General features: G+C 40.3%; 46 protein-coding genes (1 of these 46 only partly in view). 30 read left to right on the forward strand and 16 right to left on the reverse strand.

Translation table 11 applies throughout. From position 1 onward, the window contains the following. Positions 1 to 25 precede the first annotated feature (25 nt). Complete coding sequence (locus VB733_RS07175; protein WP_323339395.1) at positions 26 to 784, reverse strand: circadian clock KaiB family protein; 759 nt, start codon at positions 782 to 784, stop codon at positions 26 to 28. Positions 785 to 1,009: 225 nt separating this feature from the next. Beyond that, positions 1,010 to 2,308 (reverse strand): type IV pilus twitching motility protein PilT, encoded by a 1,299-nt coding sequence (locus VB733_RS07180; RefSeq protein WP_323339396.1) that lies wholly within the window; start codon positions 2,306 to 2,308, stop codon positions 1,010 to 1,012. An 890-nt stretch (positions 2,309 to 3,198) separates the two neighbouring features. Between VB733_RS07180 and VB733_RS07185 the strand changes: the two genes are divergently transcribed. Then, a complete protein-coding gene (locus VB733_RS07185) occupies positions 3,199 to 3,573 on the forward strand; it encodes a hypothetical protein (protein ID WP_323339397.1) in 375 nt (124 codons plus the stop codon). Positions 3,574 to 3,737: 164 nt separating this feature from the next. Here the strand turns inward: VB733_RS07185 and VB733_RS07190 are convergent, their stop codons facing one another. Next, positions 3,738 to 4,301, reverse strand: coding sequence for a response regulator (locus tag VB733_RS07190; protein WP_323339398.1), 564 nt, complete (start codon positions 4,299 to 4,301; stop codon positions 3,738 to 3,740). A 353-nt stretch (positions 4,302 to 4,654) separates the two neighbouring features. Here VB733_RS07190 and lipA point away from each other — a divergent pair, with 353 nt between their 5' ends. The 3 genes from lipA to hrmK all read left to right on the forward strand — a co-directional run bounded on the left by lipA (position 4,655) and on the right by hrmK (position 8,597). Beyond that, on the forward strand, positions 4,655 to 5,551 hold the full coding sequence (lipA, locus tag VB733_RS07195) for a lipoyl synthase (RefSeq protein WP_323339399.1): 897 nt from the start codon (positions 4,655 to 4,657) through the stop codon (positions 5,549 to 5,551). A gap of 415 nt (positions 5,552 to 5,966) precedes the next feature. After that, entirely contained in the window at positions 5,967 to 6,101 is a 135-nt protein-coding gene (locus tag VB733_RS07200; RefSeq protein WP_096615466.1) for a photosystem I protein PsaX, read from the forward strand. Between the two features lie 570 nt (positions 6,102 to 6,671). Further along, complete coding sequence (gene hrmK / locus VB733_RS07205) at positions 6,672 to 8,597, forward strand: hybrid histidine kinase/response regulator HrmK (protein ID WP_323339400.1); 1,926 nt, start codon at positions 6,672 to 6,674, stop codon at positions 8,595 to 8,597. A 28-nt stretch (positions 8,598 to 8,625) separates the two neighbouring features. On the opposite strand, the gene VB733_RS07210 is transcribed toward hrmK, so the two are convergent. Next, positions 8,626 to 9,999: a 1-acyl-sn-glycerol-3-phosphate acyltransferase gene (locus VB733_RS07210; protein WP_323339401.1), complete on the reverse strand. Its 1,374-nt coding sequence runs from the start codon at positions 9,997 to 9,999 to the stop codon at positions 8,626 to 8,628. 172 nt (positions 10,000 to 10,171) lie between these two features. Here VB733_RS07210 and proS point away from each other — a divergent pair, with 172 nt between their 5' ends. After that, a complete protein-coding gene (gene proS, locus VB733_RS07215) occupies positions 10,172 to 11,992 on the forward strand; it encodes a proline--tRNA ligase (protein ID WP_323339402.1) in 1,821 nt (606 codons plus the stop codon). A 377-nt stretch (positions 11,993 to 12,369) separates the two neighbouring features. Here proS and VB733_RS07220 read toward each other — a convergent pair whose 3' ends face one another. Continuing rightward, complete coding sequence (locus VB733_RS07220) at positions 12,370 to 13,812, reverse strand: FAD-binding domain-containing protein (protein ID WP_323339403.1); 1,443 nt, start codon at positions 13,810 to 13,812, stop codon at positions 12,370 to 12,372. A 214-nt stretch (positions 13,813 to 14,026) separates the two neighbouring features. Beyond that, positions 14,027 to 14,464 carry an NUDIX hydrolase gene (locus VB733_RS07225; RefSeq protein WP_323339404.1) on the reverse strand — a complete coding sequence of 146 codons (438 nt, stop codon included), beginning with the start codon at positions 14,462 to 14,464 and terminating at the stop codon, positions 14,027 to 14,029. Positions 14,465 to 14,680: 216 nt separating this feature from the next. Between VB733_RS07225 and VB733_RS07230 the strand changes: the two genes are divergently transcribed. Further along, on the forward strand, positions 14,681 to 15,457 hold the full coding sequence (locus VB733_RS07230) for a class II glutamine amidotransferase (RefSeq protein ID WP_323339405.1): 777 nt from the start codon (positions 14,681 to 14,683) through the stop codon (positions 15,455 to 15,457). Positions 15,458 to 15,536: 79 nt separating this feature from the next. Further along, positions 15,537 to 16,718 (forward strand): M20 family metallopeptidase, encoded by a 1,182-nt coding sequence (locus tag VB733_RS07235; protein ID WP_323339406.1) that lies wholly within the window; start codon positions 15,537 to 15,539, stop codon positions 16,716 to 16,718. Positions 16,719 to 16,788: 70 nt separating this feature from the next. On the opposite strand, the gene VB733_RS07240 is transcribed toward VB733_RS07235, so the two are convergent. From VB733_RS07240 to glpX, 5 genes are all read right to left on the reverse strand, one after another. Then, the gene (locus VB733_RS07240) at positions 16,789 to 17,295 is read right to left on the reverse strand and encodes a hypothetical protein (RefSeq protein WP_323339407.1); all 507 of its coding nucleotides are present in this window, start codon (positions 17,293 to 17,295) and stop codon (positions 16,789 to 16,791) included. Between the two features lie 482 nt (positions 17,296 to 17,777). Continuing rightward, the gene (locus tag VB733_RS07245; protein ID WP_323339408.1) at positions 17,778 to 18,368 is read right to left on the reverse strand and encodes a metalloregulator ArsR/SmtB family transcription factor; all 591 of its coding nucleotides are present in this window, start codon (positions 18,366 to 18,368) and stop codon (positions 17,778 to 17,780) included. 418 nt (positions 18,369 to 18,786) lie between these two features. After that, complete coding sequence (locus tag VB733_RS07250) at positions 18,787 to 21,756, reverse strand: UPF0182 family protein (protein ID WP_323339441.1); 2,970 nt, start codon at positions 21,754 to 21,756, stop codon at positions 18,787 to 18,789. A 92-nt stretch (positions 21,757 to 21,848) separates the two neighbouring features. After that, on the reverse strand, positions 21,849 to 23,135 hold the full coding sequence (locus tag VB733_RS07255) for a glutamyl-tRNA reductase (RefSeq protein ID WP_323339409.1): 1,287 nt from the start codon (positions 23,133 to 23,135) through the stop codon (positions 21,849 to 21,851). A 208-nt stretch (positions 23,136 to 23,343) separates the two neighbouring features. Beyond that, positions 23,344 to 24,381 carry a class II fructose-bisphosphatase gene (gene glpX / locus VB733_RS07260; RefSeq protein WP_323339410.1) on the reverse strand — a complete coding sequence of 346 codons (1,038 nt, stop codon included), beginning with the start codon at positions 24,379 to 24,381 and terminating at the stop codon, positions 23,344 to 23,346. Positions 24,382 to 25,120: 739 nt separating this feature from the next. On the opposite strand from glpX, the gene grxC reads away from it, so the two are divergent. From grxC to grxD, 6 genes are all read left to right on the forward strand, one after another. Beyond that, positions 25,121 to 25,423, forward strand: coding sequence for a glutaredoxin 3 (gene grxC / locus VB733_RS07265; protein WP_323339411.1), 303 nt, complete (start codon positions 25,121 to 25,123; stop codon positions 25,421 to 25,423). Between the two features lie 140 nt (positions 25,424 to 25,563). Continuing rightward, complete coding sequence (tadA, locus tag VB733_RS07270; protein WP_323339412.1) at positions 25,564 to 26,049, forward strand: tRNA adenosine(34) deaminase TadA; 486 nt, start codon at positions 25,564 to 25,566, stop codon at positions 26,047 to 26,049. A 113-nt stretch (positions 26,050 to 26,162) separates the two neighbouring features. Then, positions 26,163 to 26,948: a 1-acyl-sn-glycerol-3-phosphate acyltransferase gene (locus VB733_RS07275; RefSeq protein WP_323339413.1), complete on the forward strand. Its 786-nt coding sequence runs from the start codon at positions 26,163 to 26,165 to the stop codon at positions 26,946 to 26,948. Positions 26,949 to 27,439: 491 nt separating this feature from the next. Further along, on the forward strand, positions 27,440 to 28,033 hold the full coding sequence (locus tag VB733_RS07280; RefSeq protein WP_323339414.1) for a hypothetical protein: 594 nt from the start codon (positions 27,440 to 27,442) through the stop codon (positions 28,031 to 28,033). Between the two features lie 234 nt (positions 28,034 to 28,267). Beyond that, complete coding sequence (locus VB733_RS07285; protein ID WP_323339415.1) at positions 28,268 to 28,513, forward strand: BolA family protein; 246 nt, start codon at positions 28,268 to 28,270, stop codon at positions 28,511 to 28,513. 114 nt (positions 28,514 to 28,627) lie between these two features. Continuing rightward, complete coding sequence (gene grxD, locus VB733_RS07290; protein ID WP_096616201.1) at positions 28,628 to 28,951, forward strand: Grx4 family monothiol glutaredoxin; 324 nt, start codon at positions 28,628 to 28,630, stop codon at positions 28,949 to 28,951. A gap of 169 nt (positions 28,952 to 29,120) precedes the next feature. Here grxD and VB733_RS07295 read toward each other — a convergent pair whose 3' ends face one another. Then, positions 29,121 to 29,375 (reverse strand): DUF6761 family protein, encoded by a 255-nt coding sequence (locus VB733_RS07295; protein WP_096618483.1) that lies wholly within the window; start codon positions 29,373 to 29,375, stop codon positions 29,121 to 29,123. A gap of 622 nt (positions 29,376 to 29,997) precedes the next feature. On the opposite strand from VB733_RS07295, the gene VB733_RS07300 reads away from it, so the two are divergent. The 6 genes from VB733_RS07300 (at position 29,998) to VB733_RS07325 (ending at position 37,758) form a co-directional block, all read left to right on the forward strand. Then, positions 29,998 to 30,765, forward strand: a complete 768-nt coding sequence (locus tag VB733_RS07300) for a response regulator transcription factor (protein WP_323339442.1) — start codon at positions 29,998 to 30,000, stop codon at positions 30,763 to 30,765. Between the two features lie 213 nt (positions 30,766 to 30,978). Further along, on the forward strand, positions 30,979 to 33,396 hold the full coding sequence (locus VB733_RS07305; RefSeq protein WP_323339416.1) for a phosphoketolase family protein: 2,418 nt from the start codon (positions 30,979 to 30,981) through the stop codon (positions 33,394 to 33,396). 570 nt (positions 33,397 to 33,966) lie between these two features. After that, a complete protein-coding gene (locus VB733_RS07310; RefSeq protein ID WP_323339417.1) occupies positions 33,967 to 34,728 on the forward strand; it encodes a Uma2 family endonuclease in 762 nt (253 codons plus the stop codon). An 8-nt stretch (positions 34,729 to 34,736) separates the two neighbouring features. Further along, complete coding sequence (locus VB733_RS07315) at positions 34,737 to 35,525, forward strand: dienelactone hydrolase family protein (RefSeq protein WP_323339418.1); 789 nt, start codon at positions 34,737 to 34,739, stop codon at positions 35,523 to 35,525. A gap of 94 nt (positions 35,526 to 35,619) precedes the next feature. Next, the gene (xth, locus tag VB733_RS07320) at positions 35,620 to 36,405 is read left to right on the forward strand and encodes an exodeoxyribonuclease III (RefSeq protein WP_323339419.1); all 786 of its coding nucleotides are present in this window, start codon (positions 35,620 to 35,622) and stop codon (positions 36,403 to 36,405) included. A gap of 30 nt (positions 36,406 to 36,435) precedes the next feature. Next, positions 36,436 to 37,758: a glutamate-5-semialdehyde dehydrogenase gene (locus VB733_RS07325; protein ID WP_323339420.1), complete on the forward strand. Its 1,323-nt coding sequence runs from the start codon at positions 36,436 to 36,438 to the stop codon at positions 37,756 to 37,758. A gap of 23 nt (positions 37,759 to 37,781) precedes the next feature. Here the strand turns inward: VB733_RS07325 and VB733_RS07330 are convergent, their stop codons facing one another. Next, positions 37,782 to 39,209, reverse strand: coding sequence for an isochorismate synthase (locus VB733_RS07330; protein ID WP_323339421.1), 1,428 nt, complete (start codon positions 39,207 to 39,209; stop codon positions 37,782 to 37,784). Positions 39,210 to 39,662: 453 nt separating this feature from the next. On the opposite strand from VB733_RS07330, the gene menA reads away from it, so the two are divergent. The 3 genes from menA (at position 39,663) to VB733_RS07345 (ending at position 43,124) form a co-directional block, all read left to right on the forward strand. After that, the gene (gene menA, locus VB733_RS07335; protein ID WP_323339422.1) at positions 39,663 to 40,559 is read left to right on the forward strand and encodes a 2-carboxy-1,4-naphthoquinone phytyltransferase; all 897 of its coding nucleotides are present in this window, start codon (positions 39,663 to 39,665) and stop codon (positions 40,557 to 40,559) included. Positions 40,560 to 40,581: 22 nt separating this feature from the next. Further along, positions 40,582 to 41,535 carry an o-succinylbenzoate synthase gene (locus VB733_RS07340; protein ID WP_323339424.1) on the forward strand — a complete coding sequence of 318 codons (954 nt, stop codon included), beginning with the start codon at positions 40,582 to 40,584 and terminating at the stop codon, positions 41,533 to 41,535. Positions 41,536 to 41,609: 74 nt separating this feature from the next. Continuing rightward, positions 41,610 to 43,124: a 2-succinylbenzoate--CoA ligase gene (locus VB733_RS07345; protein WP_323339443.1), complete on the forward strand. Its 1,515-nt coding sequence runs from the start codon at positions 41,610 to 41,612 to the stop codon at positions 43,122 to 43,124. Positions 43,125 to 43,312: 188 nt separating this feature from the next. Here VB733_RS07345 and VB733_RS07350 read toward each other — a convergent pair whose 3' ends face one another. Further along, positions 43,313 to 44,674: a sensor histidine kinase gene (locus tag VB733_RS07350; protein WP_416336299.1), complete on the reverse strand. Its 1,362-nt coding sequence runs from the start codon at positions 44,672 to 44,674 to the stop codon at positions 43,313 to 43,315. A 674-nt stretch (positions 44,675 to 45,348) separates the two neighbouring features. Here VB733_RS07350 and VB733_RS07355 point away from each other — a divergent pair. The 8 genes from VB733_RS07355 to VB733_RS07390 all read left to right on the forward strand — a co-directional run bounded on the left by VB733_RS07355 (position 45,349) and on the right by VB733_RS07390 (position 56,588). Further along, complete coding sequence (locus tag VB733_RS07355; RefSeq protein ID WP_323339445.1) at positions 45,349 to 46,404, forward strand: permease; 1,056 nt, start codon at positions 45,349 to 45,351, stop codon at positions 46,402 to 46,404. A 29-nt stretch (positions 46,405 to 46,433) separates the two neighbouring features. Further along, positions 46,434 to 47,210 carry a TIGR03943 family putative permease subunit gene (locus VB733_RS07360; protein WP_323339425.1) on the forward strand — a complete coding sequence of 259 codons (777 nt, stop codon included), beginning with the start codon at positions 46,434 to 46,436 and terminating at the stop codon, positions 47,208 to 47,210. A gap of 65 nt (positions 47,211 to 47,275) precedes the next feature. Then, positions 47,276 to 48,802 carry an Ig-like domain-containing protein gene (locus tag VB733_RS07365; RefSeq protein WP_323339426.1) on the forward strand — a complete coding sequence of 509 codons (1,527 nt, stop codon included), beginning with the start codon at positions 47,276 to 47,278 and terminating at the stop codon, positions 48,800 to 48,802. A 462-nt stretch (positions 48,803 to 49,264) separates the two neighbouring features. Next, entirely contained in the window at positions 49,265 to 51,052 is a 1,788-nt protein-coding gene (locus tag VB733_RS07370) for a hypothetical protein (protein WP_323339427.1), read from the forward strand. Positions 51,053 to 51,395: 343 nt separating this feature from the next. Continuing rightward, complete coding sequence (locus tag VB733_RS07375) at positions 51,396 to 52,271, forward strand: prenyltransferase/squalene oxidase repeat-containing protein (protein ID WP_323339428.1); 876 nt, start codon at positions 51,396 to 51,398, stop codon at positions 52,269 to 52,271. A 75-nt stretch (positions 52,272 to 52,346) separates the two neighbouring features. Further along, the gene (locus VB733_RS07380; protein WP_323339429.1) at positions 52,347 to 53,159 is read left to right on the forward strand and encodes a PD-(D/E)XK nuclease family protein; all 813 of its coding nucleotides are present in this window, start codon (positions 52,347 to 52,349) and stop codon (positions 53,157 to 53,159) included. A 233-nt stretch (positions 53,160 to 53,392) separates the two neighbouring features. Next, positions 53,393 to 54,052, forward strand: coding sequence for a GNAT family N-acetyltransferase (locus VB733_RS07385; protein ID WP_323339430.1), 660 nt, complete (start codon positions 53,393 to 53,395; stop codon positions 54,050 to 54,052). A gap of 94 nt (positions 54,053 to 54,146) precedes the next feature. Then, a complete protein-coding gene (locus VB733_RS07390; protein ID WP_323339431.1) occupies positions 54,147 to 56,588 on the forward strand; it encodes a single-stranded-DNA-specific exonuclease RecJ in 2,442 nt (813 codons plus the stop codon). A 154-nt stretch (positions 56,589 to 56,742) separates the two neighbouring features. On the opposite strand, the gene VB733_RS07395 is transcribed toward VB733_RS07390, so the two are convergent. Continuing rightward, positions 56,743 to 57,132 (reverse strand): GFA family protein, encoded by a 390-nt coding sequence (locus tag VB733_RS07395; RefSeq protein ID WP_323339432.1) that lies wholly within the window; start codon positions 57,130 to 57,132, stop codon positions 56,743 to 56,745. Between the two features lie 158 nt (positions 57,133 to 57,290). Then, positions 57,291 to 57,671: the final stretch of a YifB family Mg chelatase-like AAA ATPase gene (locus VB733_RS07400; RefSeq protein ID WP_323339433.1), read on the reverse strand. The gene runs 1,155 nt beyond the window's last position; the window shows 381 of its 1,536 coding nt (coding positions 1,156-1,536); the start codon falls outside the window, past its right edge — the gene reads right to left on this strand; its stop codon occupies positions 57,291 to 57,293.

A 57,671-nucleotide genomic window follows, 5' to 3' on the forward strand; every position in this document is an offset into this window, starting at 1 on the left:
CCTTAGTTTTCATGGGTATTAGTTCTTACTTGAACTGTTCCTTGGCTCCTAACATGTGCAAAATCCTGTCGATATTATCCAAATCCCCAATGACGCGCCGCACTGGATGGGGATAAACTTTCACTAAGGTTGGTGTTGCCGAAATTTGATTCGCTTCAGCTAGTTCGGGATGGCTTAAGACATCAATTACTTTGAGGGTATAGGGATGACTCAGGTATTTTTCTAGGAGTTCGTGGAGAATTTGTAATATACGTTGGGTATTGGGACTATGTCCAGCCACAAATAAACGTAGTACGTAGGCTGGTGTATTTTGTTGCTCTTTTTTATCGGGAATTACTTGAGATAATGGGCTACCTTCTAATTCGCTAAGATCAGTACGAACGATTAAGTCATGGTCTTCCCAAAGCTGTGGAAATGTGGAACGGTAAGTTGAGAGAACCATGCGATCGCAGATTCCCTCTTTCCAAGGCGCAGCTTGCCACACCAAATTATTAGTATCAAAAATTGCATTTAATAAAGCTTGATATCGTAATACAGTTGGGTGTGCTTCTGCAAAAGTTTTAATTTGTCTGGTGCGAGGGTCTAGCCAATGGTCAATAGTCGCCGTGTAGCAAGGTACTAAAAAATGTGGCGGTTCTGGCAAATCTAAGATTTCTTGCAATGTTGTACACAAATGCAAATGCCATCGACCCCGTTTACTGGGATCGATGCAGTAAACCAAATCTCCTCCAGGGGTAAATAGGGCAATACCTTTGAATAACTGCGGTAGCAATTCTTGTGTCAAGTTAGTTTGAAGTTAGGAATTAGGAGTAGTGGGTTAAAAGTTAAGATATTTAACGTTGTTTATCTAAGCATAGCTTGAGGCTAGCGATTCCTAGCTCTTAACTTCTAACAATTAATTTCTCAGCTAAAACAAATTTAAATAGCATGTGGATAGGCATTTCTGCCTGTCTGAGGATGCAAACTAAATATGGAACAGCTTTACCCCTAACTCCGCACTCTAATTCTTTTAAACTCGACCTCTGAGGAATTGCGCCATTTCGTTAGGTGTTGGTGACATTTCCAAAGCAGTCTCTTCGGTAATACGACCTTCTTGATAGAGGCTAAGTAAAGCCTGGTTCATGGTAATCATGCCATCAAAACTAGCTTGCTTCATTAATTCGGTAATTTCGTCATATTTACCATCTTTAATCCATTCTTTCACTGCTTCGGTGTTAATGAGAATATCGTGGAATGCTGCTCGTTTGCCATCGGTTGTGCGGCATAGTCCTTGAGCAATGACAGCCACTAATGATTCCGATACAGCAACCCGCATTGCATCCTGCTCTTCAGCAGAATATAGGTTTAAAATCCGTTCAATTGTTTTGACGGCGCTGTTGGTGTGCAGGGTTCCCATCACCATGTGACCTGTTTGTGCTGCCTTGAGGGCTGTGTTTACGGTTTCTTTGTCCCGCATTTCACCCACCAGAATCACGTCAGGGTCTTCCCGGAGTGCCGCTTTGAGGGCATTATCAAACTTGCGGGTGTGCATTCCCACTTCGCGCTGTTTAATTAGCGATTTTTTACTTTGGTGAACAAATTCTACCGGGTCTTCAATGGTAATAATGTGACGTGGCATTTCTTTGTTCATATAATCAACCATCGCTGCCATTGTGGTCGATTTACCCGAACCCGTTGGACCTGTGACTAAAATCAAACCTTTATGGTAATGGCAAACGTCGCGAAAAACGGGGGGAAGACGTAATTCGTCGATAGTTAAGATTTTTAAAGGAATCAACCGCAGCACCATTGCATAACCGCGCAGTGAATCAAATACGTTAATCCGTACCCGGGCAAAATCGTATTGTGTTGCACCGTCAAATTCGAGATGTTCTTCAAAGCGGCGAATTTCTTCATCGCTCATAATTTCCCGCAACCAAGACATAAACAATTCTTTGGTGACTTCCGGGTATTGGGTTGATTCAATTTCCCCCCGGTTACGGAAGCGCGGCACTTCTCCCACGCCTAAATGAATATCTGAAAATCCTTTATCAAAAGCTTCCTTAATCAGATGTGCCATTGTCAATCCTGAGGGATTGCTCTTGGGAACAGCAGCACTAGGCATTGGTGGTGGTGTACCCGGACGATGGGCTGGTGTGGAAGTAGAGGCTGAAGCTGGTACAGTTGAGTTCATGCCCCGACTCGCAGCCATATCTAGAGTTTGTGTTGCTTGGCGTTGTGTACTTGCTGTTGGCGGTGGGGGTGGTGCCATCGGTACGCCACGAGTTACTGTTGGGCTGGGACTGGATGCACGCAATGATTCTGTCATAAATCTTTACTTTTAAATGGTTATAGGTTGACTAAATTTATTTCCCTTCATTTTTTGAATCTGAGGGAAAAGGCGATCGCGTTTCTTTGAATTAACCTGCTAACAAGGTTTTGTTGAACGCTAAGGCAACATTTAAAGCGAAAACAAATGGCTCACATCGAATCTCGATTAGTGGTATCAATTGTTTGGCTTAAAAGAAGCGCTCCAATCCTCATATGCTTCTATTAACAGGTTTAGCATAACTGCATCAATAAGTATATTCAGTAATAAAACGGTGATTTGAATGTATAAAATATTTTTAATACCTGTGTTACACTTACGAGAGAAGTCATAATTTACGGAAATATTTTGAATTCTTTACAAACAATAGTTAGAATTCTCACTTTCTTAACCGTAGAAAAAGAGATTTTTTCGGCTTTTATTGCCATTTATCAAGAGCTTCTTATCTCTGTCAAAAGCTGATTTTTCCATCCATACTTCCAGGGATAAAAGTGATTGATCTTAGTTTTTGCCTGGACGTAGAAGTATCAATCAAATATTTTGACTTTTATGAGAAGCAAGGGCTTTTTCCATAAGAAATGTTAAGGCGATCGCCAATAGTGCCTGTAAAATCGGCTGAATCATTTCCTGCTTTTGGACTTCTATATCCTCAGATAGATGGCAGGAAGCTTTGCATTAAACAAATTAGGACTAAGCATTTATTTATTAGCAAATAAAAAGAATGTAAAGTTTATTAAAGAAATGCTCATCTTTATAAGAGGTTTATATATACTAAATTTTTACAAGGGTGTTGATCCCCGGTCGGGATCGCAGACGAAACGATTCAAATTGATTGCTTAATTAATTGCTTAAATTTCAGTATTTGCTGTGTAATTAGGGAGAATAAAGTCATGGCATTATCTCAAGCATCCGATTTCGGAAAAACCTATTCCTTGCAAGTTTTAAAAAGCTTCTTGATCTGGACTTTTACATTGGCAGTATGCTTGTTGGTTGTTGGTTTTCCATTAGTTGTTTTGATGGCTACGGTTGGATGTTTGTTGTCAATGGTTTTACAATCGGTGATGCCTGCTAGCGCAGTTTTGCTAGTTGCAGGTGGATTGATTCTCTTTAATGTGATGGCGGTGGTAATTGGCGCAGGTGTGTTGACTGCAAAAGGAGTCCATCCCAGTGATGTTAAATGGTTAAACTGGTTAAATGGAGAGGCTGAACAATTGCAGACAAGTGTTTATGCAGCATGTCCTTTAACTTGCGAACTTAACAAATAGTTTTTTTAAACAACTAAAATTCGACAAACAGTGCATCTGCCCGGTTCCGCCGGGTTTTTTATTTTTTGGTATTGGAAATGAGTTTGCAAATTTCAACTTAAACAAAAAGCCTGCACATGCAGGCTTTGATAATTTTGTTGTGAACATAAATAGTTCAGCGAAGGTTATTTGATTTTTTGTTTAATAAAGGTGACAACTTGGGCTAATTGTTTCTTCAAACTATCGATTTCTGCTTGCATCTTCACAACTTTGTCATTTAATGCTTGAATTTCAGCCGCAGAAGTTGAGCCTTCAACTCCATTAGAAACTTCACTCGTACTTACGGTAATTTGGGATATCTCTTGACGGGGCAGTTTTGCCTTTGCCATTGCTGCTTTAATGGCACTAATCAGCTGTTTTTGATCAAAGGGCTTCCCCAGAAACTCGAAATACTCGAAGGGTTCGGAAATTTTTTCTGTCACCTCTTCTTTGCGACCAGACATAACGACTAAGGGAATTTTCCTCAGGTCTGCTTGCGCTTGAATTTGTTGGAATACCTCCCATCCACTCATTTTTGGTAACAGAAAGTCCAGCATAATCAGGCTAAATTTTTCCTGTTGGATTAATTTCAACCCCTCAATGCCGTCCTTTGCTTCCAAAACTTGGAAATTCCCCGGAGGTAACATTTCTCGTACTTTTACCCTGACAACTGTGGTGTCATCGATAACTAGAATTTTGTTACTTGCCACGACTGTTTACTCTAACAGATAATTTAGGTTTAGATGGCGCGATCGCCTTAACAATGAATGAATCACCCCACTATATCCAATATTTATATTGATTGGGGGATAGTAGATTCTAGGAAATGTAACTAATTTGTAAATCTTTGACTCAGTATTTACATGTGATTTTTCAGTAAATTTAATGACGGGATTCAGTAGCCACTCGCAGTATGTACAGGCAATTATGAAAATTTTGACCAGATGATGAAGAGGGAAATAAGGAAGACAAGGGAGAATGAATAATATTAATAGACAATTAATAAACAACTTGGCAATAAATGCCTAATATCTTCCTCTCAGCAGTAGCTATTCCATTAACCATGTCCTCTAACACAGAACTAAAGTCGGAACTTAAGTCAGAACTAAAATCGGAAATTATGGCGATGCCTGCTTGGCTGCGTCGTCCAATTGGTAAAGCCAGCGAACTGTCAACGGTGCAGCAAATAATCAAACAGCGCCAAATTCATACGATTTGTGAAGAAGGGCGCTGCCCAAATCGTGGAGAATGTTATGCCCAAAAAACGGCAACTTTTTTGTTGATGGGACCAACCTGCACCAGGTCTTGCGCTTTTTGTCAAGTTGATAAGGGACATGCGCCAATGCCGATTGATGAGGAGGAACCACAGAAGGTAGCGGAGGCTGTACAGCTTTTAGGATTACGTTATGTTGTCCTCACTTCAGTAGCGCGGGATGATTTAGCGGATCAAGGTGCAGGACATTTTGTGAAAACGATCGCCAAAATCCGCGAGTTCAACCCAGGTGTGCAAATAGAAGTTCTGACTCCTGATTTCTATGGAGATATGCAGCGCATTCAAGCGATCGCACAGGCAAAACCAGCTTGCTTTAATCACAATATTGAAACAGTAAGACGTTTAACCAATCGTGTTCGACGTGGGGCTAAATATGAACGCTCACTTTTAGTTTTGCAAACCGTTAAAGATATCGATTCCACAATTCCCACCAAGTCAGGATTGATGTTGGGACATGGAGAAACCAGTGCCGAAGTGATTGAGACAATGGTAGACTTACGTCGGGTAGGATGCGATCGCTTAACTATCGGTCAATACATGCGTCCATCCTTAGAACATTTACCAGTACAAAAGTATTGGACACCGGCAGAATTTGCGGAATTTGCTGTTGTGGCTCAAGAAATGGGATTTACCCATGTCCGTTCGGCTCCTTTAGTTCGTAGTTCCTACCATGCTGGGGAGGAGTGATATTAGGTTAGCCTAAATAATTGCAATCAAATCGACGCGGAGACGGGGAGATAAGTAGAACGGCGCAAATAAACCGTAGACGCGGAGCGGCTTCTCGCAGAGTAGTATATAACGAAAAGTAAAATTACCTAAAACCCTCTTCCCTTCTGCCTTCTGCCTTCTGTCCTCTGCCTCCTGCCTTGTCATAACGACAGTTTTTAACACCGACCTACTTAGGCTGACGCAAAGAAAAATTGATGATAACTAATTAGCCAGACTTGATATGAGGAGTTGAGATGAGGCATATTTTCCGTTACCCACCTCCTCTGGAAATCATCTTTTCCATTCCCATTAAAAATATTTTTTACGAAAATAGGCAATAGGGGCAGCTGTTTGGTATTTCTAAAGAAGTTCTTAAAGTTAGGAGTTGATCAAAATGGCACCTACAGTTGGTCAAGATGTCCCAAATCCCGGTCCGAAACCCCCTTATACTTTCCGTACTGCTTGGGCAATCCTGCTGTTAGCTATCAACTTTTTGGTAGCAGCATACTATTTCCACATTATTGTCTAGTTTGTGGAAAGTTTTTTGAGGGTTAAATTCGCGCAGCTATTGTGATGCGGAAAGTGACTCTGTCGCAGGGATGAGGAAACATGTTTTTTCCCGCCCCTGCGTTTTTTCTATCTAGTAGTCTGTCAATTTTGTTTTGAGGGGTTTTTGGTAGTGCGAAGAGAAGTTTCCGGGGAGATATTCTTCACGGAAACTCCGGGGACGGAAAGCCCGCGTGAGCGAGACGCTCACACTACTGTTCAATTTATTTTTACACGACCACTTGTATCGTTTCTCCAAAATCTGGCATACATAAAATCAATCTCCGTGTCTCTCCATCTGTGATTTTCTTTTGGAGAATTGGTATTAGATGCGGTGATTCTCAAGTCATTAATTAGTTGTTAAAGTTTAATGACATCTCAGTGTTATTGCTGCTTTTTGCATATAATTTGGTACAGTAGATAGGTTAAGTTCTCAGTTATATTTGACACTTTCAGTTTTAACCGATAAATATAGATATAATGGTGCGTTAGTATACACAGGAACTATTGCGCTTTTGTGCGAGATTATATTCGTCCGACGGTCGAGTTGACCATGCAGCAGTATTCAAGCCTACCAGAAAAAAACCTACAAGTTGATGAAACGCCAACACTTTCTCTGACAGTTCCGCAATTACGTGCCGAACTGCTATTAGAACGTGGCTTGAATAAGTTACAGTCTCGCTTTAATGAATGTTTGGTTTCTGCTGTAAATCAAAACTTGCAGCCTTCGGGGGAGACTGAAGCCGAAATTTTTCAAGTGGTGGTTGACGAACTCAGCGATGTTTTAAATTCTAGTCAATTGGCGATACATTCTTTAGGAGTGTCGTCACAAATCGCCACAATTCCAGATCAAGTAAAAGTTGCGATCGCATTGTCGCAAATTGGCGAAACAAAGAGTAAAATTGCTTATATTTCCTCATCATTAGAGTTGAATTCCCCAAGTTCGCCTCTGATGCTGAAATCAAAACAGAAATTATATTTCCAGCTTGAAGAAATTATTGATTTAGAAGATTTACAATCTTTGACAATGCAGGAACCCCCTGCTGCCTTTCCAATTGCTGTTGGTTCTGAAAATATTCTCGGATGGTTGATTGTTGCCTCTCGCCCACATATTGTCAATGATGAAAATTTAGCTGATGCTAGCAAAGATGTTAACAATAAACTACCGCAATTTATTCAGCAGGCGATTGAGCGTTGTGTTGCCGCATTAACACAAATCAGACAAACACAATCCCTACAGCAAGTATGTCAGCATTTAGAAAGCTTTAATCAGGAACTTCAGCGTACCAACCAGATTAAAAATCAGTTTTTGGCAAATACCAGTCATGAAATCCGGACACCACTAAGTTCGATTCTGGGTTTCACACATTTATTATCCGTTCAAGGTTTTGAACCAAATCGCGCTCGGCATCAAGAATATTTAAATATTATCCAGTCTAGTGGCAAGCATTTACTGGCTTTGATTAACGATATTTTGGATTTATCAAAAATTGAAGCTAATCAAATGGAAGTGCAGCTGGAAGCGGTTGATTTACCGGTACTATGTCGAACTGTTTTTGCATTAGTTAAGGAAAAAGCCGCTAACAAGGGTTTGCAGATGCGGTTAGAGTTAGAGCCAGATGTGACGACACTCACGGCTGACTCGTTGCGACTCAAGCAAATGCTATTAAATTTGTTATTTAATGCATTGAAATTTACCCAAAAGGGAACCGTAGGTTTGCAAGTTAAGCACCATAACGGATTTGTACATTTTGTCGTTTGGGATACAGGTACGGGTATACCCAAGGAACATCAATGTGAACTATTTCAACCCTATTCCCAAATTGCTAATGCTTTAGTTGGGCGTGATGAAGGTACAGGTTTGGGTTTGGCTGTCACACGGAAATTAGCCGAACTTCATGGTGGCTATGTTGAAGTTGAATCTGAAGTGAATCAGGGTTCACGGTTTACGGTTGTGTTGCCGCTTTATCCTGGCGGGGAATTATTAGCAGAGAGTGTGAAAAAAGCCGAGGATATTGAGAATCAGAATGCTGATTGTTCTGAGGATTCTAGTAATCCTCACATTTACTTATCCCTGCCACCCTTAATTTCCCCTGCCCATTCGCCAAAAATTTTGTTAGTTGAGGATGATTTACTCAATGCACAGTTAATGCAAACCTATCTGGGAAAATTAGGTTATCAAGTTACTTGGGTAAAAAATGCGGCGGAAATGTGGCAAAGTTTATCGGCACAATATCCGGCAATAATTCTGATGGATATATATTTGTCTGATGGTAATGGCTTGAATTTAATTAAGCAATTACGCGAACACAAAGAATATCAGGATATTATAGTCATAGCGCAAACCGCCATGGCAATGAAAGGCGATCGCGAAATTTGTCTGAATGCTGGTTTTGATGAATACATTTGTAAACCCATTGATTTACCATTGCTGGCGACATTAGTTGCTAAATATAGCCAAGTTGGTAATTTAGGGTAATACAAATGGGGGTGTTAATAAATCAAAATTAAATTAATTTTTCCAATGCTATTTGCATGTCCTTGGTTAAATCAGCAACAGCTTGTTTTGCTCCTTGACGATTACCTTTATACGTCGAATATCTTTCCGAAACACATATTGGTTGACCAATAGTTATTTTTGCTTTTTGCTTACCTAAATCGGGGCGCTTAGAAGTATTTTCTCCCGTAATTCTTGCCACCATTTGCCATAAGATTAATAGAGTTTCCGAAAAACGTTCAGGGCTAGGATTTTCGCGTACATATTCACCAGTAACCGCCACAAAACTTTCGACCAAACGCATATGCCACATATGCATATTCGCCTCATCAGCAATGCGATCGCCTAAGCCTTTTTCCACTGCTGATAATGATTTAATATCTTTAAATTCTTCTCTAAAAATGCAATTCCAACCTGCTTGTTCCACACGCCGACATCGATCAGTTAATGAACCTTTGGGTTGTAAATTAAAATAAGCTTCTGCTACTTTTAAGATTTCATTTAAGACAGCTTGCAAACGCATGGCGATCGCTTGATTTGGATCGCGAGGCATTTCCCCATTACTTGCCAATTGGCAACGATAAAACTTATTGTAAAAATTCTCCATAATTGTTAATAAATGGTCTGCCAAACGTAACAAACGCATATAGAGCAAATCACTTGCTTCCCCATCAACACCAGCAGCTTGGGAAAAATTCGGTAAACCACTTTTTAGTTCCAACTCAGTCAATAAATTTGCGATCGCTTTCCAAGGGTTTTCAACATAACTATATTTAATCCCCACGGGGAGAATTAGCACTTCTTCACTGCGTCCAGCTTTCTGCAAGTCTTCAGCACACCAAAACCCCATTTGGGCAATTCCCGGTTCTAACGGGCTAACTATCTCACTTAAACCATTGGTAGCCCCCTCTGGAGCCGCAGCCATCGGGAACATCCCATTTGCAAACAAATCTCTAGCACTTTTCAAACCCGTCCAATCAGCTTTACCTCGCTGAATCGGTGTCCCCGCTAAATTTTGCGCTATCCAGGCAACATACTCACCCGCCCACAGGGGAATGCCTCTGTCATAGATGAAATGGGCGTGGATTGGTTTGGTAAACTTAATCTTTTGTTGTCGCGCCACTTCGGGTACTATCCGGGCAAAAAAATAACCCAAAGCAACGGGATCATCGATTTTCGGGTGACGAAATGCTAACATAAAGCGGATTTTTCCCGCTTGAAACTGGCTATATAAATCCGTCAACACCTCAACATTCTCTGCCTCTACAGTAGTGAGTGCAGTTTGCGATCGCATCCACAAAGGTAACATCAGATGTGCTAGACGCAAAAACCAAGGATTATATTTTGGTTGGATAAATTCGAGGGGTGGCTGTGCTTGATACATAAAATTGGTAATGGAGAATGGGAATAGGAATGGAAAGCGGGTAATGGGGAGAAGGGAAGAGGCGAAGAAAATTATCTATACTCTATTTGTCCTTTGTCTCTGACTCACTTCTTAACTTTTAGTTTTAAACTTAACCGAGAACGAAATTACTTTAACTGAAAAGAGGACAAGGATGCGACTGTCACAAATGCTATTCGTCACACTGAGAGATGACCCCGCAGATGCGGAAATCCCCAGTCACAAATTACTCCTTCGCGCAGGTTATATTCGTCGCATCGGGGCTGGTGTCTATGCGTATCTGCCGTTAATGTGGCGGGTACTGCAAAAAGTATCCCAGATTGTGCGTGAGGAAATGAATGCCACTGGCGCGCAAGAATGCCTTTTACCGCAATTACAACCGGCGGAATTGTGGAAAGAGTCGGGACGCTGGGATACGTATACCAAAGCGGAAGGTATCATGTTTGCATTGACAGACAGACGTGAACAACAGGTAGCATTGGGACCTACTCACGAGGAAGTAATTACTTACGTGGCGCGGGATATGATTAAATCCTATCGTCAGCTACCCCAGCACCTCTATCAAATTCAAACTAAATTCCGTGATGAAATTCGCCCTCGCTTTGGGTTAATGCGCGGACGGGAATTTATTATGAAGGATGGGTACTCATTCCACGCTGACGAGGAAAGCCTGAAGAAAACCTATCAAGATATGTACCAGGCATACAGTAATATGCTGCGTCGTAGTGGCTTGAAATTTCGCCCTGTAGAAGCTGATTCTGGTGCGATCGGTGGTTCGGGTTCAACTGAGTTTATGGTGCTTGCAGAAGCTGGGGAAGACGAGGTTTTATACACTGAGGATGGGAAATATGCTGCAAACGTGGAAAAGGCAATTTCCTTACCTGCGGATGTGGAAGCTTCACCCTTTACAAATTATGAAAAACGGGAAACTCCAGGCACCGATACGATTGAAAAACTCTGTCGTTTCCTCAAATGTTCCCCTACCAATGTTGTTAAAAATGTACTTTATCAAGCTACCTACGATAATGGGATGACGGTACTGGTATTAGTCAGCATCCGTGGTGACCAAGAAGTTAATGAAGTTAAATTAATCAATGAATTGACAAAACAGGCTTCGCAGTACGGTGCAAATACAATTCTGAGCCTGACTGTGCCCGATACCGAAGCTCAAGGGAAATGGGCAGCAAAAGCTTTACCTTTAGGTTATGTAGCGCCAGATATTGAGGATGATTATATTCAATCTAGCAAGGATATTGCGCCAAAGTTCCTGCGTTTAGCCGATCGCACTGTCATAGATTTAGAGAATTTTGTCACCGGTGCAAATGCATCTGGTTATCACGTTGTTGGAGCTAACTGGAATCAGCAAATTAAATTACCTGAATTAGTAGTAGATATACGTAAAGCCAGACCTGGAGATAGGGCAGTACATGATATTCAGCAAATAATTCAAAGTGCCCGTGGTATCGAAGTTGGACATATATTTCAACTAGGAACTAAGTATTCCCTAGCAATGGGGGCAACCTACACTAACGAACAAGGTGAAGAAAAACCCTTAGTGATGGGTTGTTATGGTGTGGGAGTTTCTCGACTGGCACAATCGGCAGTAGAACAATCCTACGATAAAGATGGGATAATTTTTCCAGTCGCGATCGCACCTTATCACGCAATTATTTGTATCCCCAATATTAATGATGCCCAACAGGTAGAAACGGCGGAAAAACTCTACAAGGAATTAAATCAAGTGGGTGTGGAGACAATGCTTGATGATCGCAATGAACGCGCTGGTGTTAAGTTTAAAGATGCCGATTTAATTGGCATTCCCTTTAGAATTGTGACTGGCAAAGCATTGGCAAATGGTAAAGTGGAAGTCGTTAAAAGGGCAACTAAGGAAGCACAAGAAGTTGCAGTTGAGGAAGTAGTAGCGACTTTGAAAAGTTGGGTAGCAGAGGCGATTCAATCATCTTCATCATCTTGAATTCCATGATTGCAGCTTGAGAGTGGTGAGTATGTTAATGTATCTAAAATCTTGACTTGATTTGACTGCCAAGAGGGAGGGGAAAAGATAAGTATTCGTGTAAAAATAAATTGAACAAGTAGTGTGGAGAGGGGTTTCCGGGGAGATGTTCTTCATATCATGTCCGGTTGAATACTTATTATTAAGACTGACACGGAGACTAAGAGACGCGGGGACGCGGGGACGCGGAGAAATTTTAATTGTAAGTGATTAGCCGAACATGATATCACGGAAAACTCCGGAGCCGAAAAGCCCACCTTTGGGAAATAGCAAGCGAGACGCTTGCACTACTTATTTTTATCTGATTCCTAGGGAAGTCTTTATCTCCGTTCCTGCATCTACACCAAATTGGCACTTTTTTGCTGCTGATACTTATCTTTAAAAATTTTCTGTTGTTGTTTATGGTCTACTATTGGAGCCGGATAACCTAAAGCCTCCCGTTCCAAAGGTGTAATATTGCCTGTTAATAAATCTCCTGTCTCTACAGAAGCTAACTCCGGCACCCATTGACGTATATATTCACCATCAGCATCAAATTTCTGAGCTTGACTGGCAGGATTAAAAATACGCACAGGTTTGGGATCCATTCCACTTGAGGCACTCCACTGCCAACCTCCATTATTTGCCGATAAATCCCCGTCAATCAATCTTTGCATAAAATATTTTTCTCCCAAACGCGGATTCAGCAACAAGTCTTTAGTCAAAAAACTGGCGACAATCATCCGACAACGATTATGCATCCACCCGATTTCATTTAACTGTCGCATGGCTGCATCAACTATTGGGTATCCCGTTCTCCCTTCGCACCAAGCTTGATAATATTGATCATTACTTTGCCAAGGGAAGTTTTTGAAGATGTCGCGGAATGCTCCCTCAGCAAGTTCTGGAAAATTATACATAGCATGTTGGTAAAACTCTCTCCAGGCAAGTTCCTGCTGCCAGGTACGGATGGCGGTGGCAGTTTCGTCACTGCGACTATTTTCCATTGCCTCGATGGTGGCTTGCCAGACAGTGCGAATCCCAATTACCCCAAACTTCAAAGCCGCACTCAATCTCGATGTCCCATCTATTGCCGGGAAATTACGATCTTCTTGGTATGAATTAATCGCAGTTGCCGAAAATTCCTCTAACCTTTCCTGTGCTGCAACTTCCCCAGGTGCAATCACAAAATCCCCATCCCAAATAAATCCCAAATCCTTCGCAGTCGGTAATTCAATCACTCCATTTGCCTGGGCAAGTTCCATTTCCACTGCTGTTAAACCCTCTGCATCCACCAATGGGGCGACAGGTTTGGCTTTGGGTTTACTACTCCAATTTTTCCAGAAAGGCGTGTACACAGTGTAAATAGAATTTGTACCCGTGCGAATTTCATCCGGTGCATTCAAAACTTGATCCCAATTTTGATTGAGAAATCGAATCCCCTTTTCTTGCAAAGCCGCAATAATTAGCCTGTCCCGTTCTTGGGAATAAGGTTCCACATCCCAATTCCAAAACAAACCCTTGGCTCCCAAAGCTGCTGCTAATTGGGGTATAGCTTGGGTAGGATTGCCACGCAAAATCAATAACTGACTACCAACCTCAGCATACCGTTTTTGTAGCGATCGCAAACAACCCATCATGTAGGCTACGCGCACAGGAGCAATATCATCACCTGGCAAAATATTGGAGTCTAGGCAAAATATGCCGACAACTTTACGAGTTTGTTCTCGCGCCGCCGCCAATCCTGTATTGTCGGTAATGCGTAAATCGCGACGATGCCAAAATAAAATTAAATCGGACATTCCCACATCATCAGAGTGCAACCGTACTAGTTTAATGCGATCGCGTCCCTTTCACATCACTACTAATGAAGAATTTTCGATTTGGTGAGTAGAAATATTTGTATTAATCAACGTAGGAGTCAGTATCTAGATTTAAAGAAACGATTTGATTGAATACAAACTCCTACATTGTATTGGTGATGATGATTTTAATTCTGACTCCCGACAAATTAAACTACTGGCAACTGGCGGATGAGAGCGCGATTGAGTTCACAAACTGTTTGAGGATACGCTTAAGTGATGATTTCTTGACATGTTTGCCAACTTCATGGGCTTTAACCCACTGCTTAAAGCGCTTACCAGCTTCCGGAAATTGATAGCTTTCCCTTTCGACAGGAAGGGTGTACATCTTCACATGATAGGTTTTACCGTTTTTGCGGTATTTATAGCTACCAATTTCACTGGAATTAACTTGTCCAATTACTCCAGCCTCTTCCCATGCCTCCTTGGCGGCAGAATCGTGCGGAGTCATTTTATTTACAATCCCACCTTTTGGTATCACCCAACTTTGGCGATCGCGAGTCGTAATCAATAAAACTTCAAGTGAGCCGTTATTGACACGATACGGAACTACGCCAGATTGTTTTAATACCTTATTAGTTTGTTGTCCCATCTACGTATATAATCACTATCTTTATCTTTAGCTATACAATGTTTTATCAAAAAAAACCGTACATAGCATTATCACATCCAAATACAACAAAAAATACATCGGACTCTGATATTTGCACTTTGGAGGGAATTCTTGAGGATTGCAGCATTCGCACCAAAAGTTTAACCAATCCTGAACTAAGCTGGAAACTAGCAGCATTGAAATAAAAACTTGAATATGTGTCAATTGCTGGGTATGAACTGCAACGTGCCAACGGATATTTGTTTCTCCTTTGAAGGATTTTGTGCCAGGGGAGGTAAAACCGACGACCATAAAGATGGTTGGGGAATTACATTCTTTGAAGGCAAGGGCTGTCGAATTTTACTCGACGCGAAATCCTCAATAACATCTCCGATTGCCACACTTGTCAGGCGCTACCCCATTCACTCAACTCACGTTATTGCCCACATCCGCAAAGCTACTCAAGGGGAAATTAGTCTCGAAAATTGTCACCCATTTCGGCGCGAACTGTGGGGAAGATATTGGGTATTTGCCCATAATGGCGATTTACCAGGCTTTAATCCAGAGGGTTTAAGTATTTATCAACCTGTTGGTACTACTGATAGTGAAAAAGCATTTTGTGTTATTTTAGAAACATTAAGAAAGCAATTTCCTGACAAAAAACCGAGTTTAGAAGAACTATATCCAGTATTACAAGAGATTACAAAAACCTTGGCAAATGTAGGTGTTTTTAATTACTTATTTTCCGATGGTGATTATTTCTTTGCCCATTGTTCTACCAAGCTTTGTTATATTATCCGTCAAGCACCGTTCGCCGCCGCACACTTAATCGACGAAGATTTGACTGTCGATTTTCGGGAATTGACCACACCTGAAGACCGGGTAGCAGTAATTGCAACCACACCACTTACAGATAATGAAGTTTGGACACAATTTCAACCGGGTGAATTATTAGCTTTTCGCGATGGAAAAGTGGTGAGTGGTGAATGCTGAGTATTAATTAAGAATATATACACCTCAGTACCTCACTCCTTCCTATGATGGAGAAATAAGTATGTAGAAAAATTGAGCCATGTTAACCGATATTCAAGATTTAGCAACAAAATTAGCGCCGCGCCTGATTGAAATTCGCCGTCATTTACATTCGCACCCAGAACTTAGTGGTCAAGAGTATCAAACGGCTGCTTTCGTTGCTGGGGTCTTGTCGTCGAATGGCTTGCATGTGGAGGAGGGCGTGGGCAAAACTGGTGTCATTGGCGAACTAGATGGGACTGGTAGTGATAATCGCATCTTAGCTATCCGTGTGGATATGGATGCTTTACCGATTGAAGAGCGTACCGGATTAGATTTTACTTCCAAAACAAAAGGAATAATGCACGCTTGCGGTCATGATATTCATGCGACGGTAGGCTTGGGTACTGCCATGGTTTTGGCAGATTTAAAAGAAAAATTACCGGGAAAAGTCCGTTTTTTGTTTCAGCCGGCGGAGGAAATAGCCCAAGGTGCAAGTTGGATGGTGAAGGATGGGGCGATGAAGAATGTGTCTGCAATTTTGGGATTGCATGTTTTTCCTTCGATCGCAGCTGGAACAGTTGGGTTGCGCTATGGGGCTTTGACTGCGGCGGCGGATGATTTAGAGATTATGATTCTGGGTGAGTCGGGACATGGTGCTAGACCCCATGAGGCTGTGGATGCAATTTGGATTGCTTCCCAGGTAATTACGACTTTACAGCAGGCGATTAGTCGAACTCAGAATCCTTTGCGTCCAGTAGTGTTAAGTATTGGACAAATTAATGGGGGACGCGCACCAAACATAATTGCCGATAAAGTGGAGTTGCGGGGTACGGTAAGGTCTTTACATCCCGAAACCCGGGCAAATTTACCACAGTGGATTGAGAATATTGTGGCGAGTGTTTGCGATTCTTATGGTGCAAAATATCAAGTTAATTATCATCAAGGCGTACCCAGCGTCCAAAATGACTATACTTTGACGCAGTTATTACAGGCATCCGCCGAAGAAGCTTGGGGAAGCGATCGCGTTCAAGTTTTACCAGAAGCATCCCTCGGTGCGGAAGATTTTTCTGTTTATTTAGACTATGCGCCCGGTACAATGTTTCGTTTGGGTATTGGATTTAAAGAACGTAGCCATAATTACCCTTTACATCATCCTTTATTTGAAGTGGATGAGTCTGCAATCCTTACAGGGGTAGTGACGATGGCTTATACTGCTTACAAATTTTGGTTACAGCCATAAATACCCCTCCCAGTAAGTATTCTCAAATGCGATCGCACTATTTTGAGTAGCATTTGAGTAGCATCAAAAATCAGGTTAACTTTTTTTTAATTAAAGTTAATACCTGAGCTTCTTCTTTGGTAATTACTCCATCTAACTGAGCAATTTTTTGACAAGCACCCATAATTACACCACCAGCTGCACCTGCTCCTTCAGCTATGGCTCCAAAAATCGAGTTGAACAAGGATGGCTGTGGTGTAGATAATTGACTATCCTGATTGGATTGCACAATTTCATGTTTGAGTTCAAATTCTTCTTGCCAATCCGGGAAATCTTCTCCTGTCTCCCGTCCTAATACCTTGACTTTTGCCACAGATTTAAGACTTAACGGGATTAACCCATCACGAATAACACGAACTACTGACTGCTGTTCTGGTACTTCTGTTGATTCCAGCATTATCTGGAGGCAATCTTGTTTGAGATTCGTTTTGGTTGTAATAGTTGTTAAGCCTAACCACTCATATACCAAAGTATTAATTGCGTTAGTATCCCCTTGCTTGGCGAGTTCGAGAATATTGGAATCTGTGATTTTTTCCATGCATTTTTACCCTGTTTAAGCTGGTACTGTTAGTATTGATTGTGGCTCAACAAGAATATGAATGGTTCAGTAAAAACACAGCCTCAGAAGTAAAAATATATGCGAAGTCTAGGGGAGCGATCACTTACCAATATCAATTTTTAACAGGACTTACGCGTCGAACTGCCCTGGCAACGAGCATGGTGTAATTCAAGGGAATTGACTGGTATTAAATCATGTCAATGTCGTCAGGTCGCATTCAAAGAAATCATATTGCCCATGCTATTTTAGTCTGGCTTAGACTTAAAAGATTTAGCTTATAAAAGTGGTCAAACAATTTATCAAATTAAGCATGGATTATTGTCAGATTATTTAGTTCAACAACTAAAAAGTCCCAATATTCCCATGTTTGCCTTTTAGGTTGTTTGGCGCTCGATGCGGCGTAGCCGCACCATTGCTTTTGACAGTTGCTTAAGTCCTGTAATAGTAGAAATAGCGTCATCTTATTTTTGGAGAATTCGATAATAAACTCCCTCTACTCGGTTCATCAACTGATAACCCACTAATTCACGTCGCAATGTGGCACTGTCGGGATGATGTCGTTTGATAATTTCATTGACAGCACGCTCTGGATAATTAACACCAATATCAAACTTACTTACTAGCCATTTAAGAATCACAAACCGCTTTTTTCGACTAGCTGGGATTTCCTTAATTATTTGAGGTTCTTGGGAGTTTTGTAAATCTCCTTCAATATAAGTTTTGAGAACTTTGTTTTCCCAGGCTTCCGTATTTACATTCTCCACTAAAGAAGCTATTTTCTCAGGAGTAAATATTTCCTTACTGATAGCTTGTAATGCATCATTATCTAATTGATATAAATGAGCGTTCCCATCTGGGCGCATCCGCACTAAACTTAATTCTTTTAATCTCGATAGATGGTGTGATATTGTTGGCTCTTTTAATTGCAGAAGTGCTGCTAATTCTTCAACACTGCATTCTTGGTTTGCCAAAATTCCGACAATTTTTAGGCGACTTTCATCTGCTAAAACTTTAAAAAAACGCAGCAAAATTTCAAATTTTTCATTATTCATACTTGGGTATTCCCAATTCGATAAATATCGAATTAGAACTGCATCTAATTTGCAGTGCTGTCCTCCTTTTGTACAGCATTATGTTTGGCTTTCTGTTATTTTTTAGGGATTAATTGTCTATTTTCTAGTCTTTTCCTAAGGTCAATTAAGTTCTTAAGTAGTTCTTTACATTTCGACATTCAAAACCATTAAATCAGCACTTACTCAATCAAATTTGCAGTTTTCCTAAAACTCAAAAGATAAGTAATTCATAATTGAATCATTAATATCTTAAAAGTGACTGCATGATTGTGCTTGTCATTAAGTAAAATATCTATGCTATTGATTAAGCCTCTAATCTATTGAAATCATTAATGTAATTGATGCTGATCTAATTAGAAATATGTTGTTGTCCAGACAAGTTGCAATTAGGCTTTTTTTATGACTGCAAAGGACTAATAATTGGGGGAGTTGTCGGTTGATTCGGCTGGAAAATCGCAGCTAGTGCTTGTTCTAAGGTTTCAGCCATCACAATGCGGTTTTGGTAGACGACGATGACTCGCACCAAAGTTGGAACACTATTTTTTTCAGCTTCTAAATATAAAGGTTCGACGTAAAGTAGAGATTGTTCAATGGGAATTATTAACAAATTACCTTGGATAACTCGTGAGCCTTCCCGATTCCAGAGGGTGATTTGTTGTGAAATTGCGGGGTCTTGATTTATTAGTGCTTCGATTTGCTCTTGTCCATAAACTAACTGCTGCTTGGGAAATTCGTATAGCAGTAATTTTCCGTACTCTTTGCCATCAGAACGTGCAGCTAGCCAAGCAATTAAATTTGGTCGCTGTGTGGGGGTAAAAGGTAACAGCAAGATAAATTCTGCGCTGTTTGCGGTGGGTAATTCTGTAATTAGGTAATAGGGTTCGACTGGACGGGGTTTACTACCATAAATTTCCTTCGGTATTTCCCAGAGGTCTTCGCGATTATAGAATACTTGCGGATCAGTCATGTGATAGGTTCGCAAGCGTTCGGTTTGGACAGTAAATAAATCTAAGGGATAGCGAATATGGCTGCGGAGACTGGGGGGAATCGCATCGAGCGGTTGAAAAAGATTGGGGAAGATTTTAGTTAGGGAGGTAATTATAGGGTCGTTGCCATCAGCAACATAGAACTTTACACTACCATTGTAGGCATCAACAACAACTTTGACAGAATTGCGGATGTAATTAAATTTATCGTTACCCGGTTCCGAATAAGGATAGCGATCGCTCGTGGTATAAGCATCTATAATCCAATATAAATAATTATTCTCCCCACTTTGGGTAGTTCCACCACCATCAGCAGCTACTAAGTAAGGGTCGCTATCATAACGTAAAAATGGTGCGATCGCTCGCACTCTGGCTTTAATGTTGCGACGAAATAGGACTTTAGTTTGTGGGGTAAAATTCCGCGTCAGTAACATTTGCCAATCTTTAAGATATTCAGCAAAAACTAACTTTCGCCATCCTGAGCGAATTGAAACTCCTCCCCTACCATCATAAACGTTGTAAACATTATCTCCACCACTGGGATAGTCGAGTTCTTTGGTTTTTGTCCCCGTCATCACATAGTTATTCGTAATTTCACCATAATAAATACGCGGTTGCCCAATGGGAATACTCGCCCGGATGGCTTCACTCGATAACTTCAAAGAACCTTGTTTACCAGCCGGATCGACTCCAATATCCTGAACATAGTAATTCGGTAAACCTCCCACACCAATACTATTAACTGGACTCAGTGTAAACCCGTAACCATGTGTGTAAATTAAATGTTGGTTTAACCAGGTCTGTGCTTGTGCTGGTAAACCTGTAGAATCTAACTCCCTGGCTGCAATAATTGTTTGCTGTCTCTCGCTGCCCCCATCTCTAGCTAATGTGTAGCGATCAATATCTGCATCGGGGAATTTGTAATAAGGTCGAATTTGCTGCAATTGTCGGTTTGCATCCAACAACGGGCGTACATCCCAAAGTCGAATATTGCGAATTGTTGAGTCATTATTGGCTAAGTCAGCAGCCGTCAGCGTTCCTTGTGGTGCAAAAGTTTCGGTTTCAATCTTGTCTAAGTTAAATGCTTGGCGAGTTAAAGCGATGGTACGTTTGATATAGGGGGTTTCTTGGGCAAGTTCATTCGGTTGGACGAAAAAGCGCTGTACCAACGAAGGTAGGATTTCCCCAGATGCACCAGCAATTGTGAAATATGCAGCGAGAAAATAGATGAGATGCCGGGGGTAGTGGAAAGAGGGAGATACGGAGAGGGGAAGACGTAAAGAAGAGCGAGTTCTTCTTCCCTGTGTTTCTTTGCGTTTGGCAATTTTATACAAATTAAATACTCGTAGCAGCAGATAAAATGCGATCGCAACTGCTAACCAAGTTAGTGCGGTATAAATTGGTAGCTGAACGTTGACGGATGTGAAGCTGGCACCATAATTCACCCCACGTTGAGAAAAAAGTAGGGAGTAACGCAACAACCAGTACCGTAAGGCGATAGAAAGCATCAATAGACAACCTAAGCTGTCTAAATGCAGTCGTTGCAATATTGAAAAACCGGGAAAGCTTCCTTCGCTGACGCTATTTGCTGAACGTAAGTAAATTAGAGCGACTGCGGCAATACTGTATAAAAAAATTCCTAGGAGAAAAGCTTGTAGCAGTTCTAAAATCGGTAAGGAAAAGACGTAAAAGCTAATATCAAGATGAAATAAGGGTTCATTTTGATTGAAGCTAATTCTCTGAAAAAATTGTAAAAATTTATCCCAGTAAGTTGAAAAAATAAATGCGAGTAAGAAGCTTAAGAAAAATCCAGAAGCATATAAACTCAATTCATGAAATAGCAGAATTGCCAGCATTATGAATAAACATAAACCGACTGGCACAATGGAGAAAGAAATTTCCTTTAACCCCAAAAACTCCACAATTGATGGTAATTGCGGGAATAAGCCCAGTTTCCTTGTCGGTAACTCTAGGTTTGGTTGCCAAATTCCCAAAGCTTCTTGGCTGTAATAAACCACTACTAAAGCTGCCATGCCACTGAGAATCATCACAATCGGTAGCAGCAAGGGTAATCTCAGTCCTGAGGGAGGATTGGCAGTTGTTGAGGGGGAATTAGTAATGGGGACGGAAATTTTATTTATCTTTTTGCCACTCTCACCATACTTCAAGCGTTTGGCAACAAGAAAATTACATAGCAAAAAACTAGCTGCACTAAAAAATCCACCTATCCACAGCCATATCTTTGTGCTTAAGCGTAACCAAAAAACTTGCAAATATCCAACTTCACGAAACCATAAGATTTCTACTGTGAGGCGCGAAACCAAGTCAAAAATTAGCCACACACCCAACAGCATTAATATCACTCGTAAGCTTCGCTTCATCATATTTGGAATTGTTGCGTTGATATCCCCGACTTCTGAAAAAATCGGGGATATTAATTTTTACAAATAATTCGAGATCAGGATATTAACCATTAACTAAATATTTCCTCTACATCCAAATTAAACAACATTTGCAGTGCTTGCATACATTTACGCCTTGCTTCTACATCCTGTTGGGCGCGCAGCTGCACCATTGGGTCGTGTAAAATTTTGTTAACGATGCCTCTGGTTAAGGCTTCGATGACTTCTTGATGTTTGTCACCAAATTCTGAACCCAAACGTGATAGTGCTTTTTCTAATTCCTGTTCGCGAATGGTTTCAATTTTATTTCGCAGACAGCTAATGGTAGTTACAGTTTCCAAACTCCGCCACCAAATATCGAAAGCTTCCACTTCTTCTTCCAAAAGCCCTTCTGCTTCCTGTGCCATTTTCCGCCGACTTTCTTGGTTTTGGGCGACTACAGCCTTTAAGTCATCAACATTAAATGCTTGTACATGTTCAAGTTCATTGACATCAGTATGGACATTGCGTGGCACAGAAATGTCGAACAACATCAGACGACGACTGGGTTCAATAACCATTTCTAATTTGGCGCGATCGAGAATTGGTTCTGTTGCCGAAGTGCTGGTAAATACCATGTCACATTCGGAAACTACTGTCATCATTTCCGTGAGGACATGGGTCCGAATTGGATATTCCGAGAACTGTTTAGCAAGCTCTTGGGCGCGTCCTAGGGAGCGGTTAACAATACAAATTTGTGTAGCCCCCTTAGAGACTAAATGTTGTACAAGTAACCGTGACATTTTGCCGGCACCGAGAATACCGATCGCACAAGCGCGTATATCTTCGACCTGCATATGCGCCAGTTCTACCGCCGCCGAACTGATGGAAACAGCACCTGTACCAATGCTAGTTTCTGTACGTACACGTTTTCCAGCTGTAAGTGCTTGCTTAAATAATCGATTTAAAATTGTTTTAATACCGTTGAATTGTTGCCCTAGTTTGTGGGTATTTTTGACTTGAGCTAGGATTTGACCTTCACCCAGGACTAGGCTATCCAAACCGCCAGCAACACGCATCAGGTGCATAACAGCGTCTTGGTGGAGCAGCACAAATAAATGCGATCGCAACAAGTTCACGGGCAGTTTACTATGCTCAGAGAGAAATTGTGTCACTTCACGAATTCCCAGTTCGGTTTCGTGGGCAACAATATAAATTTCCAAGCGGTTACAAGTGCTGAGAATGGCAACTTCTTCAATGTGAGGATAACTGAGAAGTTGGGCGATCGCACCTTCGACTTGGGCTTCTGGGATACTTAATTTTTCCCGGACTTCAACTGTCGCGGTTTTATGACTTAAACCTACTACTGCTATATTCATCTGCTAAATTGTAATTCCTAACAGTGTTTTGTAATTGGGAATTGGGAATTTGGCATTGGTGATGGGGAACAGGGCATTGGGTAGTGAACATAAGTAACTACGAATTACTTATGTTCGTTGCTTTTGCCCTCAGGGCAGTATGACAAGCTGTTTGCTCCTTTCCTTACCCTTTTGCCCCTACCCGTTGCCCTAGTCCCTAGTTATCACATTAATGCAGTTGGATAATTTTCGATTCTTCTGACATATGAATCGTATCCACAAAGCGGGCAGTTTTCGATTGGCTCGAAATTACCAAACTTTGAGTTCTCGCCCCTCCGTGGAAGAAACGAACACCTTGCATTAAATTACCGGAGGTGATGCCACAAGCGGCAAATAAAACGTTTTCACCCGATGCTAATTCATTAGCGTTATAAACTTTATCGGGATCATTGATACCCATTGAACTTAAACGGTCGAGGTTAGCTTGCTTGCTCTCACCAATCAAACCAGTTTTGACCACTTCTGGATCGTAAATCAGCTGTCCTTGGAAATGTCCTCCTAAAGCACGCATCGCCGCAGCCGAAATCACGCCTTCAGGAGCCGCACCAATACCCATCAAACAGTGAATATTAGTACCAGCAAAGCCACAGGATACGGCAGCACCTACGTCACCATCAGAAATCAACTGGACTCTAGCTCCTGCTTGGCGAATTTCCTTGATTAAATCATTGTGGCGATCGCGTTTCATGACGACGACAACCAATTCATCGATGGAACGGTTGAGACACTCAGATAAAATCTTTAAGTTTTCGGTAGCAGATTTGTTGATGTCAACTTTGCCTTTTGCAGCCGGAGGAGCAGCCAATTTCTTCATGTAGAAATCTGGTGCCGCAAACAAACCACCTTTTTCAGAAATTGCCAATACAGCCATTGAACCAGGTTGACCGTATGCTACCAGGTTTGTACCTTCGCAGGGGTCAACAGCAATGTCAATTTCGACTAATTCATCGGGGTTACAAAAATCTTTGGCATCTGAACGAGAACAGATACCCACTTCTTCACCAATGTAAAGCATGGGGGCATCGTCCCGTTCTCCTTCACCAATCACAATGCGTCCGCGCATGTAAATTTTATTCATGCGTTCGCGCATCGCTTCGACGGCAACTTCGTCCGCAATATTCTTTTCACCCTTACCCATCCAACGAGCAGAAGCGATCGCTGCTTGCTCAACTACCTCAATAATTTCTAACCCAAGAGTATTTTCCACGGAGTCTGCCCTCTCAATTGCTTGATTTTGCGTCGTTTCCAACAGCCATTTCAGTTTTCAAGTCTACCAAAGGGCGGATACATCAATAAACTAATCTTTACGATGCGCGATACAAAGCTTTACTGAATTCTTGGTTGTTGGTTGTCGAGGAACGGTTTGTTCTTGTTATTTCGATGCATTACTCTTCTATAGTTTGACCTGAAAATGTCTGATAATAGTTCTGGTTCTCTGAAGGCTGCCGTTACAGCTACCTACTTTAACTCGATAATTTTTCTGTTCTCAATCAAGCGATCGCTTGATTTTTGATATTTACCGTAGCTTTTACAATATAACGAAAAGTAGTTTATATCTCGTTTGTTAAATCTGAATTTTGTCAAGGATATTAGAAATTGTTCCTATTCACTTGACTACCTATCTTCAAGCTTCTTCATCGGGTTTAACATTATCTGCTTACCTAGCTGAATCAATGTGATGATGGCATTGATTAGTATAGTGGGAGCGGTTGCTATTAGCTGTACTCTACGAGAAGGCTACGCCTATAGCGATTATCTACAAGACCTATAAATAAATGCTAATAGCATTTTGAGAAGTTCATTTTCTAACCGTTCTTAGTATATTATTACCAATTTGAGAAGCACATCTCTAAATTTTGTGGAAAAAGCCTGTTTGAACTCGAAAAAAGACTAGCCACATTCACATAAAATTAACTGTAATAAATCCCTTGGAAACTATTTCGACAATGATCAATTTTGTGAATTCGCTTCTAGGTCGCGATCGCATCAAAGCAAATATCGAAATTTATACTTGGCAGACTTGTCCTTACTGCATCCGTGCCAAAATGTTGCTGTGGTGGAAAGGCGCAAATTTTACTGAATACAAAATTGATGGTGATGAAGCAGCCCGCACCCAAATGTCAGAACGTGCTAACAATTGCCGCACAGTACCGCAGATTTTTATTAATAACCAACATATTGGCGGTTGCGATGAGTTGTATGCACTCGACACCAAAGGACAACTTGATTTGTTGTTGATTGGAGAATAAGGGATTGGATATTTAGGAGCCAGAGTATAAAATTTTTATAAAATATTGCTGCGCTTACTTAACTCTCTCGGTTCAAATTGCCAGGTATAATAGCCTGTATCCCTTGTCTAATGATAGTTTAACCGACCTGTGTTCTCAAGATGTCACTTAAATATTCAGAATATCTGATACATAGACAATGGATGAGTCACGCTTTACAATTAGCTAAATCCGCAGGTGATGCGGGTGATATTCCTGTAGGTGCTGTTATTGTGAATTCCAATTGGGATTTGATAGCAGAAGGAGAAAACCGCAAAGAACGCGACTGTGACCCTACGGCACATGCGGAGATTGTAGCCCTGAGAGCGGCGGCAAAACAATCACAAAGTTGGCGCTTGCAGGGATGTACTCTCTACGTAACTCTAGAACCCTGTCCAATGTGTGCAGGGGCGATAGTACAAGCTCGTGTTGGACTTCTCGTCTATGGAGTAGATGATGCCAAAACCGGTGCAGTGCGAACAGTTGCGAATATTCCTGACAGTGCTGCTTCCAATCATAAATTACGTGTCATTGGAGGCATCCTGGAGTCAAGTTGCCGCCAGCAGTTACAAGAGTGGTTTGCCAATCGGCGACATAGTACAACCTAAAGGACAGAGGTAAAACTGTCCAGTTGGTGTAACAAAAGTTAGGGAAGAAAATCTACGGTGTATCTAATCAAAGTTTTCATCACATCTTAACCCAACAATTAGCAGCCGCCGTTATGATTCAATTTCACTTTTCTTCAGACAGGTGCCATTTTCCAACTATCAACAATGAACTTGCCGAAAGTGCTGCTAATCCCGTAGTTGCGGCTAATTTCACTTCACGAATTTCTCCTTGGCTCAGTTCTTTGGCGTATTTGTTGGGTCGTCATGTGATTTTGCCTTTGTTCTTTGGAAGAATTACGATCGCCGGACAGGAGAACATCCCCAAAAACTGTCCCGTAATTCTTGCACCCACCCATCGTTCCCGTTGGGATGCCATGTTAGTTCCCTATGCAGCAGGACGCTGTGTCACTGGGCGAGACCTCCGATTTATGGTGACAGTCACAGAATGTCATGGCTTGCAAGGATGGTTTATTCGCCGTTTGGGTGGGTTTCCTGTGAATCCTAAACGTCCATCAATCACTACCCTTCGCCATGCCGTAGACTTACTTGTGAATGGTGAAATGCTAGTTATTTTTCCCGAAGGCGGAATTCGCAAAGGCAAGCTTCACTCCCTCAAACCAGGAATTTCCCGTTTGGCTTTAAAGGCGGAAATGACTCATTCTGGCTTGGGAGCGCATATTCTCCCCATGAGCATTGATTACAGCCAGACTAACCCCAGTTGGGGGACAAATGTACATATTCAAATCGGTAAACCAATTGCGGTTGCTGATTATGCTGGTGATTGTCTCAAAAAAAATGCAAATCATCTCATGCTTGATTTAACCAAATCAATGCATCAATTAAGCGATCGCCAATCTCAAGTGTGCGATCGTAGTTTTAGCAAAATTGTTAATAGCTAATAACTAGTAGCTAATAGCTAATAGCTAATTTTTTGCTGTATGTGTTTTGTATGAAAAACTCACCAACAATCTAAATTCTCAATTTTAATTCCCACCTTTAATTCTCAACCATTTAACATTCCCACACCTTAAAATTGACCCATAATCAACAATCCTCAGCATCCAAGGTTCTTTAGCTGGAAAATTAAGTCATTACGACAACATCAGAATGTCTTAGCATTTCATCACGTTGGTTTAATTCTTAAGATTACCCACAGAAATACTTGACATTTGCTGAAAAGTTGCCTTCATTTAGACCCATAGAAAGTGCAAAATGTCAACTCAAAATCAAAAAAGACTCCGGGAACTCCATTAAATCAATTCTCAGTCTAAGAGAGCAAGAACTGAGTATGTAGCTTTACTTTGTCAAATGCCCAAACAGAGTTAAGATACCCGAAGTTTTCATTTTGTTTTATTCACTTTATATTGAGTTGTCGCACCATAAAAACCGCATGAAATTTGCTGCAACTGTTCCTGTAATTCCCTTGGCTTCCTTATCCCTGATAGCAGCCCTTAGCCTCCTATCACCGACCCATGCTCAAGTACCAACACTAACACCAAACTCGAACCAAGCTCAACCAATTGACCCCAACGATCCGAACAACCTTCGTCCGGTAACTCAAAACAGCAGCGTCTTAAGCATTGATGGTGGCAAGCGACTGATGAGTGAAGCAGAAAGCGCAGTTTCTTCCCAAAACTTTGACACCGCAGTTAAGAAACTTCAAGAGGCAAGAGTTGTTTTTAACCAGCTATCAAACTTTTACCAAGAACTCACTTCCAGTTTTTCTGGAATTGACAACCGCGTAGCTGATAAACAGCGTCGCAAAGCTCTAGAAACAGCGCAATTACGAGACGAAGCAACCTATCGACTCGCAGTAGTCCATCGTTCTCAAAATAAACCCGAATTAGCAGTTCCCTTGCTAGTGCAAATTGTCAAAAGCCAAAATCCCACACGAGATTTGGGTAAAAAAGCTTATCAACAACTTGTGGAACTGGGATTTGTAGATTCTCCTACGTCCAGTGGTGGTAACGCCTCCAAAAAGTAAACGCATCCAGTTGTCGTGTAGAGGCTTTATTCGTAATGCCTCTATAGTTTCTAAACATTGTCTAGTTTTTCTTCATCTCAATTTAGAAGCTTGTAAAATCAAGGAATTTTATTGAGCGTAAGTGTAGTCAGTCCGAGATTTTGTTCAAAAATTTCCAAAACCATCTCCCATAATGGCAGAAGCAAGCACTCAGTTTTTGTTAAAAATAGATAATGATGTTTTTAAGGGATTGCGATGATTAGTCCGCAGCAAGTTGAGGCAATGATACAAGCAGAATTGCCAGATGCCCAAATCAACGTGCAAAGTCCAGATGGTGAGCATTTTGAAGTGACTGTCGTGTCATCGCAGTTTGCTGGCAAAGGACTAGTACAACAGCATCAGTTAGTTTACAGTGCCGTCCAAAAAGCCATGTCCAGTGAAGCAATCCATGCTTTAGCACTGAAAACATATACCCCTGAAGCTTGGCAAAGTAGTCAATAGTTCATGTTTATTGGTTATTTGTTGATGGTGAGAGTGAATGTATTTTTATATCCTCAAGACCATGCTCAGTAATCAATCCCTAATGCTCAATATCTAAACAACAAGAGAAAAAATATGACACCAGAAACTAAGCAACGCATTGACGATTTAGTCACCCAAAACAAAATCATGATTTTCATGAAGGGTAACAAATTAATGCCTCAGTGCGGCTTTTCTAACAATGTGGTTCAAATAATGAATGCCTTGGGTGTTCCTTTTGAAACATTGGATGTTTTAGCTGACTCTGATATTCGTCAAGGTATCAAAGAATATTCCAATTGGCCGACGATTCCCCAAGTGTATGTGAATGGTCAATTTGTTGGCGGCTCCGACATTTTGATTGAACTCTACCAATCTGGCGAATTACAACAAATGGTCGAAGTCGCCTTAGCTTCATAGCTTTTTTACCTAAAAAACCAGCCGTTCTCATTAACCAACAACACGGCTGGGTTGATTCTTATATCTCTAATTTCATCTTTCTCAAAAACCATACATCTGCCCCTGGTCATTCAAGCAGATTGTATGCTAATATAATCTGCGTCAATTAGAGATTCGGTTATTCTATGGATTAGTAATATCCATGTTCCGGTTCTGGTTCCGGTTGCGTCATTGCGAAGTTAGAGACATCGTATAAATAGCGTGTTGCTTCCTCCTCTAAACGATGAATCAGATACGGTTCAATGGCATTGCTGTTTCGCAGCGCGGCTAGATAGCCATCCAAATACATCCGCATATCATCCGTGCGATAACCGCGATTCCATAGCTCGACGAAGGCATCGGTGAGTCTTTGGTAATAGCGAATGGTTTGTGTGTCTTGGAGCATAACTGCTGTAGAAATCTGTTTGGAATGAGAATTGTAAAATATCTGAGCTAAAAAGTGAAGTATTACTTCTAGTCTGACATCAATTCAAAGCCGAATATCTCCCTGATAAAAATACATAAAAGCTGCGACTGCTTAATTCCATCCTATGCCAGAACTGGTAAAGTCGGATGGTTGAATTTGTAATTTTTATATATTATGCATGGAAACTTGTTCAACGCTCCATTTTCTTTGTGAAAGAATTGTGACTTTTTGGCATCCTCGGCGAGTGTAGTTATTTTTGGGAAAGTCTACAACAGACGCTACGAAAGCCATTGACTCGAAGCTAAATCCTGTTTAGATGAGTATTATAGTTGACCTCATTATTGTAACAAAAATAAATATATTGCGCTCTGCAATATATTCCCAGCGTTTATTCTCAAGGTAAGACTCAGCGACAGAAAAATATAATTAAAATTTAACAATTGACTCACTTAGCTTTGACAAAGGAGTTGATTGGTGAAATTACGAGTGTAAATTTCAAATAGTAACAAACATATTGCATATGAAGTAACAACGGTTACAAAACCAAGTTGCTAGGCTTTGATACTTTGTAAATTCATAGATGCTAAGGGGTCTTGCAGTTGTGGGTTCGGTTTGTATTGAAATCGTTGAGGGAAATCCCCATCTCAGGTCTTTGTTAGGTTGGCACTTGCAACAGTTGAACTATCGAGTACATCAAGCTGCGAGTATTTATCAAGCCAGGGAAGTTTTTTTGAGCAATCAACCAACGCTAGTTATTCTTGATGCTGATTTACCAGAGGGTGATGGCATGGAGTTTTGTCGTTGGTTGCATCGACAGCAACAGCCATTGATTTTGATGTTATCGGCTCGGAATGGTGAAGCCGATGTTGTGGCTGGGCTTAGGGCTGGTGCAGATGATTATTTAAGTAAACCTTTTGGGATGCAGGAATTTTTAGCAAGGGTTGAAGCGCTAATCCGTCGCAACCGTACTCCTGTGGCTCCAGCTTACTTGGACTATGGTACGTTGCAAATTGATTTAGTGCAACGTCGGGTTCGTTTCCAAGGGGAATTTATTGATTTAACTCCTCAAGAATTTAGCTTACTGTACGTGCTAGCCCAAGCTGGTGGAACAGCTTTGAGTCGTTCGGAATTGTTGCGTCGTGCTTGGCCCGATGCGATTGATAACCCACGGACAATAGACACCCACGTATTGTCATTGCGGAAAAAAGTCGAACTTGACCCGCGTCAACCCAGTTTGATTCAAACTATTCGGAATGTGGGGTACAGGTTCAATATGGAAATACTGAATGTGAATATACCGCAGTCACAAACAAAGTTAACAAAGGAGCGATTTAGCAATCAGCGATCGCCTTTGAGTACGTCGGTGTAGGTGGAGCCAGGTAAATAAATTACTGGTGCAGTTGAAAAATGCGATCGCTCCATAGTCCATAAGTCAATCACATCACAGATTGAAAATTTAAATCTATTTCTCTGACATTCTGAGTAATACTCGTCACTAGTTGGATGAAGCTAAAAGCAAGAAACACATACAATAGCAAAGAAAACACATTTATCGACATCGATTTGCTACCAGGTGCAATTTATGACTTTAGCAATTTCGACTACATCTAAGCCTTTAAGTGACGAAGAACTCCAGAAAATTAATGCTTATTGGCGTGCCGCCAATTATTTATCTGTTGGACAAATATATCTTCTCGATAATCCCCTGCTTCGGGAACCTCTAAAACTTGAACATGTCAAACCTCGACTCCTTGGACATTGGGGAACTACACCCGGTTTAAACTTCATTTATGTTCACCTAAATCGCATCATCAAAAAATATGACCAAAGCACTATTTATATTGCTGGACCTGGTCATGGTGGTCCCGGTTTAGTTGCAAATACTTACTTAGAGGGAACCTACAGCGAGTATTACCCCAATATTTCCCAAGATACCCAAGGAATGCAGCTATTATTCAAGCAGTTTTCCTTTCCCGGTGGTATCCCCAGTCACGTTGCTCCGGAAACTCCAGGTTCAATACATGAAGGTGGGGAACTTGGTTACGCACTTTCCCATGCTTACGGAGCCGCATTCGATAACCCCGACTTACTTGTGGCTTGCGTTGTTGGTGATGGTGAAGCGGAAACTGGTCCTCTAGCAGCGAGCTGGCACTCAAATAAGTTTTTGAATCCTGTACATGATGGTGCAGTATTACCAATTCTGCATCTGAATGGGTATAAAATCGCGAACCCAACTGTACTGGCGAGACTTTCTGACGAAGAATTGGAAAGTTTATTTATTGGTTATGGTTACAAACCTTACTTTGTCGAAGGTTCAGACCCTGCAACCATGCACCAGCTCATGGCTGCCACTTTGGATACCATCACTGAAGAAATTCGGGGAATCCAAAGGGAAGCACGGGTACATGGCTTCAGCAAACGTCCCCAATACCCAATGATTATTCTGAGAAGTCCCAAAGGATGGACGGGACCGAAAGAAGTTGATGGTAAAAAAACTGAAGATTCTTGGCGCAGCCACCAAGTTCCCTTTGGTGAAATTGCTAGTAAACCGGAACATCTCCAACTTTTAGAACAGTGGATGAAGAGTTATCAGCCAGAAGAGCTCTTCGATAGTAACGGTAAATTATTGCCAGAATTGGCAGAACTTGCACCCCAGGGACAGCGACGTATGGGCGATAATCCCCATGCCAACGGTGGTGTGTTACTGCGGGAATTGAGAATGCCGGAATTTGAAAAATATGGGGTAGATGTACCCAAACCTGGCACAGTTGTCGCTGAGGCTACCAAGGTGACTGGTAAATTCCTCAGGGATGTGATGAAGCTGAACTTAGAAAGCAAGAATTTTCGCATCTTTGGACCTGATGAAACGGCATCGAATCGATTGGATGCAGTATTTGAAGTTACAGATAGAACCTGGAATAGCAAGCTATTACCGGAAGATGATCATCTTTCCGCCGATGGTCGAGTCATGGAAATTCTCAGCGAACATACCTGTCAAGGTTGGTTAGAAGGATATTTATTAACAGGTCGTCACGGGTTTTTCTCTTGTTACGAAGCATTTATCCACATTATCGACTCGATGTTTAACCAACATGCGAAGTGGTTAAAAACGACCTTGGATATTCCCTGGAGACGACAAGTAGGTTCGTTAAATTATTTACTTACTTCCCACGTTTGGCGACAAGACCATAACGGGTTTTCTCATCAAGACCCCGGCTTTATCGACCATGTAGTGAATAAGAAATCTGAGGTAGTTCGCGTATATTTACCACCAGACGCGAATACTTTGTTATCAGTGACAGACCATTGCTTGCGAAGTCGTCATTACGTGAATGTCATAGTTGCCGGCAAACAGCCAGCATTGCAGTATCTCGATATGGATGCAGCGATTAAGCACTGTAGCAAAGGTGTAGGGATTTGGGAATGGGCAAGCAACGATATGGGTGGCGAACCCGATGTGGTGATGGCATGTGCGGGGGATGTACCAACATTAGAAACTTTAGCAGCTGTGGATATATTGCGATCGCATGTTCCCAGTTTAAAAGTGCGGGTTGTGAATATCGTTGATTTGATGAAACTGCAACCGCCGACGGAACATCCACATGGTTTGTCAGATGCAGATTTTGATTCCATTTTTACCACCAACAAACCCATTATTTTCGCCTACCACGGTTATCCTTGGCTAATTCATCGTCTTACCTACCGCCGCACAAATCATAAAAATTTACATGTTCGCGGTTATAAGGAAGAGGGAACGACGACAACACCTTTTGATATGGTGGTATTGAATGATTTAGATCGATTCCATTTAGCAATGGATGTAATTGATAGAGTGCCAACATTGGGTTATTCGGCTGCTTATATTAAGCAAATGTGTCAGGACAAGCTCATTGAACACAAGCGATATATTACCCAATATGGTGAAGATATGCCGGAGATTCGTGATTGGAAATGGGAAGATATCGGTGCGAATACAAAGGTAGGGCATGAAGGTAGTTAGGTTTTAACTCAAATGTCTCTACTAATGTAGAAAATGTCGTTGGGTGAAGGCGCATAATATATACTTGAAGCGAAATCAAGAGTATGTTTAGCGCTGAACCCCAACATTAATATCATGTCCGGTTGAATACTCATCATTCAAAGTGATACCATTTCACGAAAAGTCTGATACAGATGTAAATCCTGCAAGCTTTGCTGCATCTAAGTTTTTTAATTGCGTAGCTTTAGCTTCACTCTTTGAGAAGGCTTGCGCCTACGCGACAGCGAGTATTGCGAATTGCGAATTGCGAATTGCGAATCGGTATGACACGGAGACTTAGAGACGGGGGGACGCGGAGAAATTTTAATTGTAAGTGATTAGACGAACATGACATAACTCAACATTTTATATTTTTTATTGAGTATTCCCATACTGCAAGCAGTTAGCTATTAGCCTTTAAGTCTATTTAGTGAGTCCAGTTTCTAGTGGTTTTTAGTATAAATGCTCTATTTTTTTATTTATAAAATTTAGTTTATACATAAATAGCCTAAGTACAAACATTCAGTAACTAAAAACTAATTTCTAAAAATTATGGTTCTAGCCACCTCTAGAAATCAAACTCCAATAGTCACATGGGAAAAGCTCCCAGACGATTTTATTCTGCCCGATGAACCAGTGGAAAATCTTCAACAACCAACCATTGCAGCAGCACTGACAGATGCTTTAGGTGCAGCGAATCGCATTCAACCCCAAATGTTGATTGCTGTAAATTTTGCGCTTGTGGCTACGGTTAATCAAAAAAATGTAGTCAAAGCTCCCGATTGGTTATATGTACCGAATGTATTACCTGTGGGTACGGGAGTCATTCGTCGCAGCTATACGCCCAATATTGAAGGGAGTGCTGTCGCGGTGGTGATGGAATTTCTTTCGGATGCAGATAATACAGAGTATTCGATTCGTCCCACCTTTCCCTATGGGAAATTATATTTCTATGAGCAAATATTGAAAGTGCCAACCTATGTAATTTTTAACCCCTACGAATTAACCCTAGAAGTACGTTGTTTGCAAAATAATCAATATGTTTTACAGGAAGCTTCCGAATTAGGGCGCTATTGGATTCCCGAATTAGAATTATTTTTGGGAATTTGGCAGGGAACCCGGCTGGGGTTAAATATTGATTGGTTGCGCTGGTGGGATGAAGCAGGTAATTTACTGTTGTGGAGTTCTGAACAAGTTGAACTGGAAAAGCAACGTGCAGAGGCGGCAGTTGCAGAACTTGAAAGCGAACGTCAGAAAAAAGAGCTATTTGCTGCTAAATTACGTGAATTAGGTGTCAATCCAGATTTAATTTAATTAAAGACATGACAAATATGAAAATTACAACAACCTACGTCAAAATCCCTAATCACGACTTAGAAATTGACGCTTATTTAGCGCAGCCAGTGAGTACGGGAGAGTTGGGAGCAGTTATCGTTTTTCAAGAAATTTTTGGGATTAATAGTAATATTCGCGAAATAACCGAACTAATTGCACAGCAGGGTTATGTCGCCATTGCCCTGGCGATGTATCAACGGATTGCTCCCGGCTTTACACGTGATTTTAGCCCTGAGGATGTAGGATATAGCCCAGAAGCATATCAACTTGGTTTGGAATATTATCAACAGGTAAAATACCCAGAAATAATCAGCGATATTCAAGCTGCGATCGCATACTTGAAGACTTTGCCCAATGTTAATGATAATGCAATTGGGGCTATTGGTTTCTGTTTTGGTGGTCATGTTGCTTATATTGCGGCAACTTTACCTGGTATTAAAGCGACTGCTTCGTTTTACGGTGGTGGGATTACTACTCCTAGTTATGGTGAGGAAATTCCCACAGTTAATCGGACTGCGGAAATTCAAGGGACTATTTACACATTTTTTGGGACAAGGGATGCGCTGATTTCGGCGGCGGAAAATGAGAAAATTGAAGCTGAATTGAAAAAACATCACATTAATCATCGTGTATTTCGATATGATGCTGGGCATGGGTTTTTTGCGATGTTCTTCAAAGATAAATATCCATTCTTGGAGCAAAATCCTAGTTACAACCCAGAAGCGGCGACAGACGCTTGGCAACATGTTTTGGAATTATTTAAAAATCATTTGTGAATCAATGAATGGGAGTAACTAAGCAATTTCTAATTATTTATAATTGAGTCAAAATTAAATTTTACCCAGTCCAGAAAAACAACTATTTCTATTAATGAAAATTGCCTCTTGGAATGTTAACTCGGTGCGATCGCGTTTAGAACATGTTACAAATTGGTTACAACAAAATCCTGTGGATGTTCTTTGTTTACAGGAAACAAAAGTTGTTGATGCTGATTTTCCTCGGAGTGATTTGGAGGCTCTCGGTTATCACACATATATCTACGGGCAAAAATCCTATAATGGGGTGGCTTTGCTCAGTCAAAAACCACTCGAACAAGTAACTACAGGTTTCGCCGGCATCTTACCCGACATCGAACCCGAATGGGATGAACAAAAGCGGATAATTACAGGTGTCATTGATGGTGTCAGAATTCTGAATCTATATGTACCCAATGGTTCTGAGGTAGATAGCGAGAAATATAAATATAAACTCGGTTGGCTGAATTGGCTGCACAAATATCTGAAAACTCTACTGCAAACAACGCCAGATATTTGTATGTGTGGTGATTTTAATATTGCCTTAGAAGACAAAGATATTCACGAAAACGTCAGCAGTATCAAAAATCATATTATGTCTTCCGATGCCGAACGTCAGGCACTCAATCAATTATTGGCACTAGGCTTTGCCGATGCCTTCCGCAAATTTACTGAGAAAGGAGGACACTATAGTTGGTGGGATTATCGGACAATGTCATTTTCACGCAATCGCGGTTGGCGCATTGATCATCATTATTTAACACCAGAATTATACAAAAAAGCTGTTAGTTGTGCGATCGATTTGGAACCGAGAAAATTAGTGAAACCCAGCGACCATGCACCAGTAATTGTAGAATTTTAGGATATATTTAACGATGATATAGATTTTGTTATGACTGCTCCTCAAGCTACTTTATCTCCTCTACTAGCGATCGCTCAACAAACTCGTGCTGCTGCCTTGCGGTTAGCGGTGCTGACGACTGAGGAACGCAATCGAGCTATTGATGCTATTGCTCAAGCCTTGGAATCCGCTCAGGATAATATTTTACGGGCAAATATTGCCGATTGTGAAGCGGCTGTGGCTGATGGAATTGCCAAACCCCTGTATAAGCGTTTGCAGTTGGATAAACATAAGTTGCGGGATGCGATTAATGGGGTGCGGGATGTTGGTAAACTTGCTGATGTTGTGGGTGCGGTGCAGATTCATCGCGAAATTGATACAGGCTTGATTTTAAAGCGGGTAACTTGTCCTTTGGGGGTTTTGGGGGTGATTTTTGAAGCACGTCCCGAAGCTGCAATTCAAATCGCCTCCCTGGCGATTAAGTCGGGGAATGGTGTGATTCTCAAATGTGGGAAGGAAGCTGTAGGTTCCTGTGAAGCGATTTTGCAAGCGATTAAAGAAGGGCTTTCAGGAACTGCCGTAAATCCTGATGCCGTGCAGTTACTAACCACTCGTGAAGAGACATTGGAGTTATTGAAGTTAGATAAATATGTCGATTTGATTATTCCTCGTGGTTCTAATTCCTTTGTGCGATTTGTGCAGGAAAATACGCGCATTCCTGTACTCGGACATGCTGACGGGGTTTGTCATTTATACATTGATGATGCAGCAGACATCAATAAAGCAATTCGGATTGCAGTTGATTCTAAAACTCAATATCCGGCTGCATGTAATGCGATAGAAACAATGTTAGTTCATAGTGAGATTGCCGCAACCTTTTTACCGCAAATTGCCGAGGCATTCCAAACAGTAAATGTCGAATTACGAGGATGCGATCGCACCTGTGAAATTTTACCAGATATTCACAAAGCAGTACATACCGACTGGGATACTGAATACAGCGATTTGATTTTGGCTGTGAAAATTGTTGATAGTTTGGAAGATGCGATTACACATATCAATAGCCATGGTTCCAAACATACCGATGCAATTATTACTGAAAATAGTGAACATGCCACGACATTTATGTCATTGGTAAATGCTGCTGGTGTCTATCACAATTGCTCGACTCGTTTTGCTGATGGGTTTCGCTACGGATTTGGTGCTGAAGTCGGTATTAGTACGCAACAGATGCCACCACGGGGACCCGTTGGTTTAGAAGGCTTAGTCACCTATAAATACCAAGTGACAGGCAATGGTCATATTGTTGCCGATTATACTGGAGCCAAGGCAAAATCATTTACTCATCGCGATTTGGTGATTGAGGGGACGTAATTAATCATCGTCAATCACCCCATTTAAACCAAAGCCTTGAGTAATGCTTGCAATTTCAGTTGAATCTCCGCCAACTCCTTATCAGGATCGGAACCTGCTACAATACCAGCACCAGCATATAACCGGGCTTTATCACCATCAATTAATGCTGAACGGATACCGACAATAAATTCACAGTTACCCGCAGCATCTACCCATCCCAAAGGAGCAGCATACAAACCCCTTTCAAAGCTTTCATATTGACGAATTTCACTACAAGCAATATCGCGATCGCAACCTGCAACCGCAGGTGTAGGATGGAGTTGGGCTACAATTTGTAGGGGATGTACGCTGCTGGGGACAATAGCTCCAATTGGTGTCCATAAATGCTGAATATTTGATAACTGTCGCAGTCTGGGGGTTAATACCTGCGGCAATAAACCCAATTTTGATAATTGTTGGGTAATAAAATCAATGACTAATGAATGTTCGTGTCTTTCTTTGTCACTGTTTAATAAACGGTTCGCATTTGCTGTATCTTCTTGAGGAGTTTTTCCCCGTGGCGCACTTCCTGCTAAGGCATCGGTGATTAATTGCTGTTTGTGGATGCTAATCAATCGTTCTGGACTTGCCCCAATAAAGCTTTGCCCTTTACCATTACTAATCGAAAATATACAACAATTGGGATGAAGTTGGCGGAGATTATGCAGGGATTTCAATAAATTAAATGCAGTGGCAGAACGAACATCAAGAACATCAGCCAAAACAATTTTACTAAAACGTCTGCGTTTAATTGCTTGTAGTGCCGATTTTACAGAGCTTTTAAACTTTTCTGGGTTGGCTATCAACTCTTGACTAAATTTGAGTGACGAATTTTGAGAACTAGACGTGGTGACAGGGGAACAATATGCTAAGGATTGAATAATTTCGATTTTTGTCCATAAATTTTGGAGAATGACATTAATATTCGTATTTTCATTAATCAGCAAATTGGCAACTAACCGACAATGTTTATCTTTGAGTGCGACTTGCCAACGTGGTAAAAAAACAGTACCCGCAGCAAAAGGATAATCTTGGTGTAAATTATCTTCAAAAAAACCAAAACCGCAATAAAAGTGCGGTTGTGAAAAATCTCCTTTATCCCAGCCAAAATCAACAATATTACCTAAACAACCTTTAATAAAATTTTCTGCTTGATTAAATCTATCTCTGCCAGAAATTTCTAATTTCGCAATTGCATCAATCGCGACAATTGACTCATTATTTGCTTGATTTTCCCAATAGAAACTTACTTGATTTCCTTGAGCTAATTTTGCAAGTACAACTAAAGGATCAACTAACTGAATCTCCAGGGAAATACTTGCGATTTTAGTACAACTATTAAGGACGCATTTTTCCCGAACAGCTAAAAGAAATTGGTATATTTCCTTATTATATATACGAAAATCAGGGAGACATTGAGAAACTGTCATGGATTTAAAAAATAGTAAATTTTTTTGAAGTTATCTTCCTAAAGAGTCATAAATTGTGGTCGTATTTCTACAGGTAGCACAAATTGTCGCCTTATAGCTAGCGTTCTCACGACTTTCCTTGACGATTTCAGAAAGCCCAGGCTGACTCGACTTGAGAATTGCCTTGCTTACCCAGTTGTTTGGATAAAAGCCGTAATGTCGTTACTGAAGTCAATAGATGAACGTAAATCTTAACGAAAACGTAATGCTAGCAGAAAATGACATCAAAACACTTGAGAACAAGCGAAAACAGGTGAAGAAAATGTGTTACAAATCGTAAATTTATGGCAAAAGGACAATTCAAACTATCATCCAAACTATAAAATCTTTAGCATATTCTTGGATGTAGATTCGGAATAATTTTAAGTATAATTTTAGCCAGAATAATCAGAGACAAATAAGCGATCGCAACCGATGACTACAAAGCTAATTTCACAACCTGACAAAAAGCTCTGGATGGCAGCTATCAAACCGCCGATGTACAGTGTTGCTATTATGCCCATTTGGGTTGGAACAATGGTAGCTTATGCCAATACAAAAAATCTCAATAGCATAATTTTTTCCACTTTTATCGGTGCCGCAATTTTAATCCTGGCTTGGGAAAATATCAGTAATGATGTGTTCGATTCCGAAACAGGAATAGATGAAAATAAACATCATTCATTAGTAAATTTAACTGGGAATAAACTATTAGTTTTCTGGTTAGGAAATCTGTGTTTAGGATTAGGGCTATTGGGAATACTGGCGATTAGTTGGTGGCAACAAGATATAACTGTAATTGGGCTAATTTCCCTATGTTGTGTCTTGGGTTACATTTATCAAGGACCGCCATTTCGTTTAGGATATAAAGGCTTAGGTGAAATTCTCTGCTTCTTTGCATTTGGTCCTTTAGCTTGTAGTGCAGCTTACTATAGTCAAACCCAAACTTGGTCAATTTCTAATCTCGTAGCCTCAATTATAGTCGGGGTTGCTACCAGTTTGATTCTCTTTTGTTCCCATTTTCACCAAGTCAAAGATGACTTAGCAGCAGGTAAACTTTCCCCCATTGTCAGACTGGGAACTGCAAGAGGTTCACAAGTTTTGACATGGAGTGCTACGAGTATTTATTTAATTACCAGTATCTTCGTGATTTGGGGATATTTTCCCATATGGACATTATTAAGTTGGGTAAGCTTGCCATTCGCAATTAAATTGTGCCGTCACGTACAGGAAAATCATCACCAACCCGACAAAGTTAGCAATTGCAAATTTATTGCTGTCGCCGTCCATTTTTGGTGTTGTTTATTATTTGGATTGGGATTTGCGATTTAGTTGATGCCATACCAATTAGTTGATGCCATACCAATTTACTTACCGTCCCTACAAAAGACGATTTATTCGCCCTCTACAGACAAATCATGGGATTTGGGAAATTCGCGAAGGCATTATTATTCATCTCCAGAGCGAAACAGGTAAGATTGGTTCTGGTGAAATAGCTCCTATTCCTTGGTTTGGTTCCGAAACTCTGGAAGAAGCTGTAAATTTTTGTCAGCAGCTAACATCAGAAATTAATCAAGAAGTAATTTTCTCCATTTCTAATACATTACCTACTTGTCAATTTGGATTTGAATCTGCACTGGAAATGGTAAATGGGAAACAGGAAAATTTTGCTTCTTCCTCTTTCCCTTTACTACAATTTAGTGCCTTATTACCTGCGGGGATAGAAGCATTAACAGCTTGGAAACCTCTTTGGCAACAGGGATATCGTACTTTTAAATGGAAAATTTCCGTTTATCCAATCGCTGAAGAAATCACAATTTTAGAATCGCTAGTAAAAGCTTTACCAACAGGGGTAAAATTACGTTTAGATGCAAATGGAGGCTTGAATTATCAGGAAGCGAATTTGTGGTTATTTACCTGTGATAATTTGCAAACAACAGATGTAAATCACAAGTTTGTAGAGATTGAATTTATCGAACAACCACTTCCAGTCAGTGAATTTGAGAAAATGCTAGAACTTGGCGATTGTTATCGCACCAAAATCGCCCTTGATGAATCAGTTGCCACATTTCCGCAATTAGAAACCTACTATGAAAATGGTTGGCGTGATGTTTTTGTGATTAAGCCAGGAATTATTGGTTCTCCATTTCGCTTACGTCAATTTTGCCAAAAATATCAAATCGACGCTGTCTTTTCCTCAGTATTTGAAACTGATATTGGTAGAAATGCCGCACTCCAACTCGCTCATGAATTATCACTATCTCAACGGGCAGTAGGTTTTGGTGTTAATCATTGGTTTCAGGAATAAGTGCTGAGTTGGGAATTTTAAGTTGGAATTTTAAGTTACGAATTATTCAGATATAAGCTTTCTCAGAGGATGTGATGAATCGCGAATTATTTAAATATTTTGAAAATCTTGCTGATGATTGGCTTTTTGGCTCTGAAAAATATCAATTTCAGCAGCTAATTGGAAATTATTATCTAGAAATAAATAAAGTCAATAAAGCCGATAGTATCAAAGAACTAAATATAATTATATGCGATCGCAATCCTGTTAACTTCCTGGCTGCTTTTCTGGCTGCTTGTACCACAAATTCCCAGGTTTTCCTCTGTAACCCTGACTGGGGAGAAAATGAATGGCAGTATGTTTTAGATTTAGCCGAACCAGATATTATTTTGGGACAAGGGGCAAAGTATTACTTAGAGCATGGCTTAGAGTATGACTTAGAGAGAAGGAGACAGGGAGATACGAAGACATGCAAAAATTCTGAGTCTGCTACCCATCAACACCCATTTATTATGATTCCCACTGGTGGTTCTTCGGGAGAAATTAAGTTTGCCATTCATACTTGGGAAACATTAATGGCATCAGTACGAGGTTTTACAGAATATTTTCAAATCAAAGAAGTTAATTCTGTATGCGTTTTACCTCTATATCATGTTAGTGGTTTAATGCAGTTTATGCGAGCTTTTACTACAGGCGGAAAGTTAGTAATTTTACCTTTCAAATATTTGGAATCAGGGAAAATATTAAATATACAAAATATACATTATACAGACTTTTTTATATCTTTGGTTCCAACTCAATTACAAAGATTATTAGATAATTCGAGTGACAAAATAGATAAAAATATCAATGCAGAAATAAACATAAATAAATACTTAGCTGAATTTAAAGCAGTGCTTTTAGGTGGAGCAGCAACATGGAACGAACTATTAGAAAAAGCTAAATTCCACAAAATTAAATTAGCACCAACCTACGGAATGACAGAAACAGCTTCCCAAGTTGTGACGCTCAAACCAGATCATTTCCTTAATGGTAAACTTGGATGTGGTCAAGTTTTGCCCCATGCAGAGGTGATAATTTGTGACGAAGAAGATAATATATTGCCTGCTAATAATATTGGCAAAATTCAAATTAAATCAACTTCTCTAGCACTGGGTTATTATTCAATAAATTATCAAAATATAAAAAATAATCTCAATAATAATATAAATAATTTTTCTAGAGAATATTTTTTTACTGATGATGTCGGTTATCTTGATCAAGATGGATATTTACATCTAATAGGTCGTAACAGCGAAAAAATTATTAGTGGTGGAGAAAATATTTATCCAAAAGAAATTGAAGCGGCAATTCGAGCTACCGATATGGTAATAGATATCTGTGTAATTGGCTTACAAGATAAATATTGGGGTCAAGTTGTCACAGCTATTTATATTCCGAAATATGCAAATACTTCTATTTTAGCGATTCAAACTATTCTGAAATACAAACTCAGTAAATTTAAAATTCCTAAGCATTGGATTCCGGTGACAGAATTACCTCGCAATCATCAAGGTAAAGTTAATCGTCAAAAGTTATATGAAATAGCTATCCCTCTTCTGCAACTTTAATTTGGATTGATTATGTAGACTTTTCTACTCATAAATAATGGAATCACGATTCTGGATGGAAGAACACTTTAAATATCCTGAATGGAGATAAAGAAAGGGACATTGATATGGTGTGATGATATTTCACAATAATCTACAAAAGTAGACAAAAACTTACTGTAAATTTCCTTATTTCCTCTGCATAGCTACTAAACTAAAGGTAATAAAATCTCGAATTCAGTACCTTTTCCTAATTGCGATCGCAAATTTAATTGACCACCATGTCTGGCTGTAATAATTCTATATGTAGACTCTAAGCTGGTTTCTTTATCTGTTCTTTTTTTTGTAGCAAATGATTGCATAATTTGCTGCTTCTGTTCTTGAGAAATACCTGAACCATTATCTTTAATCTTAATCGAAACCCAACGAGAATCAACCATCTCAGTAGATAATTGTGTAATTACTTCGGTTGTAATTTCAATCTGAGGCTTTTTCTCGTCAGATACATCATCAATTCGATAATGCTGCCTAATTGCGTCATCAATTAAAGCATCAATAGCGCGACTTAAAATGTTCATCAAAGCTTGATTCATTTGTCCCATAAAGCAATATACGGGAGGTAAATAACCATAATTTTTAGTAATAATTATTTCTCCTTTAATCCGACTATTAATTAGCAACACAATACTATCAATACAAGCATGTAAATCAACTGGTTTAGGGTGAATAGTGTCAATGTGACAAAAATTTTGTAAACTAATTACTAATTTTTTTAATCGTTCGGCACCAGTACGAATACTTGCTAGCGACTTGTTTAAATCTTGATCTAAAAAATCAAATTCAATATCTGCTTTCAAAGCATTAATATTTTCCGAAGTATCGGGAAATTCTTGTGTATAAGCAGTCACTAACCTCATCAAATCTTGACTGTAGTTAGACAAATGAGTTAAGTTACCCCAAATAAAATTGACCGGATCGAGAATTTCGTGAGCAACTCCATCAACTAATCTTCCCAAGCTTGCCATTTTTTCATTCTGCATCATTTGCGCTTGACTACGTTCGTAACGTACCTGCGTCTCAATTCCGCGAATTTGCCACGATGCAATAGTTAACTCATGTACCTCCAGTAATCTGTATGTGTCAGGTGAAATCTTGACAACAATTGGTTCAGCAATAAATTCGGGGGAACGTCTCAGCGACATTTGCATTGCTGATAGAATTGATGTTGTTGCAGGTAATAATAATATTTGAGTACGAGCATAACTATAGAGAATGCTTAGAGATTGTTCAAAAAATAACTCTTTCCCAAATGGACGAATCAAAAACTCTAATAATTGCTTTCTGGAAAGCATTCCCATATATTTACCTTCTTCCAGCAATATTACTCCAGGTAAAAGTGGATACTGCTCAAAGACTTTTGCCACTTCTGCACCAGTGCAACTTATTTCCAATTCAAAAGTGTATAGCGGCAATTCCTGAAGCGTAGACTCTACACAAAGGTCGCATTTATTACCTTCGGATAAAAGTGGTTTTGATATTTTTGAAATCTTGGATATAAAATTTTGTTGCACTGGAAACCCTGAGTTGTTCTAATTGCAGACTACTAGGTAAAATTTGCTAACCGTAAAGTTAACACTTCCAGCCTATTTCAGTTTTTGAGGAATTGGTATGTGGAAAATCGGGATTTTCGGGATTAGAGAGTACCAAAATATTTTCCCTTTCTCCTTAGCTTTCTTCATTGCTTTGTCATTTTTGCTAACATTGATAACCGTAGGAATGCAGACAAAAATTGATAAATCATGAAAACTTGGTAAATCCTTGATGAAATTGCGTAGAATTAGGCTTTGCAATCAACTGAATTACTGAAACTATGAGTATTGTTAATTTAGGTATTGACTGATAATGCGATTGGAAGGCTGTAAATGTTGGAGGAGAGGAATGACAATAATTCATCATTGTCATACCCAGAAAGTAGATATCTAGGACATAATCCATCCCTGACACAAAGGGTTATATTGATGGGTTGAGATTGACTCGGAAAGTTTTATTCCCGCAAAATTGCTGGGGTGGAATGTCGATGTGGCTAGTGAGGGAGACTTAAATTCCCAAAATTGGGGAATTTTGTTAATCTTAATATTCGGAATTGAGAATTCGACAAATCTTCTACTTGCTTTTGATCCCCATTCCGATAGAATGACTTGGCATAACCTTAAAAATTAACATCACTTTTTCAATGGCAACGCCCATGAGTCAACTGAATAATGGTTTTACCATATTTCTCAGTCTGTTAGTCGAGGCGATACCGTTTTTGCTGCTAGGGGTTTTATTCTCCAGTGTGCTGCTGTTTTTGGTTGATGAACGGAAACTGGTGGAAAAAATGCCAAAAAACCCGTTATTGGGGGCATTTGTCGGTAGTTTGGTAGGCTTTTTATTTCCTGTATGTGAATGCGGAAATGTTCCAGTAGCAAGACGTTTGCTGATGCAAGGAGTGCCCACACCAGTCGCCATCGGTTTTTTGTTAGCTGCACCAACGATTAATCCAATCGTGATTTGGTCAACTTGGACAGCTTTTCGCGACCAACCAGAAATCGTCGTGTTACGTGTAGTATTTTCGCTGATTATTGCCACAGTAGTTGGCTTTATATTTAGTTTTCAAAAAGATTTAACACCAATTGTTCAGCCTGCGATCGCCCGATATCTCAAATTTAACCCACCGACACCCCCGGAATCAAAACGTCGTAGTGGGATGGGTGGCAAAACTCAAATCCAAACCAATGGTTCAACTTTGTTGCAGTCTGGTAGTTATTGGCTAGGTGGAAAGCCTGGAAGCCAAATTACCCGCATTGAGACAATGAATGCGACAGCGACGCTACCAATGGCGGATAAACCAATGTCAGATAAATTCCGCTTAATCATAGATAACATCATTCAAGAATTACGCGAATTAGGCGCAGTTATGGTGTTAGGTAGTGCAATTGCAGCTGCCATACAAGTGCTAGCACCCCGTGATTTAATTTTAAGTCTGGGTGCTGGTTCGGTTAGTTCAATTGTGGCAATGTTGATACTGGCAGTAGTTGTGTCGATTTGTTCGACTGTTGATTCCTTTTTTGCCCTGTCTTTTGCTTCAGCTTTTACCAGTGGCTCACTACTAGCATTTTTAGTATTGGGACCAATGGTGGATATTAAAAGTATTGGTTTGATGCTATCGATTTTCAAGCCACGAGCTTTATTCTATTTGTTTATGCTGGCAGGACAATTAACATTTTTATTGACTCTATTTCTGAATTTGTACGTCTTGTAAACTTAAATAATTCCTAATTTCTTCCACCAATGACTCCCACGCCAGCTAAAAAAAATTATAAAAATCCCAAAATCTTGCATTGGCTTGATGTCCTCGCAATTGCAGCTTGGGGCATTTTACTGTTGAAGTATTGGGCGACTGGCAAATTAAATTTATTGATTCACCCCGATTATTTTTGGTTGGTGATTCTTGCCGGTATTGGGTTGTTATTAGTTGCAGGATTTAAAACGAAAGAATTATCAAAACGGCAAAGGATAATTGAAGATTCTCCATCGGCTCAACACATGACAATTTTCCCCCCCGGATGGAGTAGTTCCTTACTCATATTTACAGCATTACTGGGATTTTTAATTACACCGCAAGTCTTTGCCAGCCAAAGCGCCATGAATCTCAGTGTAACTGAATTATTGGGACCAACGCGATCGCAACCTCAATCTTTTCGGGCTTCGATTCGTCCCGAAGATAGAACCCTTGTAGACTGGGTACGTACTATCAATGTCTATCCCGAACCCGACAAACATGCGGGACAAAAAGTGAAAGTTCAGGGTTTTGTTTTGTACCCCAAAGAGATGGGGGAAAAATATTTCATGTTATCAAGATTTGTGATTACTTGTTGTGCAGCAGATGCATACCCCATCGGCTTACCAGTCAAACTCAACGAAAATCGCGATAAGTACCAACCCGACAAATGGTTTGAGGTGGAAGGCAAAATGATTACCGACACCATCGCCGGCAAACGCCACCTCACCATCGAAGCAACTTCACTCAAAGAAATTCCCCAGCCCAAGAATCCCTATAGTTCTTAAATTCACGTGGGATGAAGGGATAAAGATAATAAATTCTCCCTATACCCAATGTCCAAATTTACAATATGGCTAAGAAAAAAAACCGATTACTACCACTAGACCGAGTTGCGATCGCATTTATTCTTGTACTTACCTTGCTCATTGGGATACTTGTTGCTCAAAGTGATGCAGTTAGGGCTAGTGTCCGCAATTTTAGCTGGCAAAATCAAAAAATTGGGGCTAATGATACATCATTTAGCCTCACCTTCAGCCGTCCAATGGATATTAAAAGTGTTGAAAGTAACTTAAAAATAGAACCACCATTAGCCGGTAAATTTAGCTGGGCTGGACGAAGGATGGTTTATACATTGTTAACCCCAGCACCCTACGGCACAAGCTATAAAGTCAAACTTGAAAAAGCCCTTGATAAATTTGTAGCAAAACAAGGTAAAAAACAAACAATACAAGCATTTACAGGCAGCTTTAAAACCCGCGATCGCATTATCGTTTATATTGGCACCAGTGGTGAAGAACTAGGCAGATTAGTCCTCTACAACCTCACCCAAGAACAAAAAACAATCCTCACTCCTAAAGATTTATTGGTAATGGATTTTAAACCCTATCCAAAAGGGGATAGAATTCTTTTCTCGGCACGTGCCAGAACGACTCAAGACCTCCTGGCAGGCAAAATCTATAGCGTCACCACAGGAGTGCCCACACAACTAGATCAAGAACCCGAAGCCTCAAGTCGTGTTGATCTAGTGTTAGACAATAAAATTGACGGCAAAACTTACCAAAATCTCAAATTTGATCTATCACCCGACGGACAAACAATTGTTATTCAAAGGGGTGTGAAGGATGAACCAGGTAACTTTGGATTGTGGTTTATGCCAGCCCCCCAAGGCAGTGAGAGTACAAAACCACAACTGACTCGCATCGAAAGCCCACCAGGGGGAGATTTTCTAATTACCCCAGATAGTAAAGCTGTTGCTGTTGTCCAAGGACAAGGTGCTGCGATTTTAACGTTACAAAAAGATGGCAGCAAACCTCTAGATTTTTTGCCTCAGTTTGGGATGGTACAAGCTTTCTCCCAAGATGGCACTCAAGCGGCAATGGTTAAATTTAACAGTGATTTCAGTAATCCTACTCAGTCACTATTTTTGGTAACAAATCAAGGAGTAAACAAAGAACTTCTGAAAATTTCCGGTTCGATTCTTAGTTGTCAATTTGATACAGCCTCCCCTAATCTTTATTGTCTAATCACCCAAATAGTGCCAGGGGAGCAATTTATCGAACAGCCCTACCTAGTTGCTTTAGACTTGAAATCGGGTCAGCAAAAACCCTTATTAGTTTTACCCGCAGGTCAACGAAACATACAAATGAACTTGGCTCCTGACGGTTTAGGTATATTATTCGATCAAATCGTCTCCCAAGAATCCAATATTGCTAATCCCAGTAACAACGTCCTCAAGACATCCGGAGGCGAAGCAGTTGCATCCAGTAGTTTATGGTTAATGCCCCTATTACCCGTCGCTGATGCCTCAGTCACAGCCGAGATTAAACCAGAACAATTGTCGGGACTATCTGGATATTATCCACGTTGGTTGCCATAGAGAAGCGTAGAGAAGAGGATACAGACGCTCTCCTCATCTTTAGTAGTTTCGACAGTACCGAATTCTGAAAAAATAGTGACAAATTTGCAGTTACGATTTATAACTTAGTATCGATTGCTTCATTTCCACTAAGTCGAGCTAGGTAAAATTTTCCATTGGCTTGATTTAAACACTTAAAAATGACAACATTCTATAAGTTGCTTGGTTAGTGGTGACGGTGCAAAAAAATACCGCTAACAATTTAATCAGACCTGGAGGCACGATTCTTGTGTTCTAGGTAAAATTTTATCAATGTAGTGCAATCGTAATTTTGACGAACTTGGCGATCGCAACTACTTCTGTCTATGGGAGTATGGTATAGATTTCCTCCTCAGGGATTTCTATTGGCGTTGCCAGTTCAATTAGCAGTGGTGTGAATCTTCCAACTTGAAATAACATATTGAAACTTGTGGGTGAAGAGTGATGAATGAAGCTGACACCCCAGATAATGGGGCTGATAAAAAAACTCCACTATCTGAGAATGCCGAACAACAACAGACATCGCAATATTTAAGTTGCCCGTTTGAGTTGGTGTTACCAAATCAAAATTTGTCCAATCAAAATTCTGAGACACCGAAAGAGATTCTCAAACTACCTTCGGCATTTTCTCAAGAAACACCAGAGCATGGTAAAAATGATGATTCTCAAATGCAGTCTCAATTAGAATCTCCAAATATCAACAAGGCTAGATGTCGAGATTCAGAATTGAATCCAGTATTAACCTTGGGGAACGGGGAATGGGAAAGCAAAACTATTCACGATATCAATGCATTAGAAGTTACACAGGAAAATAATTTAGAAGAGAATGTATCGGAAGATATATTTAATGATGATGTAGTTGCCAATAATCCGGAAATTTCGCCACAAGATGACTGGGTAGCTGAACCCGAACGTCATAAATTAGCTTTAATTGATGCCGAATTCCAGCAACTTTTGGCACTGAACCATGAATTGCGGACAGCCAACGATAAGTTGTACGATCGCGTGGAAGAACTAACATCGAAATTATCAGACTCGGAAAAATCCTTGCAATTGCAGCAAAAACGCTATCAAGTCACCGAGTCAATGCTCAAAGAGCAAACGCAAGAACTCTGTGCAGTGCAAGAACAAGTTCAAGCAGTTTATCAACAATTAGAAAATTCTTTACAAAACGTCCAACGTCAAGAAACTTTAATCGAAACCTATAAAACACAGTTAGAATTTAGCCAGCAACGACTTGCCCAATTAGAGCGAGAATGCTCTTTGCTGCAAACCAACCATAACGAACAATCGCAGCAGCTATTCCAATCAGAAAATGCTTGTCGTGAGTTGCGAACCAGGTTAATGCGCCAACAGCGTCAAACTTTGCAGTTCAAAGCAGCTTTAGAAAAATGCTTGGAAAATCCGGTAGGGGATACTGAAATAGATAATAGTCAAGATGATACTGCTTTTGCTAGCGGTGGGAATCATCAGGAGTCTCCTTTTTTAAGGAAATTTAAGTCATTATTTGTTAATGCTAAACCAATTCAACCTTGGTCGGCTGATGTAGAATCTGTGGATGAGGATGTTGAAAATAACAAAGAGGTAATTTTATCAACTCCCTTTGAGCCTCAATCTCCGGCATTCCCCAATCCCAGGGAGGAAATTCAACCAACAACAGAAACAACACCCGAATCATTTTTTCCCAATTCTGATTCTCCTAACTTAGAATCTCCCAATTTCAATCCTCCACATTTTAATTCTCCAAGCATAGAAGAACAAATTGATAGCGTTATTCAAATGTTTTTTGCTTCTCAGTCGGAGTCAAAATTGGATATGGGTGAGTATGGCGAAATTTCCCAGGAAGAATTAAGCAGTTTGGATGCAGTTTGGGATACAGCTGCAAATAACTTGGAATCAAATCAATTAAACCTCCACAAAACTAACAATTCCAGTGATACAAACACAACTTCCTTAGAAAATTGTGACACTAACGATATCTCAATTACACCTGAGATAGTGATTGAACCTAATTCCCAAAAACAACAATATCAAGAAGAAGAACAAGATTATTGGGCAGAAGTTTCGCAACTTAACCACCTTGACTTACCTGTGAGCGAATCTCCCTTCCATCCTCCCAATCCAGAGGATGAAACCTCACCTTCGCCAGTTATTTATCCCAACCGTCCACCTAAAGGACGCAAATCATTTGCTTCAGTAGAATTACCGAAATTTCGTCCACCCAATAAATAATATTGATATAGGACAGCGATCGCAATCACAGACTGAGCTACAGTTGCACTATACCAATTTACAAACGCATTGGTAATTTGCCTGAATTCAATAATTGCGGCAACTGAGTAGGCAGAATAACTTAAAATATATTAATATGCACTCAAAATGGATTTTTACCCCTAATTTTCAGGTTAATAAAACCTCACTTGGGCGATGATAATCCCCATAACACCAAAAGGTTAAGTATGACAGCGATCGCATCGATCACAGCCAGAGAAATTTTAGACTCTCGCGGTAATTCAACTGTAGAAGTTGATGTTGTGTTAGCAGAACTTAAGAAGCCTTGATAATCCCTAATCTGATGAGAACACAACAAATCGAATCTGCGATCGCTAACGCCGCAGCATACTTACACAGCAAGCAGTGTGCTAACGGTGGTTTCTGCACTGACAAAATGGAGTACCTAGAAGAAGCCAATGCTAGTGATACTTTTTTTGCCATTGCTGCATTTCAAATTTTAGGATTAGAGCCGCCCAATCGCCAGCAAACATGCGATTACCTACATTCTCTTCTCAATCAAGCCCAGAAACACTTTGATATTTCGCCTAGAGGCAGCATCCCGCCAGCAGCCTTCAATTATTTGTATTTTCCCCTTTATACTCTGTATCGGCTCGGTGTAACCGACTCAGTGAACGAGTGGAAACAGGCGATCGCTCGGTTTGAGATGACATTGCCAGAGGAAAGTAATTCGACTGAAATGGGTATAACTCAACAATGGCTAGTACGTAAAATCCGCACAAAAAAGATTTGGGGAGATTTACCAGAAAAGCAACCCATCCTTGAGTTTGTTCTCCAACTAAAGCATAAAGGCGGTTTTGGCATCAAACCCAATTTATTGGAAACCTATTGGAGTTTGGCTGTTCTACAAGAATTGGATTATGACTTGAGGCAATTAAATGATACTCGACGCTTTATTGAACAACTTCAAGTCAAGGAAACTGGTTTCACTAATACAGTCGATAGTTTATCTACAAACATAGATATCATCTATGCTGGCATCTTTGCCAGTAATCTATTAAAGATGGAAATTCCTGATCTCAAATCAGCAATTCAATTTGTGGGGATGTGTCAGATGGAAAAGGGAGGCTTCGCCCGTGCCCCTGTTGCTTTACCCGACATTGAGACAACCTACCGGGCTGTAAAAATTCTGCAATTACAGCAATTATCCAAATTGTAAGCTTTAGCCGAAAATCTTCATTTAACAAAATAAAAGAATGAGTTTTTGTTTTAATAACATATTAACCCTAGACATATGCTAAGTGATGAAAATTACCTTATCCGCATTGCACAAGGACAATTAAATATTTTAGAAAAATGTCCACGTCAATTCCAACATACCTATTTAGAACAATTATATTCTCCCGCAGACCCAAAACATGAGGAAAAACAACTTTTGGGAAGTCGCTTTCACTTATTAATGCAACAGCGAGAAATGGGTTTACCAATTGATAATTTCTTGTCAGCCGATGCACAATTACAAGCTTGGATAATGGGGATTGCTGAGGTAGCACCGGAAATTTTAGAACTTGCCAATACAGATATTTTTAGAGAAAGTGAACAGTACCGAACTTTACAAGTTCAAGATTATTTATTGACAGTGGTTTATGATTTACTACTAGCAGATAATAATCAAGCGCAAATTCTCGATTGGAAAACCTATCCCAAACCACAAAATCAAACCTTTTTAGAAAGAAACTGGCAAACACGACTTTATCTCTATGTTTTGGCAGAAACTAGTCAGTATGCACCAGAAAATATTTCCATGACTTATTGGTTTGTACAACCAGAAGGAAAACCAAAAAATATTAAGTTTAGTTACAGCACCGCTCAACACGAGCAAATAAAAAAGAGATTAAATCAATTATTGAATAAATTTAGCCAATGGTTAACTCAATATTACGCAGGCGGAGAATTTCCGCAAGTACCTGAAGGGAATCAAGCTTGTGAATCTTGTCAGTTTGCTGTACGATGCGATCGCGCATATGCATCTTCTCTGAATAATTCCTCTTCGGCTACAGAGAATAATCTCCTCGACCTTGCTACGATTGAAGAGGTGAGTTTTTGAAGTTGATTAATCACAAATAACTAATTTATAGATACCTGGTTGGCGTTAGAGAGACCATTTATAAAGTAAATATTAAAGATAGTCGTGCAGGGAGAAACCGGGTTTCTCATCAAAAAGTCAGATCATGCTCGATAATTAAATCCAAGAAACCGGGTTTCTTTGGTCTTAAAGTTTACTTTATACATAACCTCTTAGCGACAAATATGTAAGTCTAAATAGTGCTGTAATATTTTATGCAGTTTGATGATAATGATGCCGTCTTTGTCCGCGAGTTGGGAATTGATGATATTGCTCCCATTTACCACTTGGGAGAAGAGTTATTTACGAATGAATTATATCCGTATTTATACAGAACTTGGGACGAGTGGGAGGTAATTGGACTTTATAATACTGACCCAGAATATTGCTTAGTAGCAGAGATTGATGGTGAACTTGCGGGGTTTATTTTAGGTACAATTATTACCAAAGCATCTTTAACTTACGGCTACATCTTATGGTTGGGAGTCAATCCCAAATACCAGCGTCGAGGCGTTGCTGATAAACTAGTCGATAAAGCGATCGCGCGGATGATTGAAGATGGTGCTAGGTTTATGTTAGTTGATACTGACCCGGCAAACGTCCCGGCAATCAAATTTTTTAACCGTAAGGGTTTTGGTAATACCCGCGAACATGTTTTTCTCTCGATGAATCTTAGTCAACATGAACATTACGGTAGGTTAATCGAATACGAGTATCAAAAAGCTGAACGTGCAGGTTATCGCCGTGTCACTCAACGCAGTCGTCGCAACCCTAATTTACGTGCTGGCAAACCCGATGCGGCAGCAAATGAAGTTGTCTTGAATCCACTTGTTGAGGAAGAAGACAGAGAAAAAGACAAAGGGGAAAGTGAGTAGGGGGGAATCAAATTTTCAGCGAACATGTGTATTATTAATTTTAGAGTCAACTCAAAAATTAGCGATCGCATTTCCTAAATTCTCACTCGACAACATGCCTGAACAACAATGGAATCTAGTTGCATCTGAACAAGTTCCAGAATGGTTTCTGGAAGCGGTGAAACTCCATACCCCCAATTCTACTGGGTATTTTGCCGCACAGTTATTATGGCAACGAGGTATTCGTAATCCTGCACAACTAGAGGCGTTTGTCAATCCCAAAATATATCAAGCAGCGAGTGCTTTTGAATTTGGGCAAGAAATGCAGTTAGCGGTGGCAAGGTTGCAGGCGGCGAGGACAAATCGCGAAAAAGTGGTGATTTGGGGAGATTTTGACGCGGATGGAATCACTTCAACATCAGTTCTTTGGGATGGTTTGGGGCAGTTTTTCCCACAAAATACAAGGTTGAGTTATTACATCCCCAATCGGATGACGGAATCCCACGGATTGAATTTGGGGGGAATTGATAGTTTAGCGAGACAAGGATGTAAGTTAATTGTTACTTGCGACACAGGTAGCACTAATATTGATGAAATTATCCATGCTAATCAACTCGGTATTGATGTTATTGTCACCGACCACCATACATTACCATCCGAGAGACCTCCAGTTGCAGCAATCATTAACCCGCGCTATTTAGCTAACGAACATCCTTTGTATCATTTGAGTGGAGTGGCGGTAGCTTACAAGCTTGTGGAAGCTCTTTACAATGCTTTACCTAATGTTCCCCAGCAACCACTGGAAGATTTACTCGATTTAGTGGCTGTGGGATTAATTGCAGACTTGGTGCAACTGAGTGGGGATTGTCGTTATCTAGCTCAACGTGGGATTCAACGCTTACAAGCAGACTTTCTACAACCACCAACATTACGCCGCCGTCCAGGATTAGGAAGACTATTAGAATTGTGCCAAAAAAGTGGCGATCGCCCAACTGATATTTCGTTCGGTTTAGGACCAAGAATTAATGCTGTCAGTCGTATCCAAGGCGATGCTAGATTTTGCGTGGAATTACTGACAAGCCGTGACCAAAAGCTAGTTCAACAACTGGCAGAAGCAGCCGAACTCGCAAATTCTCGCCGCAAGTCACTTCAAAAGGATGTCTCACAGCAAGTGAATTCCAAGCTTTCCCAACTCGATTTATCTACTACTAGCGTGATCGTTTTGGCAGACCCGCAATGGTCGCCTGGTGTTTTAGGTTTAGTGGCGGGACAAGTAGCTCAGGAGACAGGAAGACCCACAATTCTTTTAAGTACGGAAGTCGAAATTGATGTGGAGAGAGGGAAAGACAAAGAAGCAGAAAATGACATCGAAAATCAAATTATCCCTGCTTCCCCTGCCCTCGCCCGTGGTTCGGCACGCTCAATTAATTCGGTTGATTTATATCAATTAGTAAAAGATCAAGCACATTTATTGCATAGGTTTGGCGGGCATCCATTTGCGGCGGGTTTGAGTTTGCCAGTGGAAAATATTCCGATTTTTACCCAGGCAATTAACCAAAGTTTACGCCGGACATTGGCTGGTGTATCACTTGTACCGACTATACAAGCGGATATTACTGTGAAAGTTGCAGACTTAGGGAAAGAATTATTTTTAGAATTTAAATTGTTGGAACCTTGTGGAATGGGCAATCCAGCACCAAAATTATTCATTCAAAATTGCTGGTTTGAGAATGCTTGGCATCGCAATCAAGAAGATACCAAAGGTAAAAAGATACAGTATATCAAAACCGAATTTGATATTCGCGATGAATCAACAAAAAGTCCTTTTCCGGGAATTTGGTGGGGACATTACAAAGATGAGTTACCGATTGGCAAATGTGATTGCATTGCCGAACTTGATTTTAATAGTTTTAAAAAACGCTATGAAATCCGTTTAATTGCGGTGCGTCCCGCCCAGAGTCTCATCGAAAATGGAGCGAATTTAGATTTTAAAAATAGCACCTTTGCAAATAGGAAATCTGCTTTAGATTGGCGATATTTATCTGATTTATCTAATTTTACCGGGGATGAAATATCTTCCACTTCTACAGCAATTCCCCTACGTGAAATTCCCACAAGTTGGGATGAAATTAGGATTTGGCTGAAGCGATCGCGTCATCAAAATCAACCCCTAGCACTGGCTTGGAAAAAACCTGAACATCAACCACCACAGGATATTTGGCTCAATCTAGCTGGGTTTGCAAAATACCTTGTACGTACTAAACAAGCGGTAACTCGTGTACAATTGCGAGAGAAAATAGGTATCGGCGATCAACCTTTACATTTAGGTTTAAAAGCTTTGCGTTGTTTGGGAATTAAAGCAATGTTAAGCGATCGCGTAGTCAGTCCTCAAGAGTATCACTTTTTAGTTTTTGTTGAAGATTTAGATTATCAAGCAAATTTGGAACAGGCAGAATCTTCACTTCAACAATTTCTAGCCGCAGTCAAAGAAGAACAATTTCAACGCGATTATTTTGCCACAGTGCCCCTATCTACCATTCTGACAATGGTGACTTAGGAATCATGTAAAAATGAGTAGTGCAAGCGTCTCGCTTGCTATTTCCCAAAGGTGGGCTTTTCGGCTCCGGAGTTTTCCGTGAAGAACATCTCCCTGGAAACTCCTCTCCACACTACTTGTTCAATTTATTTTTACACGAATACTTAAGGGACTATTATTGTAATTTGCTGACATTTGCTTCCCAGTTTTTGCCATCAAATGGAACAATTTCAAAATTAACAATGGCATCCCCATCTAAACATATAACATTGACATCAATACCATCTGGATGACTACGAGGAATATAAAAAGGGTGAATCCCGCAAACACTGCAAAATTTATGTTGGGCAATGCCAGTATTAAAAGTATAGGTTGTTAATACATCTTCACCTTTGAGCAGGGTAAACTGATCTTGCTTCACGATTAAATGTAAAAAGCCTTTTTTGCTACAAATCGAACAATTGCAATCATCAGCTTTGTGTTTTTCGACTTCAACTCGAAAACGCACTGCACCGCAGTGACAACCGCCTTCATATACTACTGGTGGATTATTTTTGACAACCATTGATTACTACCAAATATTGGGGAGATGGGGAGATGGGGAGATGGGAAGATGGGGAGAAAAATTAATCATAACTAGTTAGCCGGAATTTATAGCCGGAATTGATATCAGAAGTCAAAATATGTAAAAAATACCTTGATGCGATCGCTTTCCAACTTTATTTATTGCATTCTATCAATAGTACGATATTGAATTGCCTCCGCCACATGATGAGGCTTCAATTCCTCATCTCCAGCCAAATCTGCGATCGTTCTTGCAACTTTTAAGATTCTGTCGCTGGCTCTAGCTGATAACCCTAATTTATTAATGGCAGCTTCTAATAATTTCTTACTCGCCTCATCTAACTGACACCACTTATTCAAATGACGACTTTGCATTTGAGCATTACAACGCACATTTCGTTCATTCTCAAACCTCTTGGCAGCCATTTCCCTAGCTTTAATTACCCTCTCCCGCACATATGCCGAAGCCTCTCCCCTGGGTTGCTGAGTAATTTCATCAGGCTTCAACCTATTTACAGCCACCTGCAAATCAATTCTATC

This window comes from Calothrix sp. UHCC 0171 (assembly GCF_034931845.1).
Classification (GTDB): Bacteria; Cyanobacteriota; Cyanobacteriia; order Cyanobacteriales; family Nostocaceae; genus Brunnivagina.

Bases quoted from the DNA above. Each gene is read 5' to 3' on its own strand.
- VB733_RS07180 (WP_323339396.1), bottom strand. From the start codon at position 2,308: ATGACAGAATCATTGCGTGCATCCAGTCCCAGCCCAACAGTAACTCGT.
- VB733_RS07185 (WP_323339397.1), top strand. From the start codon at position 3,199: ATGGCATTATCTCAAGCATCCGATTTCGGAAAAACCTATTCCTTGCAA.
- lipA (WP_323339399.1), top strand. From the start codon at position 4,655: ATGTCCTCTAACACAGAACTAAAGTCGGAACTTAAGTCAGAACTAAAA.
- VB733_RS07200 (WP_096615466.1), top strand. From the start codon at position 5,967: ATGGCACCTACAGTTGGTCAAGATGTCCCAAATCCCGGTCCGAAACCC.
- hrmK (WP_323339400.1), top strand. From the start codon at position 6,672: ATGCAGCAGTATTCAAGCCTACCAGAAAAAAACCTACAAGTTGATGAA.
- VB733_RS07210 (WP_323339401.1), bottom strand. From the start codon at position 9,999: ATGTATCAAGCACAGCCACCCCTCGAATTTATCCAACCAAAATATAAT.
- proS (WP_323339402.1), top strand. From the start codon at position 10,172: ATGCGACTGTCACAAATGCTATTCGTCACACTGAGAGATGACCCCGCA.
- VB733_RS07220 (WP_323339403.1), bottom strand. From the start codon at position 13,812: ATGTCCGATTTAATTTTATTTTGGCATCGTCGCGATTTACGCATTACC.
- VB733_RS07225 (WP_323339404.1), bottom strand. From the start codon at position 14,464: ATGGGACAACAAACTAATAAGGTATTAAAACAATCTGGCGTAGTTCCG.
- VB733_RS07230 (WP_323339405.1), top strand. From the start codon at position 14,681: ATGTGTCAATTGCTGGGTATGAACTGCAACGTGCCAACGGATATTTGT.
- VB733_RS07235 (WP_323339406.1), top strand. From the start codon at position 15,537: ATGTTAACCGATATTCAAGATTTAGCAACAAAATTAGCGCCGCGCCTG.
- VB733_RS07240 (WP_323339407.1), bottom strand. From the start codon at position 17,295: ATGGAAAAAATCACAGATTCCAATATTCTCGAACTCGCCAAGCAAGGG.
- VB733_RS07245 (WP_323339408.1), bottom strand. From the start codon at position 18,368: ATGAATAATGAAAAATTTGAAATTTTGCTGCGTTTTTTTAAAGTTTTA.
- VB733_RS07250 (WP_323339441.1), bottom strand. From the start codon at position 21,756: ATGAAGCGAAGCTTACGAGTGATATTAATGCTGTTGGGTGTGTGGCTA.
- VB733_RS07255 (WP_323339409.1), bottom strand. From the start codon at position 23,135: ATGAATATAGCAGTAGTAGGTTTAAGTCATAAAACCGCGACAGTTGAA.
- grxC (WP_323339411.1), top strand. From the start codon at position 25,121: ATGATCAATTTTGTGAATTCGCTTCTAGGTCGCGATCGCATCAAAGCA.
- tadA (WP_323339412.1), top strand. From the start codon at position 25,564: ATGTCACTTAAATATTCAGAATATCTGATACATAGACAATGGATGAGT.
- VB733_RS07275 (WP_323339413.1), top strand. From the start codon at position 26,163: ATGATTCAATTTCACTTTTCTTCAGACAGGTGCCATTTTCCAACTATC.
- VB733_RS07280 (WP_323339414.1), top strand. From the start codon at position 27,440: ATGAAATTTGCTGCAACTGTTCCTGTAATTCCCTTGGCTTCCTTATCC.
- VB733_RS07285 (WP_323339415.1), top strand. From the start codon at position 28,268: ATGATTAGTCCGCAGCAAGTTGAGGCAATGATACAAGCAGAATTGCCA.
- grxD (WP_096616201.1), top strand. From the start codon at position 28,628: ATGACACCAGAAACTAAGCAACGCATTGACGATTTAGTCACCCAAAAC.
- VB733_RS07295 (WP_096618483.1), bottom strand. From the start codon at position 29,375: ATGCTCCAAGACACACAAACCATTCGCTATTACCAAAGACTCACCGAT.
- VB733_RS07305 (WP_323339416.1), top strand. From the start codon at position 30,979: ATGACTTTAGCAATTTCGACTACATCTAAGCCTTTAAGTGACGAAGAA.
- VB733_RS07310 (WP_323339417.1), top strand. From the start codon at position 33,967: ATGGTTCTAGCCACCTCTAGAAATCAAACTCCAATAGTCACATGGGAA.
- VB733_RS07315 (WP_323339418.1), top strand. From the start codon at position 34,737: ATGACAAATATGAAAATTACAACAACCTACGTCAAAATCCCTAATCAC.
- xth (WP_323339419.1), top strand. From the start codon at position 35,620: ATGAAAATTGCCTCTTGGAATGTTAACTCGGTGCGATCGCGTTTAGAA.
- VB733_RS07325 (WP_323339420.1), top strand. From the start codon at position 36,436: ATGACTGCTCCTCAAGCTACTTTATCTCCTCTACTAGCGATCGCTCAA.
- VB733_RS07330 (WP_323339421.1), bottom strand. From the start codon at position 39,209: ATGACAGTTTCTCAATGTCTCCCTGATTTTCGTATATATAATAAGGAA.
- menA (WP_323339422.1), top strand. From the start codon at position 39,663: ATGACTACAAAGCTAATTTCACAACCTGACAAAAAGCTCTGGATGGCA.
- VB733_RS07340 (WP_323339424.1), top strand. From the start codon at position 40,582: ATGCCATACCAATTTACTTACCGTCCCTACAAAAGACGATTTATTCGC.
- VB733_RS07345 (WP_323339443.1), top strand. From the start codon at position 41,610: ATGAATCGCGAATTATTTAAATATTTTGAAAATCTTGCTGATGATTGG.
- VB733_RS07355 (WP_323339445.1), top strand. From the start codon at position 45,349: ATGAGTCAACTGAATAATGGTTTTACCATATTTCTCAGTCTGTTAGTC.
- VB733_RS07360 (WP_323339425.1), top strand. From the start codon at position 46,434: ATGACTCCCACGCCAGCTAAAAAAAATTATAAAAATCCCAAAATCTTG.
- VB733_RS07365 (WP_323339426.1), top strand. From the start codon at position 47,276: ATGGCTAAGAAAAAAAACCGATTACTACCACTAGACCGAGTTGCGATC.
- VB733_RS07370 (WP_323339427.1), top strand. From the start codon at position 49,265: ATGAATGAAGCTGACACCCCAGATAATGGGGCTGATAAAAAAACTCCA.
- VB733_RS07375 (WP_323339428.1), top strand. From the start codon at position 51,396: ATGAGAACACAACAAATCGAATCTGCGATCGCTAACGCCGCAGCATAC.
- VB733_RS07380 (WP_323339429.1), top strand. From the start codon at position 52,347: ATGCTAAGTGATGAAAATTACCTTATCCGCATTGCACAAGGACAATTA.
- VB733_RS07385 (WP_323339430.1), top strand. From the start codon at position 53,393: ATGCAGTTTGATGATAATGATGCCGTCTTTGTCCGCGAGTTGGGAATT.
- VB733_RS07390 (WP_323339431.1), top strand. From the start codon at position 54,147: ATGCCTGAACAACAATGGAATCTAGTTGCATCTGAACAAGTTCCAGAA.
- VB733_RS07395 (WP_323339432.1), bottom strand. From the start codon at position 57,132: ATGGTTGTCAAAAATAATCCACCAGTAGTATATGAAGGCGGTTGTCAC.